Genomic DNA, 57,671 nt, shown 5'->3' with positions numbered 1-57,671 from the left:
CTTTGCTTGTGTAGTAGTGTAGTAGCGACTTCTAGTCGCCCTTTTAAAACTAATTTTTCTCAACAATTCCACCATTATCGATCGCACTATAAGTATCATTATTAACTAATCCTAACCAAGGATCAGAACTAGGAGTTAAAAACAATTCAGCATAAACTTTTTCATTCAGTTGATTAACATCTGATGTTGGCTTTTCGTCTATAAACCATTGATGAATTTGTCTATGTAACATATATTCATTTCTAACGGTATCTAAAGCCATGACAGTTTCAAAATTACGAATTACTTGAGATAAATCATTTTTATCTGTTGTATTTGGTAGCTTTTTATCTGCAATTAAAGCAATGCTATTTCTATCGAGTTTAGCATCATTTTGATATAGTCTCGCTAATCTATTCCAAGTTGCTTGATCAAGAATTTCTGAAGAAGTGTTTGATATTTCTGGTTGAATAGAATTAAGAATTGGTCTTTCGACAACAGACTTAGAAACTGCTAAAGAACCTGCTATTGCTGCACTAGGAAATGAACTAGAATTATTTGTGGGTTCTATTAAACGAGGTGGAGATTGAATCCCCAACTTTGATAAATCTGTTCTCCATTGATTTTGAATATGATCAAGACGGCGTTGATGATATTGCTGTAATAAATTGGTGTATTTTTCACCATTTTGTTTACCCAAATCTTTAGCTATTATTTGCGCTTGTTGGAGTTGTTTGAGAAAGGCTTTTGGTCCATAAAGTCCAGGAATAGCATCAATAGGACGACCAGAACTATCTAAAATATAATGAATACTATTACCTGTAATTGTCCTTTCTAATTTGCGTCCGTCACCAAAATCAATTGTTACTTTAGGAACAGGACGAACTGTTTGCCAATGTAAGATAAAATTTTCTCTTAATTGTTGAGAAATTTCCTGATTTGGATATAATGCTACTCTAAAAAATCGGCTATTAGCACAACTGAGGTCTGTATCTAATCTCCCTAATAATCGCAATGAAAGAATTGGTTTACCACTAATTTTAGCAGCGGTTTTAGCTTGTTCTAAATCTGTGTACCAATATAATTTGGAAGCATAACAATCTCGCTGTTGACACAATTGGTCTAAGGCTGTTTTAATTTGTGGTGAAGGTGGGGATGTTAAGTTATTAAGATAGGATTTGAGAAATGTTTGTAATCCTGTTTGTCCTTGCGTTCTTAATTTTGTAACTTCTTCATTTAAAACGGGATTTTGGCTATAACCTGGTTGTGAGAAAACAAAACTAGCCAGAATTAAAAAAAAGGGAATTTGTAAATTAGTAATTTTCATGGTTTTTACTTGATTTTTTATAGTTGTGAAAAAAGATTTTGCCAATTAATTGTAGTCTGTCTATCACCTTGATTCACTATTTCAAAAACTTTATTAACACAACTTTCATAAAATAAACTTTCTACACAACTTGCTGCAACATCAATGCGGCTAGTATCACCTGAAAGTGTGTCCCCTGTAACTAAGACGACGTTTAATTTACCTTGAGTTGTGGCTTGGAGAAGGGTATTGAGATCATAGGATGTATAAGGACCATCAGTTAAACGTCCTGGACGAATGATAGTATAAGGTAGTCCAGAATTGATAATAGCTTGTTCTCCTTTTTCTTTAGCATCAAGCACACCGAAAAGGTTGAGAATTGTAAAAGGAAATTGCTGTTTGCGAAGAATACCACAGGAAGAAACAAGCACGAAACGGGTTAAGTTTTGTGGTGCTACTGTGATGAGATTAATTACACCTTGAGTATCAACTTTAGTAGGGGTATTTTTGGCTTTATCTTCTAGGAATTGGGGATTAAATAAAGCCATTCCTAATTCGATGATGTTAGGGGTTTGATAAAATTCCCATCTATCGGAAGGAAAAGCACTAGTTCCTGTACAACAAATAATAGCGGTAATATTTGCCATTGCGGCTGTGAGAGTGCTGGGTTCGCAGATATTACCAATCGCAATTTCTACTTTGTCATTAAACATTTTTGTAGCTTTTTCTGCATCTCGTGTGAGAATGCGAACTGGTAAGCCTTTTTCTAATAGTTTAGCAACTACAAGCTGTCCGACTCCACCAGTAGAACCGATAACTAAGATGACATTTTCGGGAGAATTTTCAATGGTATTCATAATTTCAAATATTCTTTAATGATTCTTTAATTAAATAGGGACTAATTCTGTTAATTTTAAATCAAATCCATCACAATGTGAGTCTTACCTTTATGTCCATGAATTAGTTCAATTTGTTCCCATCCTCCTGTATACCAAGCTGTTGAAGCTGGTTGAGTTAGCCATTGCATGACAGCGATATCACCAAAACCTTGAAAGTGACATCCTACAGCAACTATACCAATTCCGCTGATGCCTGTCATATCTTTTTTCCTCACCAGTTTAAAACTTTGCAGATGATAATCATCGAGTGAGTTTTCACCAAAGATGATGTTTCTACCTCTTTTCTGTTGAAGTTCTTGAAAAGATTGGATACAAGGGAAAGTAGCATGACTAGAATAGGGTGAACTTCGAGCGATCGCTACCTGTCCATCTGGTAAGATAAAACCACCAGCTATAATATGTTGTGATGGTTTACGTTGAGGTTCAATTAACCAAAATATTTGCTGGTTTGGTTGCATAAGTATATATTTTTTGGGACAAAAATAGTATGTTTCTGAGAAAGGAAATATTTAGGAGCAAAATCATCAAAATTTAGTCAAATATTATACGGAAGTAGCAGTTAAATCAGTGAAAGAGTTACTAAAGGACAATGAATTTATAGTCAAGATTACTAAGATAGGTTTTGTTAATCTGAGACTATAAGTTTAAAATCGCAAACCCTAATTAACAAGGAATCTACACCATGACTCGCAAAACCTCTAAAATTATGCAACAATCGGGAGTTATTCCCTACCGAATACAAGATGGGAAAATTGAAGTTTTATTGATCACTACTCGTAGTCGTCAAGGTTGGGTGATTCCTAAAGGGGGACTTTGTAAAGGAATGAGTCCCCATGATTCAGCAGCAAAGGAAGCATGGGAAGAAGCAGGAGTTTTAGGTAGAGTTACAACCGAAAAACTGGGTAATTATAAGTATCGGAAACGGGGTAATACTTATGAAGTTAATTTGTTTTTATTACCTGTAGAAAAAGTCTTAGAAGATTGGCCAGAAGCGACTCAAAGAGAAAGACAATGGTTAGAAGTTAACCAAGCAGCTAAATTGGTAAAAGAAACTTCACTAAAAAAAATCATTCAAACTTCATGGGTAATGAGTAATTAGTTAAAAGTGAATGAGACTTTTAAATCATCTCAAAAGACAAATTATGACTTTTGAGAAAATCATGAGTGAAATGATCTTCTACATTTGTATCACTCAGTTCTAAATTGTAGAAATCTATAAACTCATCAGACTCATGATCAAAATATGGTCCTGCGTGCCAAGTTCCCGTTTCTAATTTAATAAAACAATTTCCCGGAATCCGAAAAGCAGCAATTTTTGATAATACAGGTTCATCAATTTCATTCTCAGGTGGACAAACTGCCATGAACCACTCTTTACCATCCAAAGAACCTAAACATTGAGTACATTTGATATGACGGGTAATGCTGTGAAATTGCCGTCCTTTTTCATGCAGCCGCATAATATAAAAACGGGGAATACCATTTTGTAAATTTAACTGTGCATCTTCTTGATCAAAATTCTTACCATCTACACTCGCATATATTACCTGTCCATAAGGCTGAAAATTTTCTGGTGTGATTAATTGAGACTGTAATTGTTGGATTGTTGGTAGTGCGTTCATAACTTCGTGACTAGATATTCTGAGAACTTGATTATATACACTTTAACAAAGCTTCTTTAAACTCTGCTGCTGTTTGAAAATAAATTTGCGGTTTTTCCTTTAAAGCTAAATCTATCACTTGTGCTAACTTTTTGGGAATATTATGATCACGCTGACTGATAGGTATTGGATTATTTTGTAAAACTGATAACCAAGGATCACCTGTAAAATTTCGGGGGAAATATCCTGTTAACATATTATATAAACAAGCTGCTGTTGCCCATATATCAACTTCTGGTAATGCGTTTTGAAAATTTAGTACCTGTTGACGAGGCATAAATGCAGGTGTTCCCATCTTTGTTTCTGTTAAAGTTTGTCCACTTAATCCAGCTAAATCAAAAGCTTTAGATAAAGCATAATCTCCAACTTTCACTACTATTTTATCATCATCTTCTGTGATAAAAATATTATTTGGTTTTATATCTTGGTGAATTAAACCTTTACCTTTCAGGAGACTACCATCAGATAATTTCATGTAGGGAAGATCCACTTCATGGGCATAGATCAAACCATCAAGAATTTGCAAAGTTATATCTACAGCAATATCAACAGATAAACGCCATCCTGATCTTTGCATTAAATCCCAAACATTCCCATCTTCACAATATTCCATAATAAAAAAGAAGACATTTTCTGCAAAGCCATAATCTAATAATTGGATGATATGAGGATGATTTAGAGTTTTTGTATTTTCTGTTTCTTTTAGAAACATTTTTACAGCCTGTTCTTGACTGACAACCGCAGGTAACATGATCTTCAGTGCGAAAAATCTATTGCTTTGAATATGCTGGACTAAAAAGACCGCACCAAACCCACCTTTACCTAATGATTTAATTAGACGGTATCCAGACAGAGATTGCAGTTCAGGATTACCATTTTTAGCTAAATCTAGCAGATTTTTGACAATCTTCAAAAAGTTGGGTTTTGTATTTTTTTCCTCAATAGATACATCTGGAGTTTTGTCTAATTGTGGTTCTGCTTCTACACCAATTTTAAACAGAATATCGCCTAACTTAATTTGATCACCGTCTTGTAAATTATATTCAGGAAAGTTTAATTTTACAGCTTCTTTTGCTGGTTGTTCTCGTTGTCTTTGTCCAATTTTTTTACCGTTGACAAAAGTACCGTTTAAACTTCCTAAATCTCGCACCCGAATATCTGGAGGGTTAATATCAAGTAAGCAGTGATAGCGGGAAATAGTCATATCAACTTTATCCGCTATTTGCAAGTTGCAATCATCGTTTCTGCCAATGATACAGGTACTGCGAGATGCAAAAATATATTGTTTTCCAGACAGTTTACCCTGTGTGATGGTGAGTATAATTTTAGATGACATTTTTAATAGTTAAGAATTCAACTTTGAACTAATGCTTATGCAAAGTCAATTTCTGTAGCATAGCAGATTCTTGGTAGCTTAGAGAAGTCGGAAACACAGCAGAATCCAGAATTGTAGAGACGTTTCCCTGTAACGTCTCTACCTGCATAGATAACAATATCTAATGGGACTTACACCATTTCTTTTTGAGGGTGTGCCAAATAAATTTTGTAGAGCCGAGAATCCTCACCTATGGAATGTCTCTACAGCAACTAAGTACGCTGAAGTAACAGTTTGTATTGCAACTGTAAAGTTTTTATAGGAAATTTTAAAAAAGATGAATTTAAAATATTTAACTCACATTAATATTCACATCAGGAAAAGCCAAAATGGATAAATCTTAATTTTTCACTAATGTCTGTAAATCTTGATAAATTCCCTAAATAGTATTTCTATATGCTTCTATAATTCCCTTTAATTAAATGTACTTCACTACATAGCTATTATTACGATTATTTTTGACAATAAACTAAATCATTAAATTGAAAAGATGAGCCTTTTTTCGTTAGTATTTTTAATTCTGAAACCAAGTTTTGATTAGGGTCAAAACGTGTCTTTGTTTTTTGCGTAATATTTTTGGTACTTATAAATCGCCACTCGTAATCTTTGAGAAAATTTTGATGATTCCAAAATGACTGACCAATTTGCCGACAATAGGCGACAAAACACTCTGCTCCTTTAAGTTGTGCAATAATATCTCTCATTGATCCTCCTTTACTCGCCTTCATTTCAATACAGAGAATTACCTTTTTCTTAACAGTATTAGCAATGATAATAAAGTCGGCACGTTTGCATTCACCACTATTTCCTTTAAAAATCGTATCAGGTGACTTAAATTCATCTGCATTGATAATTATGACATCATCATCATTAGGCATCCCATAAATAGTTACATAGTAATTGGGAGGTTTAGGCTCTTTGAGGATGACTTTATTGCGTCCGTAGAGATCATTTTCTAATGATACTGTAGCGGTTTCTTTTATCATTTCTTTCAAGATAGCAATATCAGACATTACTCCTCACCCCAAACAATTGCTTCCTGAATCCGGTTCATCGTTTCGATAGTTGTATCAAAACTCCGAGCTTCAATACCCAATTCTGGGTTTATATCGGCGGGTGTAAGAGTTTGACATTTAGTTTTTCTTGTGTTTCCCTCTAGTTTTATATCTGCTTCTTCCGCAATATAAACTTTGATTTTTTCAGCAGCAATCAGTTCTTCTGTCCGATAACCTTCTTGTTCAGCAATTCGCTTGAGATGAAGTTTATCATGATTAAGCATGATCAGGATATTCAGTTCTTTAATAATGTAATCACTGTGGGTAGTGATAAAAACTTTAATACCAAGGTTTACCAATCGAGCAAAAAGCCGTGCAACTCGGCGTTGATTTTCAGGGTGTAGATTTAATTCAGGTTCATCTACCATCAATAAATCACCATGTTGAGCTTCATGTCTTAGATAAAAGCCGATATCTAATAAAGAACGCACGGCACTAGAACTTTCATCCATAGAAAGTTTAACCCGTTTACCCTTCGGCACATAATAAAGCTCATCGTTGCGGGTGACGGTATATTCACCACCAATAATATCAGTAAAATCAGCCAGTACATCAGGATATTTATCAGTAATGAAACTATTTTTTTTAATAATGGTTTCAAGTTTACGAGTAAAATCTACATTCGTTTTTATCGGTAGAGCATAATCATCATACTCTTTAAGTAGAAGTTCCATTGTATCAAGATTTTTGTCAGCTTGACCCATTTCTTCTAGTAAACGATTTTTTGCAAAATTCAATTCTTTGCGAAAAATAGCCGCACCAGTTCGTTCGGCACTAGCAATAAAAGGACGAGGAAAAAATTGATCAAAAATAATGTCTTTTATGGCATCAGAAATTATACGCTCAATGATTTCAGCAGGGATTTTTACCTTGTCTTTTTCCACAAGGAGAGTAACAACTAATTCTGTATTTTCTTCACTTTTGGTAATTGAAAAAAGTTCTGCATTAGCTGCTCTCATTGTCAGATCAAATTTGCTTGCTAAATTAATATTCTCATTTTTTATTTCTAGGCTGATATTAAACTCAGTTTGTTTAAATTTGTCAGTTGGTGCTGCAAAAATTTTCGGTAATTCCTGAGTATAACTGTGACAGGCTTTAGTTATAATTTGCTCAGTTTTTTTGACATATTCTTGTATATCAAGATGAATTACTCCGTCAGCGAGAAGTTTCTCGATTTTATCATTGTTGATTTGAATCGAAAGCATTCGTCGCCAAGTATATAAAAAGCCAAATAAGGCATAAGTTGCGTAAGTTTTTCCGGTATTGTTGCCACCACAAATGATCGTCAAGTCACCAAGAGTAAATTCGGCTTCTCGTAAAGCACCAAGATTTTTGACTTTAATTTTCATGTCTGTATTCCTTTAATTATCAGCCATTGACTCATGCTATTACTCTCCAATTATATTCTCCCAGATGTAGGTTGAGTTTCCTTCCGTCAACCCAACATGATTAATATTGTTGTTGGGTTGCGCTGTCGCTACGAAATTAAACTCCAGTAGTTTCTGAAATTGCCCCTTGCATTTTGATGAAAGTTTCGATTAAAGTCTGCAATTGTTGATCTGCTTTGAATACTCCTAAACCTCTTGCTGTCACTTTTCCAGGAGAATAAACAAATCTTGTTTTCATGTTGGAAGTTAGTTTTTCTGCTAATAAATTCCAAGCTGGTTCTTCCATTGGTGTTTCTAAAACAATGTGTTGTTTATTCTCTGGTTTAATACGGCTAAATCCGAGATTTTTGGCTAATTGTTTTAATTCCATCACTCGCAATAATTGATTTGCGGGAACTGGGATAGCACCATATCTATCAGTCCATTCAGCAGCAATTTGTTTTAATTCATATTTTGATTTTGCAGTGGCAACAGCGCGATATGCACTCATTTTTTGATCAAGATCAGTAATGTAAGTAGAAGGAATAAATGCGGTGAGATTAAGGTCAACTTGAGTATCTTCAACTTTGGGTATTTCTTGACCTCTAATTTCTCGAATTGCTTCTTCTAACATTTCCATATACAAATCAAATCCGATTGCATCCATTTGACCAGATTGTTCTGCACCTAGCAAGTTTCCTACACCGCGAATTTCCATATCTCGCATTGCTAATTGATATCCAGAACCGAGTTGAGTAAATTCTTGAATTGCTCTTAATCTTTGTCTAGCTGCATCAGATAATTCTCGTTGTTTGGGGTAAAATAACCATGCGTGAGCTTGAATACCGGCACGTCCTACACGACCCCGTAATTGATATAATTGAGATAAACCAAAACGATGAGCATCTTCAATTAAAATTGTATTAACTCTGGGAATATCTAAACCAGATTCAATAATTGTTGTACAAACAAGAATGTCAGCGTCATTATTTCCGAAAGTGAGCATGGTTGATTCTAACTCGCTTTCGTCCATTTGACCATGGGCGATCGCAAATCTTCCTCCTGGTACCATTTCCCGCAAATTTGCAGTGGTTTCTTCAATTCCATCTACTCGCGGTACTACATAAAAAACTTGTCCACCCCGATCTAATTCTTGACGAATTGCACTTCTGACAATGTCGGGGTTTAAAGGTGCGAGATGGGTTTGGATTGGTCTTCTAGTGGGAGGTGGAGTGGTAATTAAACTCATTTCCCGAATTCCAGATAAAGACATATATAAGGTTCTGGGAATAGGAGTTGCAGAAAGAGTTAAAACATCAACTTGCGTTTTTAGACTTTTGATTTTTTCCTTTTGATTAACTCCAAATCTTTGTTCTTCATCAATTACTAAAAGTCCTAAATCTTTAAATTGGACACTTTTGCCTAATAATTGATGTGTCCCCACAACTATATCTAATTCTCCAGTTGCAAGGCGTTTTTGAATATTGCGTTTTTCTTCAGCACTACGAAACCGATTGAGTAAACCGACATTCACAGGATAAGGGGCAAAACGTTCTTTAATTGTGTGATAATGTTGTTGAGTTAAAATCGTCGTTGGTGCTAAAAGTGCAACTTGCTTTCCTGCGGTGACAGCTTTAAAAATCGCCCTAATTGCTACTTCTGTTTTCCCAAAACCCACATCTCCACATACTAACCGATCCATCGGTCTTTCACTTTCCATATCCCGTTTCACATCTTGTACCGCTTTTAGCTGATCTGTGGTAGGTTGATAGGGGAAAGAATCTTCCATTTCTTGTTGCCAAGGCATATCTGTGGGATAAGAAAAACCTTCTTGTTGCGATCGCGCTGCATACAATTTTAACAAGTCTACGGCTAGTTTTTTAATCGCTTTTCGGACTTTATTCTTAGTATTATCCCAAGCTTTTCCGGTCATTTTATGCAGTTCTGGGGGTTTATCTACATTAGTCCTAAACCGGGATAAAGAACCAACTTGATCAGCAGCAACTCTTAATAAACCATCTGCATATTGTACAACTAAATAATCACGGGTTTCATCATTAATTGTTAAACTTTCTAACTTGACAAATTTACCAATACCATGACTACGATGAACAACATAATCTCCCTGACGTAATTTATTAGGATCTACTTGTTTAGATGTCGCTTGACGACGTTTACGGACATAGCCAAAATTAGCTAAAGAATGTTGTCCATAAAATTCTCTATCGGTGACAATAACCAAACGGTAAGAAGGTAAAATAAAACCTTCTAATTCTGCTAAACCGGAATATTTAAGAGCTATTGGGATATGATTAATTTGCAGTTTATCAATAGCTTGGAAATCGCGGGGATTGGGGATAAATTGAGCAGGACAATCATGTTCTTGGAGAAGAGAAACAGAACGGGAAGGTTGAGCAGAAATTATCCAAACTGCAAAATTGCGATCGCGTTCTTGTCTAATTGTCTCCGCTAATTTAGCAAATTGATGAGGTGTGACAGGTAAAGGTCTACTAGCTAAATTCAGTCCAGTATTTTCTTCCGACAATTCCGATAAATATAACTTTTTAAAATTCCCAATTTCCCCTATACACTCATCAAAAGACCGATGAATCTTAGTTAATGCAAATGACAAATGTACGGGCGAAGCATTTGGAGAACTATTTTTTACAACCACCGATAATTGATCTTCCCAATGCTTCGCCCCTACGGACCATTGACTTTCAGCATTTTCTACCCAGCGATCGCTATGAGCATAACATTGTTCTGGTTCATCAATAGCAACAAGAGTATTTTTTGGTAAATAGTCCAGCAATGAAGCAGGTTTTGCAAAAGCCAACCCCAAAAACCGCCGACTTCCTTCTTCTAGAGACGTTCCATTGAACTTTTCTACATTTTCTGTAAGTGCTGTGTTGATAATTGGTGAAAAACTGGTGGGGGTGAGGGTGATTTTTTCCACCTTATCCAGGGCAGAACGTTGCGTAGAGGGGTCAAATTCCCGAATTTGTTCAATTTCGTCTCCAAACCACTCTAAACGCACAGGCAACTCGGAAGATACCGGAAACACATCCACAATATCCCCCCGTCTACTCCATTGTCCTTCTGTTTCCACCAAAGGAACTCGTTCATAACCCAAAATCGTGATTTTTTCGCCAAACCCATCTAAATCAAATTCCATCCCCTTTTCCAAAGTCACACAAAATGATTTAAACGCCTCCGGTGGTGGTAAATGTGGCTGCAACGCCCCCACAGTCGCAATTATGGCAGTTTTTTGTTTTGACAACTGACCACTGACAACTGACGACTGACAACTGACCAAATCAGCCAAAACTTGCATTTGACCCCAACTGAGTTCATTTTCAGGGTCAAAAGGTTCATAAGGAGAAGCTTCAGAAGTGGGGTAAAAATGGACAGTTTTCCACCCCATTGCTTCCATTTGGGCGAAAACTCGGCCAGCTTCCTCCAGAGTGGCACAGATCACACATAAATTCTGATCTTCATAGTTTGCTAATGCTGAAGCGACCATTCCCTTGGGGAGACGAGAAATACCATTTAACCGCAATTCCTGTTGTTTGTTGAGTTTAGTAATAAGTTCTGCGGTGAGAGGCGATCGCGCCAAAGCACGCACAATGGAAGAAAAGGCCATAAGTTTTACGCTAAATTGGAAATCGTTGTAGATACAAAAATCTAGAAGCAGTTTATATCAACCATTTTAAAAGTTTTAACCCCACTCTTGACGATGAATGGGAAAGAATCAAGCTTAACTACTACTTTGTGTATATTCAAAGTATTTAGAGAATCACCTTAAATATTAGATACTAAGGAAATAATTAATATCGGCTGAATTTTCATCCCCAGATACATCTACTCTTTATAGCGACAATTTTAAAAATGTCTTCCATCAGTTTTGAAATTTTAACGATTTTGGTGCTAATTTTAGCGAATGGGATATTTTCCATGTCTGAAATGGCCGTAGTCTCAGCCCGGAAAGTCAGACTACAGCAGTTAGCCAATCAAGGAGATGTCAACGCCAATGCTGCATTGAGATTAGCAGAATCTCCCAACCATTTTTTGTCTATTGTTCAGGTGGGAATTACACTCATTAATATCCTCAATGGTGTCTTCGGCGGTGCTACCATTGCCAAAAGACTAGAAGAGTATATTAAGCCAATCCCCACTTTAGCCAATTATAGTCATGCGATCGCTGTAGGGATAGTGGTTTTAATTATTACCTATCTTTCCCTGATTGTCGGTGAACTTGTCCCCAAACGCCTCGCTTTAAACAACCCCGAAAGAGTAGCCGCTTTGGTAGCTATACCTATGAGTGCTTTAGCTAAACTAGCTTCTCCTATAGTTTATCTTTTAAGTGCATCTACAGACTTAGTATTACGGATTTTGGGAATTACACCTTCTACTGAACCCCAAGTCACAGAAGAAGAAATTAAAATTTTAATCGAACAAGGGACGGAAGCCGGAACATTTGAAGAAGCCGAACAGGACATGGTAGAAAGAGTTTTCCGGTTAGGCGATCGCCCTGTCACCTACTTAATGACACCCCGCCCTGATATAGTTTGGTTAGACTTAGACGACTCTTCCGAAGAAAACCGCTACAAAATGATGGAAAGCGCCTATTCTCGATATCCCGTTTGTCAAGAAGGATTGGATAATGTCCTTGGTATCATTCCTGTCACCGATTTATTAGCGAGAAGTTTACGCAACGAACCCTTAGACTTAACTCTTGGATTACGTCAACCCGTATTTGTCCCCGAAAGTACCCGCGGTTTAAAAGTCTTAGAATTATTTAAACAAACCGTTACTCACATGGCCTTAGTCGTAGATGAATACGGCGTAATTCAAGGATTAGTCACTCTTAATGATATTATGAGTGAAATCGTCGGTGATGTTCCCGCAGAACCAGGACAAGACGAACCCCACGCTGTACAAAGAGAAGATGGTTCTTGGTTAGTAGATGGAATGTTAGGAATAGAAGAGTTTTTAGAACTTTTTGGTATGGAAGAGTTAGAAACTCAGGAAAGAGGAAATTATCAAACATTAGGCGGTTTTGTCATCACCCATTTAGGGCGCATTCCCACAGCCGCAGATCATTTTGAATGGGATGGTATGCGTTTTGAAGTTATGGACATGGATGGAAACCGAGTTGATAAAGTGTTAGTTGCACCCAAGGTAAGTCATAATGAGTAAGGGAATAATCCCCTAATTTCCGAAAAGCAATCACAAAACATTGAAGATAACAGTTGGAAAAGAAAACTTTCCGGCAATGATCAATCTCTACTACACAAACAAAATCCACAAAAATGGACTTTTGAACCCACGAAGGCGGTCACTGAGCTTGTCGATAGCGTAGCGTGGCGTTAGCCATAGTGTGGGTTTTGTCTGTGTAGCCGCGACTTCTAGTCGCCCAGAGAAGCTTTTCCAACATCCTCTGAGAACATTTTTTTGTTACTATCACAAATGTCTTAACCAAGGTAGACGCTAATGAAATCTCCTCATGAACATAATCAAGACATTCAACGTCAGGTAGAAAAGCGACTGCAAGAAATGGATGATCAAATCCATGCTATTGATGCACCTTTTTATCAAACCCAGAAACATCAACCAGAACCATCTCAAAAACCTTGGCTGAAAAAATTAATTCTCGGTGGTAAGTTTTTTGGACTAGCTGTTGCAACTTTAGTTGCTGTCAGAGTAGCTTCAGCTTTAGCAGGAATTGTTATTTTTGGGGCTTTGGTTTTTCTAGTTTATAAACTCTTCCTAGAATCAAAATTCAAAAAACCTTAAATAACCCTTGTTAACCAAATCTAAAAACTTCATCAATTCACGTTTTTAATCTCTATTCAAGGTTGATAATTAATAATGGACAATGCTTAATAACCCAGATTCAAGAATATTCTGATCTTCTTCTAATCCTTCCTTCTTCCTTCTTCCTTCTTCCTTCTTACTTCTTCTCTGTCACCTGTTACCTGTCACCTGTCACCTGTCACCTGTCACCTGTCACCTGTCACCTGTCACCTGTCACCTGTCACCTTCTTCCCTGTCACCTTCTTAAAGAATTACCATGAATTATCAAGTTGGAACTGATAAATTTATCAATGATTTAGAACGGGTTTCTCAAGTTCGTTCAGAAATTTCTATTTGTTTAAGTAAAATCGCCGATACCATTAATCAAGCCGAATTAGCTGGAGATAACTCATCTGGTAAACTGAGTTTAACAAGAGATATTGAAGACATTACAGCCGCTAGTAAAAATCTCAAAAATGGTGTCTTCCGGCTTTTAGTTTTAGGCGACATGAAACGGGGGAAAAGTACATTTCTCAACGCTTTAATTGGTGAGAACTTATTACCCAGTGATGTAAATCCCTGTACAGCAGTATTAACAATCCTCCGCTATGGGGCAGAAAAAAAAGTTACTATTCACTTCAATGATGGCAAAAGTCCCCAACAGCTAGACTTTCAAAGCTTTAAATATAAATATACCATAGATCCAGCCGAAGCAAAAAAGTTAGAACAGGAACAAAAACAAGCATTTCCTGATGTTGATTATGCTGTAGTTGAGTATCCTTTAACTTTACTAGAAAAGGGCATTGAAATCGTTGATAGTCCAGGTTTGAATGATACAGAAGCCCGAAATGAATTATCTTTAGGATATGTGAATAACTGTCATGCAATTCTATTTGTGATGCGGGCTTCTCAACCTTGTACATTAGGTGAAAGACGTTATTTAGAGAATTATATCAAAGGACGGGGTTTATCAGTTTTCTTCTTAGTTAATGCTTGGGATCAGGTAAAAGAATCATTAATTGATCCTGATGATATCGAAGAATTAACATCAGCAGAAACGAGACTCCGACAAGTATTTAAAGCCAATTTAGCCGAGTATTGTTATGTAGATGGACAAGATATATATGATGAAAGAGTCTTTGAACTATCTTCAATTCAAGCACTAAGACGCAGATTAAAAAATCCCCAAGCTGACTTGAGTAAAACAGGTTTTCCAGAGTTTATGGGGGCATTAAATACCTTTCTGACGAGGGAAAGAGCGATCGCTGAATTGCGTCAAGTCAGAACCTTAGCTAGACAAGCTGTAAACCATACCTGTGAAGCCATTGACAGACGGATTCCCTTACTAGATCAAGATGTAGATGAATTAAAAAAACGTATTGATTCTGTTGAACCTGAATTTACTAAACTCAATCATATCCGTGATCAATTCCAAAAGGAAATCATCAACACGAGTGATTCTCAAGCACGAAGCATATCTGAATCTTTTCGTAGCTATGTTTTAAACTTAGGAAATACCTTTGAAAATGATTTCTTGCGCTATCAACCAGAATTAAATTTGTTCGATTTCTTAAGTAGTGGAAAACGAGACGCTTTTAACAACGCACTCCAAAAAGCCTTTGAACAATATATCACAGATAAATTTTCCGCATGGACTTTAACTGCTGAAAAAGACATGAATACAGCATTTAAAGAATTATCTAACTCTGCTGCACAATATGGTGCTTCTTACAATCAAGTAACTAACCAAATCACCGAAAAATTAACTGGACAAAAAGTGAATGTGAATACCCATTCTACCACAGAAGATGATAACTCTCCTGGTTGGGCAAAATGGGCAATGGGTTTATTATCTTTATCTAGAGGTAACTTAGCTGGTGTCGCTTTAGCTGGTGCAGGTTTTGATTGGAAAAACATTCTCTTAAACTACTTTACTGTTATTGGTGTTGGGGGAATAATTACCGCAGTTACAGGTATTTTTCTCGGTCCAATTGGTTTTGCTTTGTTAGGTTTGGGAGTAGGAATTCTCCAAGCAGATCAAGCTAGGAAAGAGTTAGTTAAAACTACAAAAAAAGAGTTAGTAAAATATCTTCCCCAAGTAGCAAACGAACAAGCACCCATTGTTTATGATGCGGTAAAAGAATGTTTTACTACTTATGAAAAAGAAGTAAGTCAGCGGATTAATGATGATATTGCTTCTCGAAAATCGGAATTAGATAATCTCCTCCAACAGAAAAAAACACGAGAAATTAATCGAGAAAGTGAATTTAAACGCTTTAAAAATTTACAAGAAAACATCATCGAACAATTGCAAAAAATCGAAACTGCTTACAGCAACTTATTAGCTTATTACAGCTAATTAAAAGTAGGTTGGGTTGACGCAAGGAAACCCAACACCAGATTTTTTTCTCACGCAGAGACGCAGAGGCGCAAAGTAAGAAGAAAATGGAGAAATAAGAGTATTACTAAAATGTAGTTGACAAATAAGATCATGCAACAAAAATATCAACGTTATCAGGAATTAACAGACACTTTAAAATCTACTTGTAGAATCTTGAATTTAGATCGGAATTCCCAACTACATCAAGATATCACTTCTATTTGTCATCATTTAGCTAATCCTAATTTTCAAATTGCAGTATTTGGACCTTTTAATCATGGTAAGTCAACTTTACTAAATGCAATCTTAGGAAATCGGACTTTACCCATTGATTTAATCCCCACAACAGGTGCAGCAATTACCGTTAAATATGGTACAACTGTCCGCACTCGGATTATGTTAATAGATGGTACAGAAATCTATCGCAGTGGTACAGAAGTTTTACAACAATTTGCCATTTTAGACGACAATAGACAGATGCGAAAAGATGTTGCGTCTGTCGAAGTTTTTTGTCCCCATCCTTTTTTAGAAACAGGAATAGAATTTGTTGATTTACCTGGAACTAATGATAGAGAAGCACAAGATAATTTAGTAAAAGATCGGTTATTAGGTACAGATTTAGTTATTCAATTATTAGATGCAAGGAAACTAATGACTTTAGGAGAAAGAGAAAATCTCCGCGATTGGTTATTAGATAGGAATATTAAAACTGTTATTTTTGTAGCAAATTTTCTCAATTTACTCGAACCAGAAGAACAGAAACAAGTCCAAAATCGCTTACTATTTGTAGCTGAAAGTTTTCGCGCTGATTTACCTCCAGGTTTTAGTAATTTATATCGAGTTGATGCTTTACCTGCTTTACGCGCTAGATTAAAAGGTGATGTTGCACTTGCAAATAGTAGTGGTTTAGCAGCTTTTGAAACTGCTTTGCAAAATCTAGTTGGAATTTTACAGCAAAATTCTAGTAATGTGCGTTTACCAAGGGTACAAACTGTATCTTCTCAATTGCAAGCTTTATTTTTTGATAAAATTTCTAATTCTTCTCAAACAATTAAAACTTTTGATGATAAAGAAAATGCTAAAATAGAAATTAATAAAAAAGCTCAAAATCTAATTTACCAAGGTTTTAAAACCAGTATTTATGAATTAGAAACTTGGTTATCTTTACCTAATTTACTCAAGAAATACCAAGCTGATGTTGCAGTTGCACTTGCTGAAAATAATTTGCACTCTTGGCAAACAGGCACTTTTAAAAAAGACTTGACAGAATTACAAAACTCTGTAATGAAATGGCTATATCAAGCTTATAATTTTTTTAAATCAGAACGTCCAGAAGATTTAAAAATTCCTTTTCCTCATCCACCTCAATTAACTTTACCTGAAAAACAAAATAATTCAAATGATTTAACTGAACCAGGTTCTCTAGCTGTTGGTGGTGGTATTGGTTGGTTATTGGGTGGTCCAGTCGGCGCTGCTGTGGTGGGAAGTATTTCTTATATTTTAAATAAAAACTTACAAAAACAGGATGAACAATCAGCTAAAGATTCTTATAATCAACAAGTTGCCAAAATTTGTATAGCTGCGGCTGAAAAATATTTATCTAGTTTTAGTAGTCAAGGTTTATCTATTTTAGCTGAATATGAAAAGAAATCAGGAAAAGTAATTTACTTTGAAGTTAGTCAAGAACCAGTGGAAATTACTCAACAAAGGGAAAATTTACAAAAATTGCAAAATCAATTTAATCAGTTATTAGGAGAGTTACAAAAAGCGAATATCACCAGTAAATATCCACCTTATCAAAATCAACCTAAATCTACAAATTCTCAAATCCCCAAACAACAATTTTATCCACCTCCAAAAGAAAATACTCATCGAAATCCAGACAGAAAGGTAGAATCACCACGTCAGGGAAATACTCCTCCCAAAGTAGAACCACTGCGTCAGCAAGTTTATACCCCACCACCAAACCCTGCTGAGGTAGAAGCAAAATTTCGGGCTTGGGAAATTGAACAAGAAATAGCGCAAATAAAAGCTAATATGAAATCACCTGGTGCAAATCAAAAGTCACAAAATCAGCCCAAAACACCAGCACAAAAAGATAAAATTACTTACGCTTATAGAGTTTTAGGGTTACAACCTAGTGCTTCTTTTCTGGAAGTGAAACAAGCTTATAAAACATTAGTAAAAAAATGGCATCCTGATTTATTTGTTAATCAACCACAAATGCAAAAACAAGTTCAAGAAAAGATGAGGTTAGTAAATGAAGCTTACAGTATTTTAGAGAAAAATAATGATTAATTGCAGGTAAATAAACTATATTTTTTGATCATATTTCCATAAACTATCAACAGTCACAAAATTATACCCTTGTTTTAATAATTGGGGAATTAAAATATTAATAGTTTCTGCCACATCTTTCCCCCCAAAATAACCATCATGTAACACAATTAACGAACCGTTTTTAACTTGCTTCATCACTCGTTCTACGACAACATTTACACCAGGAAGAACCCAATCTTCAGGAACTACACTCCACATAACTGGACGATAATTCCACCTTTGAAATAACTTTAATGTTCCCGGTGTGAAAAACCCATTAGGAGGACGCACATCTCGCACTAATTCAGGTGGTAAATTACAAGCATTGTAAATAGCAACTTGAGTTTTTTCTAAACTTTGTTGTAGTTGCGTTGGGGAAAGCAGAGGAAAAGAATCATGTTCATAACCATGTAACCCAATCCAATGTCCTTCTTCGCTGACTGTTTTCGCAATTTCTGGAAACCGATTTACACAATTTCCTAACCAGAAAAAACTAGCGGTAATATTGTAACGTTTTAAAACCGCTAATACTTGGGGTGTGTATTGGGGATGAGGTCCATCATCAAAAGTCAAGGAGATACTCTTGCTGCTTGAGTTTCCACCCCATAGACAATGGGGAAAAGTGGGTTGGAGAAGCCGATAAACAAAGGGAAATAGGGGAGCAAATTCCATTATTAAAAATAAATTTGTAACAAAAACTGTAACAACAACCTAATTTATGATCACACTGGTTTAAATTGGGAAAAAATCTGCGGGTAATCCCTGGACTCAAGATGATGTTGTTCAAAGATATTCGAGATTATCAAATTCTGTTTCTGAGTTTATTTCTGATTTTGGGAATTGGAACACGAGACTGGACACTACACCCAGAACTGATTGGTGTGGCGATCGCCTCCTGCATCATAACTCAAATCATCTTCTCATTGCTCACCAAATCCCCAGAAGTAATTAATCTCCGTAGTCCTTTAATTACCTCTCTGGGACTGAGTTTACTATTACGCGCAGATCATTGGACAACAATGGCCTTAGCTGGATTTGCAGCCATAGCGAGTAAATTTATTTTCCAATCTGGGGAAAAGCATTTCTTCAACCCTGCCAATTTTGGCATTATTGCTGTTCTTACCCTTACTAATGATGCTTGGGTTACACCAGGACAATGGGGGGAAGAATGGTGGTATGCGTTGTTATTTGCAGGGACTGGAGGCATGATTTTACAGCGTGTTGGTCGTTGGGATACTACTGCCGCTTTTTTAGGTGCTTATTCCCTCTTAGCAGCCATCAGAAATATGTGGTTAGGTTGGACTTGGGATGTTTATTTCCATCATTTAATGAGTGGATCTTTCCTGTTATTTGCTCTCTTTATGGTGACAGATCCCCGGTCAATTCCTAACGCCCCGATGAGTCGAATTATTTGGGCAATATCTATTGCTTTCTTAACGTTTATTTTGCGGAATTATTTCTTTATACCCACTGCTGTATTTTGGGCTTTATTTGCCCTTGCCCCATTGACTATTTTCTTAGATAAATTCTGGGTTAAACCTAGATTTTACTGGAATAATCAAGCAGAAACTCACCAATTAACTATCATCAATTAAGGAATTAAAATGCAACTATTTCGCCTATTCATGCCCTTAATATCTGCACTTTTGGCGGTGCTGTGTTTTGCACCTACAGCTTGGGCTTTTTGTGGTTTTTATGTAGCTAAAGCTGATGCAAAACTATATAACCAAGCTTCACAAGTCGTAATTGCCAGAGATGGAAATCGCACCGTTTTAACAATGGCTAATGATTTTCAAGGTGAAGTTAAAGATTTTGCAGTTGTGATTCCTGTTCCTAGCGTATTGAAAAAAGAACAAGTTCATGTTGCTGAACCAAAAATTATTGAGAAACTAGATGCTTTTAGCGCCCCCAGATTAGTTGAATATTTCGATTCTGACCCCTGCGCCCCAGAACAAATGATGTCACGTATGCCAGTACCATCAGCAGCAGTAAGAATGAGAGGTGTAGCTAATGAAATGGAGAAAGATAGCAGTTTAGGAGTGACTGTTGAAGCCAAATTTAATGTTGGTGAATATGATATTGTCATCCTCAGTGCGAAGGAATCTGGTGGACTAGAAATTTGGCTAAATCGCAATGGTTATAAAATTCCTAAAGGGGCAAAAGAATTACTTAAACCCTATATTCGTTCTTCCATGAAATTCTTTGTTGCTAAAGTCAACTTAGATAAATTTGCCGAATCAGGTTATCAATTACTGCGTCCTTTACAAATTTCCTACGAATCACCTAAGTTTATGTTACCGATTCGTTTAGGAATGATTAATGCTACTAAGGAACAGGATTTAATTGTTTATATTCTCTCACCCCAAGGACAGGCAGAAATTACTAATTATCGCACTGTTAAAGTTCCTTCAAATATGAACATTCCTGTTTTTGTGAAGAATGAATTTGGTGATTTTTATAAATCTTTATTCCAAACTTCCTACACCAAAGAAGATAAAAAAGTTGGATTTTTAGAATATGCTTGGGATATGAGTAGTTGTGATCCTTGTTCTACTGAACCATTAAATAATGAAGAATTAAAACAAGCGGGTGTTTTTTGGTTGGATAATAATAGTGATAGACCAATATCTCCCGGTTTTCGTTCTCGTTTCCCTAGTAGTGGTGTTTTTATTACTCGGTTACACGTCCGCTATAGCAGAAATAAGTTTCCCGAAGATTTGATGTTTCAAGCAACTTCCCAGAGGGAATCTTTTCAAGGACGTTATGTTTTACAACACCCATTTACAGGAAATCTTCAATGTAGTGCGGGGAAAAAATACAAAAGTTCTTTAAACCAGCGATTTGAAAAAGAAGCCCAAACTCTAGCTAGACTCACTAACTGGAATATTCAAAATATTCGCCAAAAAATGCAATTTTCTGGAGAAAATCTTTCTACTTCTTGGTGGGATAATTTCTTAGCTTGGTTGGGTATGTAGCAATACTGCAAAGTTGGGTTTTCTTAACCCAACCTTATATCTTGGAGATATTTTGAAGGTGAATATAGCAGTCCTATTGGAATTATGAACGGATTTTTTTTAACGATAGCGAAGCGTGGCGTTAGCCATACCGCTCCAGACGCAGAGTTCGCAGAGGAAGAGAAGGAATAGATGTGATACCTACGGTACGCTTTGCGAACACATCTCATTTAGGATTGCTATAGCGCATCAAAATCGAAGAAACAATGGTCAATTATTTGAATCATCTAGCGGGGCTTTTCAACGGCTTGGCAACACTCACAAGGCTGATGAATGCCTATTTTTAGCCCGTCAAAACAAGCAACTGATTAGAAGTTTAGGAGAATAAAATGAAAGAGTATATTATCAGAGATTTGGTTAATTTTCCTCTAGAGGTTGGTAACTTTGATAAATATTTCTATGAAGCTAAAAAGCAATTAATAGAATATCTAGAAAGCAGTAAAAAAGAGTACAAAAAACGGAAACTGCAAGAAATAGAATGTATTGAGCCGTTAGAATCAGCTAATAATTTCATTCATTATAATTTCATTTTTGATGCTGAAGATTATTGTGTACAGCTTTTCAAAACCAATAGGAAAGATATAGCCAAAGGTAATATTTTTGAGTATTCTTATAAGCATTCCAATAATGAATTTAATAGAGTTAAAATAGGATGTTGGAACGTAGGTTTAACAAGGATGTTCTGGTTGAACGTTGAGAAAGCAAAGGAATATTTAATTTCTGAGAGCAAAGATTTAATTAATCAGCATCCCAAAAGCATAATCATGTTTGAAGCCGAGAAGGATATGTTTAAAAAAGATGTGATTTTAGGCTTTAGATTTAATGAGAATATTGCTTATTCTGTATTCTGCAAGCAGACTAAAGGCTATGCAGAGCCTTATAAGATACTGGATAGGTATTTTAATACTAGGGAAGTTAGGACGCTATTTAAAGAGGAATTAGGGGCAGATAGTTAATTAAAAATGTGATTAGTCCTTTGAAGCTGGTTAGAGAAGGCACTGCGAAAAAGAGAGAACAATTAATCTATAGAACCCATTTGACAAAAAATTTCCCATTCTGCATCAGTCAGGTTGCTGGAATACGCCATTAGCATTGAATTGTAGATGCTCAGGAGTACCTTAATTCAGAACCTTATAAGATGTCAAATGGGTTCTATAGCAATCCTAAATCTCTTAACCTTCTTTAATGATTTGTTTAATGGGAATTTCTATCCAGAATTCTGTACCTATTCCTGGTTGTGAATTACATTTCAAAATACCAGAGTGTTTTTCTACGACAATTTGGTAACTAATTGATAGCCCTAAACCAGTACCTTTGCCCACTGGTTTGGTAGTAAAAAATGGGTCAAATACTCTAGATGCTAAACCTCCAACCATTCCTGGTCCATTATCAGCAATAGTAATAATGGCAGTTTTGATATTGTTGACTTCTCCTACCCTAGTTTTGATAGTAATTTGACAATGATGAGGCGTTTCTGATTCTGGGACTCGATAATTTTCTAACGCATCAATTGCATTACTCAGAACATTCATAAATACTTGATTTAGCTGTCCAGCATAACAATCAACTAGTGGTAAATTGCCATATTCTTTAATTACTTCAATGCCTTTATTTTCTGGTCTGGCTTTGAGACGATGTTGTAAAATTAATAAGGTGCTATCTATACCTTCATGGATATTGACATCTTTCATTTCTGCTTCATCAAGACGGGAGAAACTCCGTAAAGATAGAACAATTTGCCGAATTCTATCAACTCCAACTTTCATGGAAGACAATGTTTTTGGAAAGTCTTCCATGAGAAATTCTAAATCTATTTCTTCTGATGCTTCCAAAATCTCATCACTAGGTTCAGATAATTCTTGTTGGTAAAGATTGAGAATCTTCATCAAATCCTCTGAGTATTCATTAATATGAACGAGGTTGCCACAAATAAAGTTAACTGGATTATTGATTTCATGGGCAACCCCAGCTACTAATTGACCCAAAGAAGACATTTTTTCAGTTTGAATTAGTTGGGCTTGGGTAGCTTGTAAATTATGCAGGGCATGGGTTATTTCTTCAGCTTGTTGTTGAGTTTTTATTAAGAGGTTAGCTTGTTGAATTGCTACCCCAAGTTGTCCAGCAATTTGACTAATAAAGTTAATTTCTGTCTCTTTCCATTGCCGGGGTCCAGAATGTTGATAGCTACAAAGTAAACCCCAAAGTTTTTTACCGACAAAAATAGGAGCTAATACAAAAGCATGAATTTGAAACTGTTCTAAATTATCAACATGACAGGGTGCAAATCCCATTTTGTAGATGTCATCTACAGCAAATGTTTCGTTATAACGATAACGTCCACCTTCTGTATCTTGTAAATAGGTGTCATTCCAAATGGTATTAATACCAAGTTTAGATTCATTAAACCAATTAGGACTAGCGGCTTCAAAATCCCCAACAAATTCTCCACCCCAATCAGCACTAAAACGATAAACAGAAACCCGATCTGCTTTAATTAATTGACAAACTTCTTTTGTCGTCGTTTGAAAAATAGTATTTGTATCCAGAGATTCTCTAATTTTGTTGATAACTCCAAATACAGCTTGTTGTTGTTCTCCAGTTCTTCGCATTTCTAAGGTGCGTTTTTGAACTTGTTTTTCTAAACTATCATTAAATCCCTGTACCTGTTGATAAAGTTCATATTGTTGAATAGCGGAAGCAAAATGTTTACTAATATCTGTGGCTAATTCTATTTCTTCATGAGTCCAATTTTGAGGTTGTCCATGTTTAGATTCCCGCCAAATTTCAAAAGATAATCGAGGATAAAGTTGTCTATTATCAGGATCAAATTGACCAGCCCAAAGGGTTTCTGTATCTATTTCATTACGAAAAATACTTAAATATCCGACTAATTGCTGGCGATAATGGAGGGGAATCATTAAAATGCTGCGAATTTTTGTCGGTTTAAAAGCTAGTTGAACAATGCGTAAATTGGGGTTTTGATAAATATCATCAATTGCCCAAACATCATATTTACCTGTTTTATAATGTTCCTGCCAAACACTATACTGCTCTAATAATGGATAGATATTAGATTCAGGAATTACTGGCTGTTGTCCATAAGTATAAACACGGATGCGATCGCTGCCAGGGATTAAACATTCTGGTAAACTTTTAAAGGTGCTGTGAATGAGATCGAAGGCATTATCTCTCAGACACAATCTCCCTCCTACGCCATGAAAGGCAGTTACCGCTGCTTCTAAAGCCGGTTCTAAGACTATGGTAGGGAGGGAATGGAGGAGGGTGGCAATGCGGTTAACAATGGCTTCTCGTTCGGCTCTGGCGCGGGTTTGGGCGAGGAGATTACTGTGAGCGATCGCTACAGATAACTGTTCAACTACCATCTGCATTGCGTCTAGTTCATACTCGACAACTTCACGGGCTTGGGAATGATGAGATACCAACAAACCCCACAGTTGATCTTCATGAATAATCGGCGCAACTACAGAAGATTTTACCCCCATTGCTGTTAAATATTCTACGTGGCATGGATCTACAGGACGGTAATAAATATCTTCATATCTATTATCTTCTCTTGCTAAATTTGATACAGAACTCTGACCAATTTGCTGAGAATCCACATTGACGACAGAACGCACCCGTGATTGAATGAACATTTCCCTCGCATGGAGGGGAATATCATCAGCGGGAAAATTTAACCCCAGTAAAGATGGTAAACGATTTTCATAAATTGACTCAGCAATTACCTGTCCACTTTGATCTCCATTAAACCTATAAATCATCACTCGGTCAGTTCCCAACAAGGAACGTACTTCAGCGGTAGTTGCTGTAATAATATCTTCTAATTCTAATGACTGACGGATACTATGTGTAATCCGACGGAGTAAAGTTTCTTGAGCCATACCAGTTCCTAAATTTAGTGTGGGTATGTCAGTGATATTTTTCATAATATAAAAATAATAGATTTCTGCTTAATATTATACAATCTGAATAAAGATATTTTCAGACTTTCCTCTCCGGCTTGTCTTCAGTAGAAATACTGTTATACAGTTTATCAACATCACAAGATAACAAGATCCCCGACTGATTAAATAAGTCGGGGATCTCAAAGTTTAGATAGATTTCACCTTTTCTAAGAATTAAACTCCCGTACTTTCAGCAAAGCGAATTTTCAGATAATCATCTTCCATTTTTGCTCCTGCTGGTTGCAATGCTGCTAAAGCTTGAGGTAATACCAAATTACGGCGATGATTACCAATAGTAATATTTAATTCATCTCCAGTTTTACTCAGTTGAACTTGACTTTTGGGAATATTGGGTAAATACAATTCCAAACAGTATTGGTTGTTATCTTGAACAATCCTAATTGTGGTTTCTTTATAATAAATCTGAGTTGGATCTTCGTCTTTGTACAGGGTTTCTTTCAACCTTTCTAAAGCTGCTAAACCACACAATTCTTCAGAATACAAGGGTACTTCCTTGACTGGCAGAGGCAAGAAATTAGCATGAATTTCTTGACGGTATTGTTCTTGATTTTCCTTCCAGCGTTGGAAAAATGGATCTGTTACTTCTTGGGGAATAATTCTGTTAGCAATAATTAAATCTGTGGCTACATTATACAAACTGAGATAAGCATGAGCGCGGAGAGATTCTTTAATTACCATTTTTTCGGGGTTGGTAACTAGACGCACTGAGGTTTGAGTATTATCAGTTAAAACTTTTTCCAAAGCTTCAATTTGCTCATAAAATTCATAAGGTGCGTCCATTACTTCTTTATCTGGTAAAGAAAACCCAGCAATGGGTTTGAAAAAAGGTTCTACCAGTGGTCTCAAAGCAACGGAAATATTTTGGAAAGGTTTGTAAAAACGGCGCATATACCAGCCGCCAACTTCAGGCAAACTTAACAGTCGTAATGCTGTTCCCGTGGGGGCTGAATCAATAATTAAAACATCATATTCCCCTTCATCATAATGACGTTTCATTCTCACCAAGCCGAAAATTTCATCCATACCTGGTAAAATTGCTAGTTCTTCCGCTTGTATGCCATCTAAACCTCTAGCTTGGAGAACTTGGGTAATGTAGCGTTTCACAGCCCCCCAATTACCTTCTAATTCTTGGAGAGCGTCTAATTCTGCACCCCACAAATTAGGACGAACTAGGCGAGAGTCATGTCCTAACTCGATATCAAAGCTATCTGCAAGGGAGTGGGCGGGGTCTGTACTTAAAACTAATGTCCGATAGCCAAGTTCTGCACAACGAAGTCCAGTGGCTGCGGCAACGGAGGTTTTACCCACACCACCTTTCCCTGTCATTAAAATTACTCGCATGGATGATTCCTTCTTGCCTGAAGTTTGTTTACATTTATTTACATTATGATTGGTTTTTCGAGGAAATGAAATGCTGCTTCATTACGTCTAAGGATGAACAGTGCCAATAATCAATATGAGAAATAATTAAATTATCAACATTCAGACGTAATTCACTCCAACCAGAAATAGAAATTCGCGGTTTCCAAGGAAGTGGCGAATTCCAACTCAGAGTCCATTCAGTTTTAATGATTTCTTCCTGACGTTGGATGTTATGCAAATCCATTTGTAGATTCAAAAAAAAGGTCTGGATAAATTTAATCATCCATTTATAAAGCTCAATTCCCCGAAACTTGAAAACAGCATCTTGAAAATAAACATCTTTTGCATAAATGCTGTAAGTTTGATTAGCAGGAAATTTAGCATAATCAGCTTTGAGAGTTTCAATAATATCCATAAATTCACAGAAGTAGTAGGAGATAAAAATAGTCTCAAATCTAGGTTATTAAGCGTTGTCAATTATCAATTATCTAACCAATCCCTACTTATTGACAAAATTACCTATGATAGATTGAAGCTTTACTCTGGCATAATCTCTTTCTTCTAGAGGTAAACGGGATAAAGCAAATTCAAAATCATCGAGTTTTTCAGTTAGGGCATTGACCAATTCTTCTTGACCTTCTGTGATACTAAATTCAGATTTTTCTAGCTCAACTTCTAGAGAACCTAAAATTAAACCCTTTTGATTATATTGTGCTAATAAATCAAACTCATCTTCTACTTCTGGTTCTATTTCAGGACTAATCATTTCTGATTTAGTAATATCTAGAATCTCCTCGGTTGTACAGTCTAAATTAGCTTGTGCTGCTCTTAATAGCTGTGCTGCTTCTTTGATTTTTTCATGTGCTACTTGTTGCATGATTTTTTCCTTCTCTAAAAGCAAAGATAATTCTTCTTGAGAATCTAATAATGCTTGTTGCTGCTCTTCTATTTTGGCTAATTTTTCTTTGATTTGAGTTTGGAGTTGTGCGAGTGTCATGCTCTGGATTCCTTGGAGGATGTTTGAAAAGGAAAGTTTTGAGGAGTCAAATTATATGCGAATCCCCTCACTATAATACGGATCATAGTCAGCTATATCAAGCTCTCAGATGTTTCAGTCTATAACTCATCATCTCTGACAAATTGCCGACACCGCACGCCCAAAGGTTCGTTCCACCACCTATTACCTATCACCTATCACCTATCACCTATTACCTGTCACCTGTCACCTGTCACCTGTCACCTAATTACTACAGTTCACCCCAAAGACTTTCTAATCGTCGCCGCCAAGCTGCTAAAACTTGTTCTCTACCCTGGGGATTTTGGTCAATATCTCCTAATAATCCTTCTGCATAAAAACGATCTAGATTCTGCATAGTTGCTTCTAGAGATTGTCCCTGTTGTTTTGCAGCTTGAATAATTTCGCGGATACGGGTTTCTACTAGATTATTGAAAACATCATTGACACCTGCTTGATACAATGAAATTAGACGAGCGATCGCATTTGCAAAATCCGCATTCACCAAAGTGCCGCTATTATGCTGAAATACTCCCCAGACTACCCCATCATATAAAGCATAGCGAGTTTCTTGGGTGTCATCAAAGTTAGCCTCTAGAACCTGTTTTAAAAATGGTTCAGCTTCTTGCAAAGGCATAATTGGCAGTAAGATCCGTAACCATGTATTATCTTCTGAAAGCAGTACCAACAAGCGAAAATCAGCAGTTTCGATTTGCCAAGATCCAGGGGCAATAGATTTTACAACTTCAGCACTAAATAACTCTGCTAACGTCCCTGCTATTTCTTCCAGTGTCATAATTATCCCTGAACTTTACGATCTAGGGTAACGCTTTCTGGATGATTAAATCTCTCAAAAATCAATTTAACGGCTGATATATGTCATTAGAGGCAGGATTAAGATAAGGATGCTGCACGTCAATCAGGTGTTGGGCAAAGTGTTGATTGATCATGTCTATCCGTTCTTCAAGGGCATTTTTACCTTTATCCCACGCTTCCAATAAGGCATTGGCCACGATTTGACAACGGTTCATGCCAAAGCTTTCTTGAGGGGCAAATTTTTGATTTGGTTCTTCTGCTAAACCTAAACCCGGTGCTAAAAATTTTGTAAATAAGGGTATTTCTGATTGAAAATGGGCTTGATGTTGTTGATAAATCTCTCGCAGAATAGTCCGAATTGTGGGATAGTCTAGGCGTTCAAAGTGCAGTACACCGGCATCATAACGCCCATAGGCAGCGGGATTATAAAGAACCTGAAAACTAAAAGGAATTTTGGCGTTATTTAATGCTTCTGTTAAGCTATCCATGAGAGCGATCGCTCCCGTTGATGTCACATTAAAATAAATCCGTCCCACTGTCAAATCAGTATGTTCTGGGGGATTTTGGCTTTCTACACCCATATTACTTACTGCCACATAACAGCCATTTTGGAGGCGATTTTTAGGCATCCATATTGCTATTAATTCCCCAACTTTAGGAGACTTTTTCCGGGATTTAAGATGACATTCTGGCTCAATATATAATGTTAAACCATTTTTAATAACTGCCATACTCCCATCAGGTTCAATTCTCAAAACCTGCCAATTGGGTTCATAATTGCCTGTACCATGATTATGATGATGCAGTTGTTCATAAAAATCTCCATCTACACCCAAGCTATTATTTTCAATTGAATTTAGCTGTGGTTGATAATTATGACTATTTGCTGCTAAAACTGTTTGCAGTGAGCCATTATAATAAATACCATAAAGGAAATTCCGCAGAAGTATGTTCAAATACTTCTGTTGTAGAGAGGGTGAATTTTGTTGAAACCTATTTGCCACAGTAGCGGGTAAAGCAAAAGGTTGATAATGAGGATGGTAAATACAAAAATTAGGTTCAATCTGGATATTACTGGCAATATCGAACAATGAATTTACGATTTGGCTGGTAGAGTCTTCAAGCATCAAAACATTCACACCTCAAACTTCAGAAAAATATATATGTAAACATTAGGACTTACGCAAAATATCTCTGAAACTCTCTTTTCTTCGTGTTCTTCGTTCCTTCGTGGTTCGTTCTTTCGTGACTTGTGCGTAAGTCCTGAACATAAAGAACCATATTAGTTAACAACCCCGCAGACGAGTTTTTTCGTAATAAAGGCGGACTAATTGTTGTTCCTTGTCTGGCTGGGGAAGTTTTTGAAGTCTGGCGACAGATTGGAAAATTTCTAATTCAGATATGCCAAAAATAGTTAATACAGATTGCTCTGGCATTATCAATAAATTTTTAGCAATTTGGAACATACACACATGACTATGATCAAAATATTTTTGGCATTCCATTCTGTTTTGAATCTGTTGAATTAATGCCAAACCCGTAAACTTAATTACCCGCATAATGAAGTCCCGATGATATTCTAAAATCATGGGAAAAGCATCAAGATAAGCCCGAATTAAAGCCAGGATTGAAGGTTGTAAGATTTCTAGAGGAATCATGGCTGAATTCAAAGATTCTTCTAACTCTAATGTTGGATCAACGATCAGACTAGAAAGCCAAATTCTTAAATAACTTGCTAACAGAGTTCCTAAATCAAAAGCCGGATCTCCCCACGCGCAAGCTTCCCAGTCAATCAGCCGTACTAAGCAGTTATCTAGCTGTTCCCATCGAGAATGAACCAAAATATTGCTTAACTGTAAATCGTTATGAGTTAAACAACAAGGTTTCCATTCGTAAGCTAAATCAGCAATTGCCGATTCTAAACTTTCGTATTGTTGATAAAGACGATAAAATTGTAGCGCCTCAGTAGGAATTGTTCCAAATGTTTCTGGAGTTATTGATGGTATACCTTGGGCAGGATTGTAAAAATTATAGCGAAACTCTCCTGCGGGAGCAGTAGCCATAAAATCACGATACTCACGTTTATTAAACGTAGCTCGATGTAATCCTGCTAACGTAGTACCAATAGCGATCGCTATTTCTGGAGGAAAAATACTGCTGTGATCATAAAACTTTCCTAGTTCCAGATATTCGCTTAAGTAGCTCCGTACAAGGATAGAATTCTTCTCATCAAAGTGCAGCAATGATGAAGCGATCGCGCCAATATTCCCAATTACGGGAAATTTCTGTAATAACTGATGAAATAGCCACTCATTAAAAAATTCGTGGGAATTGTGATCACTATTAATTTTACGTTCTTGTTTAATGAGCAGTTGGCGATTATCTGCCAGCATTACCAGTAAATTCCAATTCTTATTGCTATTTTCTGGCAATACAGATTTATATGCAGCGCCATCTTCTGAGCTACACAGCCCTGCCTGTTGCAGATACTGGATAACATTTTGAGAAGATAGTGATGATAACATGAATTATTTCCTAGTTATTTAAATGGCTAAAGAATGACCACAGTCAAGATTGAGATGGCTGTAGCAGTTCTTAGTTAATGGTAAAAAATTTACGAACTTTTGCTACTATCTACTAATATCCCATTTGTGTCGGAAAGACCTGCCAAAATGGCAATATTAGCTATTTTTTTACTTTCTAGTCTACGGAAGAAACTATAAAATCTTTACAATATCTGTAGTAGAGCTTTGCACCTTGAATAACAACATTACTGTTCCAGAAATGATTGGTAGTAGATATCAACCGGAAACAATGGTTACTTATGGTAGTCAGTGATCCATGTTTCCCCTGGGTATGTTAGTAATTTAGCCTGAATGTTATCAGTATTATTTTACTACTATCCCCAATCCTCTCTACTTTAATATATAAATCGCTACACTTGTATTCCTGTAGGTATAAGTTTTAAATTACTGCTCACGGGTGTTCTAACTCACTATTATCTGAAAATAACCATTCTATATTAATATTAATGTACTAACGAAACTTGACTAAAATCCTGCCAACCAAGATAAAAATGCCATAGTCAAAAGTCACCATTATACTTAAATTCATGGTGAGAGATAATTTACCCAGTTGATTGATGGATCATCTAGCAATGCCTACGGCAAATTCTACATCTTATACAACAGTTCAATTTCTGCAACGCCAAGCTGCCTCCCTTTTACTGTACCAATCTATCTTGGCAAGTGAAGTGGGTAGCACCTTTCTCAACCTATTACAAACCATCCGTTATGCTGATGTAGATGGGCGGGATTGCCTCCAAGCTTATGGTAGTTATTTTCAAGCTTTAGCCAGTAGTCATCAAACCTGGGAAGAATACCTAATTAAACAAATCCTGATTGCAGATAATCCGTTTACCAAATTGGCGCAACAGCAGGAATTTAGTCAATTACCCCCAGCTTTAGTAGCTGCTGTCAAACATGACTTACAAATATTACAAACTTTGTATGAATGTAATAGTGCAGTTCTGAGCGAATGGGTACAAATGGCTACTCATTTACCTATTTCTCCCGTCGTTTGGTATCGAGAACCAGAAGCAGTAGGGATAGAGACAGGTTTAATGGTATCTATTCCCCAGTTAGATAATTGGGGTGATGCTGTAGAAGATTTAGCCATTTATTATCAACTACATGGAACTGGTTTATTTGCCCAATATCCGGCTTTTCGTTGGCAAAGTGGGCAATTAGTGGGTATTGCCTATCCTGATTCCGTGAAACTGTCTACACTAGTAGGTTACGAGTGGCAAAAAGATGCTTTAGTAAAAAATACAGAGTTTTTATTGTCAGGAGAAACAGCACTGCACGTATTACTTTATGGTAGCCGTGGTTCAGGCAAGTCTTCTTTAGTTAAAGCCTTGTTAAATGAGTACAGTCATAGAAACTTGCGCCTAATAGAAGTGTCTAAATCAGAGTTGCCAGATTTACCCAAAATTGTCGAACAGTTGCGAGGAGTTCCCCAGAAATTTATTATCTTTGTAGATGATCTTTCCTTTGAAGAAGATGATGATACCTTTAAAGCAATGAAAGTAGTTTTAGAAGGAAATGTAACTGCCAGACCCGAAAATGTGGTTGTATATGCTACTTCTAACCGTCGCCACTTAATCCGGGAATATTTCACTGATAGACCAAATCCCAAGGATAATCAGGAAGTTCATGGGTGGGATACAATGCAAGAAAAATTATCTTTTAGCGATCGCTTTGGTTTAACATTAACCTTTGAAGCAGCAGATCAAAAAACCTATTTACAAATAGTCCAGCACCTAGCAGCAAATATCAATATTTCCCCCCAAGATTTAGAATTCAAAGCTTTACAATGGGCAACCCATCATAATGGACGTTCTGGCAGAACCGCCAGACAATTTGTAGACTTTTTAAAAGCAGATTTAGCCGTTTTTGGCGACAATAACAATATCATTTCTGAGTCATAATTACAATCATTTACCATGTAATGAAACCATAATTATCACTGTATACTTACGAAACAAAATGTGAGGAATAATGACTTTAATTACTAGTAATTCTAACAACTTAACTACACTAAAATCTAGCAAGGTGCAACCAACAATAGTTAGTTATCGAATCGTGCTAGGAATAGCTGCATTTAGTGTAAGTTTTGGTTTAAGTCTTGTCCCCAACTGGGATTTTCCTAAAGCCTTTTTAACCGGAATAATTACAGTTCTAGCCACATATTCAGCCGCATTTCTGGTCGAGAAACGTCGCCGAACTGATGAACTGAGAATGATTGGTTCTCTTCATAGACGTATCCGAGATATAGAAGGATTAAAATCCCGTCTTGTTAGGGAAATGCAGCAATTAGAAGAATATAGAAATTTATTGTATACAGAAACTCAACAGCTAGAAAATCAAATTGGTGATTGTCGTAGTCAAAGAGACAGTCTACATCGAGATATAGGTAATTTAGCTGCTCAAAAAAAGCAAATTGAAACTGAAATTTATAACCTCACCAATGAATTTACAAACCTAGAAAATAGTAATATAGAACTGAATAATAATTGTAATAATCTCATCTCCGAAAAACGGAAATTAGAATTGAGTTGCAATGTATCCCGCGCCGAACTTCACCAAATACAACCTCAAATTGATGTTCTTAAAAAAGAAAAACAAGAACTAGAAAACGATGTCATTCTTTTAGAAAGACTCAAACCTCAATTAGAAGAAAAACTCTATGAACTAAGAATAGAATCTCAAAATCAGGAACTGAAAATCTCTAAACAACATGAGTTAATAGCACAAACAACTACAACAAAAGAAAATTTAGAGAATACCCTTAATTCTTTACAAAATAAAACATTAGCCCAACAAACAGAAAGTCATCAACTACAAAACCAAATTTCCCTATTACAAGATGAAAGAGACTCGTTACAAAATCAAGTTTGGGAATTACTCCAACAAATAGAAACAGTTAATTCCGAAACATTATCCACAAGCAATGAAGAAGACAATGAAGATAATATTGATTTATTTCCCTTTGATGAATTACTACAACCATTAGATTTCGTTGATCATGAAAACCAACATCTAGACAATTTACCCACAGAGTGGCATAATTTCTTAGAAAATCTCCCAGCTTCGGAAATTCAAGTCTTACAAGCTATCTTGGAACAAGAGAATCCTAAAGCTACCATTAAACAAATTGCCGAAGCCAATATTACCATGCCCAACCTTTTAATTGATGCTATTAATGAAATTGCCAATAATACAATTGGTGAATTAATCATCGAAACCAACACCGAAATTCCCGAAATTGCTCAAGAACATTTATTAAATGTGAAAACCATCATCAGCAAATATTCAGAAATCAAAAATTAAAAATCTAAATACTTATGAAATAAACTATTGATTCTTCCTCCTTCCTCCTACTCCTGTAATGGCGAAGTATTCGGACGATAAATTATCGGTTTTTTTTCAAGTAGGGGCGAAGCATTCGGGTGATTAATTATCGGTTTTTTCCCAAGTTTATTTTCCGAATGCTTCGCCCTTACACTGAATGCTGATGCTTCCAGTCCCGTCAGGGATACGCCCCTACGACTCCTTAATTCCTTGATTCCTGAAACTACATGACAAAACTTAAACTTTCAAAAAAAATATCCACTGCTTTAATTAATTCTCTTAGTGCTGGAGTAGTCCCTAGAATAGGAATTGAACATATAGCAGTAGGTAGAGAACAAGAACTTAATAGCCTTTTACAAAATCTCAATGATATAGCAGAAGGTGTCACTGCATTTCGCTTTATAATTGGCAACTATGGCTCAGGAAAAAGCTTCATGTTGCAAATGATTCGTAACCGCGCCATGGAGCAAGGATTTGTCGTTGCTGACGCTGATTTATCCTCTCAACACCGACTAGCAGGAAGTCATAACGAAGGTTTAGCAACCTATCGAGAATTAATGAGTCATCTCGCTACAAAAACTCGTCCTGACGGTGGAGCATTAATTTCTATTTTGGAAGGTTGGATTAATAAAATTCAGCAAGAAGTAGCTCAAGAAACAGGAATGCGTCCCAATGATGACGGTTTTGATGACAAAGTAGAAACCAAAATTAGAGAAGTCATTCAATATATTGAAGACTTAGTTCATGGCTTTGATTTTGGTAGTGTAATAATTGCATATTGGCGCGGTTATCGCCTAGATGATGATGATTTGAAAAATGCGTCTTTGCGCTGGTTAAGAGGTGAATTTAATACTAAAACAGAAGCTAAAGCTGCATTAGGAGTGCGTGTTATTATTGACGATGATAGTTGGTATGATTACATCAAATTATTAGCTAAATTTGTGGCTGAAATTGGCTATAAAGGTATATTAATTTTCTTAGATGAAGCTGTAAATTTGTACCAAATATCTCCAACAGTTACCCGTGAAAAAAACTATAATCGGCTTTTGGCAATGTTTAACGACACTATGCAATGTAAAGCCGAAAATTTAGGTATTTTCATTGGGGGAACAACAAAGTTTTTAGAAGATCCAAATCGAGGGCTTTTTGCTGACCAAGCTTGGCGCAGACGCACAAAAGAAAGCCGTTTTTCTACCCAAGCTGGTGTTCAGGAATATATGGGGCCAGTTATTCGCCTTAACCCCCTCACAGCAACAGAAATTCTCACACTTCTACAACGATTGACAGAAATTCATGCTCTTAATCTTGGTTATGACAAAACTTTAAATAATTCCCAACTAGAGGAATTTATTCAAGAAATTATCACTCGCTTGGGTGCTGAAGCTTTACTCACACCAGGGGAAATTATCCGAGATTTTATTAGTGTTTTGAATGTGATCTATCAAAATCCGAAAATTAAATTTTCCGAATTAATTCATGGTTCTAAATTCCAACCCACTGCTACGGGAAAAGATAGTAGTTTAGATGATAATGATGCCGCAGAATTTACTCTCTAATAACTGGTAAATCTAGCCAATTACTAAGTTCTTCAGCTAACCAATCTAACTCGATGGTAGTAACAGCAAAAGCCTTATCTCTACCCGTGAAAATTTCATATTTTAGCATTCCTGCCCAGATAATTAAACATGGACGAGGCTCATTATTATGGTAAATATTAGTTCTTTCTAAGCGAATAATATTTTTTCTGAGACTAGGACGAATTTGATGACGATTAATAGAAAATAATTCATGACTCAAAGAGATTTGTCTCTTATTGATATAAATTCTTTTCCTCCCAAATAAACAAATAGATATTATTAATAATAATATCAGGAAATTAAGTGGAGCTATAATAGGTGCAAACATCATATGCAAAAGAGGTACAATTGCTATAGTAAAAGAAAGTGATATACTGGCGAGAAAATACCACTTCAACATTACTAATACTATAGGAAATCCCCTAGCTGGTGGAATAATAATTTCTATAAAATCATCATCCTTATTTAAAATTACTTTGCTACCAACAGGCTTTCCTAAATATAAATTAGCTGATTTTACGGAAATGGGAATTTGCTTTTTGGAAAAAATTAAACTTTTTAAAGCCTTTTCCGCAGAACCCAATCTTCTACTTAACATAGGTTCTGTCATTTTCCTTAACCAATTACTAAAACCAGGACTAACATTAGCCGCTTGTTCAAATTTAATGATTAAGTCTTCTTGTGGTAAATCGGCTGGGTGTTGACCTGTGATTAAATAAATTAAAGTTGCACCCAAACCATAAAGATCAGAAGCAGGAGTAGCTTTACCACTAAATTGTTCTGGTGGCATATATCCATAACTACCAACAACAGTCATGGTACTATTGCTTCTGACAATAGTTTGCACCGAACCAAAATCTACTAAATAAACATCACCAACACTATTACCAGAACGATTCGTTAATAGGATGTTACTGGGTTTGATATCACGATGAATTACAGGAGGTTGACGATTATGTAAATAGGTGAGAATATTTAAAATTGCTTTTGCTAATTCTCTCACCTCAGATTCGCTAAAACTCCGTCCTGCTTTTATTTGTGTTTCTAAAGATTCAGCCGGAATATAACTTTGTATTAGTGCAAATCCTTTATATTCAGGTGTATCTAACTCAAAATAATCTAAATAGTGGGGAATTGCTGGATGAGAAATTGCTTTGAGGGTTTCTGCTTCCCGTTCAAACAGTTTCAAGTCATCCCATTGAAAGTCATCATCAAATGATAGCAGTTTAATTACCACCAGTTCTTGCGTTTGTAAATCACGGGTTAGTAAAGTTCGTCTTCCTGCTTTTTTACCGAGTTGCTGCTGCACCTCGTAGCGTTCCAATAATATTTCCTTTGCAGAGTTCCCAGGATTTTGACTTGTCATATCGCTGACTGTATAGCTTTGGTACTTTTATAATTTTACTACTTCTGCCTATGCCACAGTAATATTACGCAAGCAAATAATCAAATTTAAATTTCAGCCTGTTTCCAATAGCTATGAACAACAACACATTTTCTCAACTTGCACCCTTTATTCAAGAATATATTTATCTTCACAATTGGACAGAATTAAGACCTGTACAAATTGCCGCTTGTGAAGTTATATTTAATACGGATGCTCATTTACTAATTGCGGCTGCTACGGCTGCGGGAAAAACGGAAGCAGCATTTTTACCAATATTAACCTTATTATATCAAAAGCCAACAAGGACGATAAATGTATTGTATATTAGTCCTATTAAAGCTTTAATTAATGATCAATTTACTCGCCTCAACGATTTGCTAAAGACCGCAGATATATCTGTATGTTCTTGGCACGGTGATATTAATCAAAGTCGTAAACACAAACTTTTAAAAAATCCCCAAGGTATTCTCCAAATTACTCCAGAATCTCTAGAAAGTTTATTAATTAATAAACACCAGGAACTTATTCGGTTATTTGGTAATTTGCAGTTTGTGATTATTGATGAAATTCATGCTTTCATGGGTTCAGAACGGGGTTGTCAAATTATTTGTCAATTACAGCGGTTAGAAAAATTAACTCAAACTCAACCTCGACGTATTGGTTTATCCGCAACTCTTGGTGATTACTCAATGGCGGAATCTTGGTTAAGTTCAGGAACAAATAAATCTGTAATTACGCCAAAGCTAGAAGCCGGAAACCGCCAAGTGAAATTAGCTGTAGAACATTTTTATATTGATCAGGAAATTGAAGAATCAGACTATGATAATTATATTTTTAATTTAAGTAAATCTCGTAAATGTCTGATATTTGCTAACAATCGCACTCAAACAGAATCTATTATTTCTTCATTGCGTCAAATAGCCAAAACAGAAGGATTTCCAGATATATATCATGTTCATCATGGTAGTATATCTGCTAGTTTACGACAATCTGCGGAAAATGCTATGCGTGAACCTCATACTCCGGCTGTGACTGCGGCAACTTTAACTCTGGAATTAGGCATAGATATTGGTGAGTTAGAAAGAGTTATTCAATTAGAATCACCTTTATCTGTTGCTAGTTTTTTACAAAGATTAGGACGGAGTGGGAGAAGAGGTGAATCTGCTGATATGCGGTTTATTTGTGGAGAAGAAAAACCATTATCAGAGGCTTCTTTACCGGAACAAATTCCTTGGCAACTTTTACAATCTATTGCAATTATTCAGCTTTATTTAGAAGAACGTTGGATTGAACCAATAAAACCGATTAAATATCCTTTAAGTTTATTATATCATCAAACTATGAGTATTTTAGCGGCTAAAGGAGAAATTTCTCCGGCTGCACTTGCTAAGGAAATTTTCCAACTTTCACCATTTGCTAATTTTGCTAAGGATGATTATTTATTATTATTACGTTATTTAATTGATATTAATCATCTTCAAAAAACTGAACAAGGTAAATTAATGATTGGTTTAGCTGGTGAAAAGATAGTCAATAGATTTCAATTTTATGCAGTTTTCGCTGAGAGTCAAGAATATAAAGTTAAACATGGAGGAACAGAAATTGGGAGTATTGTGATCCTTCCTGCGGTGGGTAGTCAATTTTCTTTAGCCGGTAAAAGTTGGGAAGTATTAGAAGTTGATTTTAAAAAAAGAACTATTCTTGTTAAGCAATTTGAGGGTAAAGCTACTATTTATTGGCGTGGTGGTGGTGGTATTATTCATAGTAAAATTTTACAAAGAATGCGGCAGGTTTTATTAGAGGATAAGAACTATGCTTATTTACAAAAAAATGCTCAACAAAGGTTAAATGCAGTTTGTGAATTAGCAAGAAAATATGAATTAGATAAAAACAATATTTTGTTATTAGAAAATGGTAAATGCTGTATTTTTCCTTGGTTGGGTACAGTAGCTTATCGGACTTTGGAAAGATTGTTAAATTCCTTTTGTCGAGAATCTTTAGAAATTAGGAATATTGGTGGTGTAAATCCCTATTATTTAATTTTAAAATTAGGAAAAGATAAATTTAAATCTGTTTATCCAGAAATTTTGTCTTTATGTGAACAAAGAATTTCTCCAGAACATTTAGTTAGTGAAGCAGAAGCACCGGAAATTAATAAGTATGATCAGTTTATTCCTTATCCACTTTTAAGAAAAGCGTTTGTTTATGATTATTTAGATATGGAAGAACTGAGACAAATAGTTAAGTTTTGGAATAATTAATGTAAGTTGCTAGTTAGGGAAATTGTCTAAATTAGGATTTAAGGATTTACAGAATTAAGGGTGAGATTTTATCAAGGGAAATTGTCTGAATCAGGATTTACAGGATTAAGAATGAGATTTTATTACCAATTACCAATTACCAATTACCAATTACCAATTACCTAACAACTTGAGTTATTACTGTTGGAATACAACTAATATGAGAATTTTCTGTTAAGGTATAAATAAATACGGTTCAGTTAAGCGACAGCGCAACCAAACAAAATCTATAAAATGTTGGGTTTACTTGTGTCAATTCCACCTACAGAATTAAGGTTCTAGAATTAAGTGAACTGTAATAAACCAATTATATTCATAATATTATGCACAGGTTATTATCTGGGGCTTTGAGTACGGAAAAAGTGATAGTGAAAATTGCCAATTTACCTCCATCTTTAGATGGTATTAAGCTGGTACAGATGTCAGATTTTCACTATGATAATGGGAGGTTATCAGAAAAGATGTTAACAGAAGCGATCGCCGTTAGCAATGCAGCTAGTCCAGATTTAGTGATTTTAACTGGTGACTATGTTAACACAGTAGCAAAACCAATTCATCAATTAGCATTAAAACTGAAAAATCTCCAAAGTCGTTACGGTGTCTATGCTGTATTGGGAAATCATGATATTTATTATCCTAGTTCTAGATTAGAAATTACAAATGCTTTAAAAAATACGGGTATAAATGTACTTTGGAATCAAATTGCTTACCCGTTGGGAGAAAAATTACCGCTAGTGGGATTAGCCGATTTTTATTCACGGGAATTTAATCCAGAATTAATAATGAATCAACTTGATTCAACTACACCCCGGCTTTTGTTATCCCATAATCCAGATACAGCAGAAATTTTAAAAAACTGGCGTGTAGATTTACAATTATCTGGTCATACTCATGGGGGACAAATTGTAATTCCTGGTCTGGGTCCGGCAATACTTTATTATATCAAAATCCTGGAAAAAATACCGAAGAAAATTCGGCGGAAGTTGCCATTTTTACGGCAAACTCATGCTATATTACGTCATTGGCAATGGTCAGAGGGTTTACATCAGGTGGGAAATAATCAATTATATGTAAATCGTGGTTTGGGAACTTATTTACCAGGACGCTTATTTTGTCCACCAGAAGTTACTATCATTACGTTAGCAGGAAGATGAAATTATAACTTTTCTAAAGACTTTCCATGGAAAATCTCTACATCTTGGTTTCAGTAACTCCCCCAATTGAGTATTAAAAATAGTAAGATAGAAATTCAGAATTAATTTGTGATTTCTTATGTCTGCTACGCCGTTTGTATCTCAAGTAGATTTACTCGACTCCGAAAAATCTCAACTTCTTCCCCCCCTGCTTGGTGCTTCGGTAACGGAGTTAACTGCTTGGGTACAGCAGCAGGGACAACCTAGTTATCGGGGTAAGCAATTGCATGATTGGATTTATAATAAGGGTGTGCGATCGCTCGCTGATATTTCTGCATTCCCGAAAAATTGGCGTTTAGAACTTGCAGATGTTCCCATTGGCCGCTCATCTCTACATTATCGCTCTGTTGCCCCTGATGATACAGTTAAATATCTTTTAAAATTGACGGATGGGGAAATTGTCGAAACGGTGGGTATTCCCAGTGATAAACGCTTAACTGTCTGTGTTTCTACACAAGTTGGTTGTCCCATGGCTTGTGATTTCTGCGCTACTGGTAAAGGTGGTTATAAGCGTAATCTTACCCGTGCGGAAATTGTTGATCAAGTTCTCACTGTCCAAGAGGATTTTAAACAACGAGTTAGTAACGTAGTATTCATGGGAATGGGTGAACCATTGTTGAATACAGAAAATGTGATTTTGGCGCTGAAATCTATTAATCAAGATATGGGCATAGGTGCGCGATCGCTGACATTATCTACTGTAGGTATCCGCGATCGCATTCGTCAACTAGCTGAACACCAATTACAAATTACCCTCGCTGTCAGTCTCCACGCACCAAACCAAGCACTACGAGAACAACTCATTCCCAGTGCTAAACCCTACCCCATTGAAGACTTATTAGACGAATGTCGAGAATATGTAGAAATAACAGGACGCAGAGTTAGTTTTGAATACATTCTTCTCGCTGGGGTAAATGATCTCCCAGAACACGCTTTAGAACTATCAAAACGGCTGCGGGGATTTCAAAGTCATGTTAATTTGATTCCCTACAATCCCATTGAAGAAGTAGATTATAAAAGACCAAACCGCGACAGAATCGAAACTTTTGTCAACGTTCTCCAACAACAAAATACTGCTGTTAGTGTTCGTTATTCTCGCGGTTTAGAAGCTGACGCTGCTTGTGGACAATTAAGAACTACTAAAAGGTAATAGGTAATAGGTGACAGGTGACAGGTGACAGGTGACAGGTGACAGGTGACAGGTGACAGGTGACAGGTAATAGGAGTAAGAAGCAAGAAGGGTAATATGTTAATTCTTCTCAGTCCCCTATTTCCTATCTTTTAGCGTAAATACCTGGTGCATAAGCCTCAATAACTTTACCAGTACGAGTGCAAGTTATCATCAGGTAATCACAGCTAGGGCATTGTGTTCTTGTAATTTGACTATCCGTAATGTAGTGACGTTCAGCCGCGCTACCGCAATTTGGGCAGTGAATTTTTTGTGATACTTGCATTTTAAAACCCCTGGATTAATAATTTTTGAAAAAAAGTGAAAAAAAATGGTTAATTATTGTGAACAAGCTTTATACAAAGAAAGTTCCTATTTTCTCTTATGATCCTAAATTTGATAATTTTGTCATCATGCTTTAGATATATAAATTTACTTTGGCTGTGACTTCTTTTTTGTTTTTTTGTGATCCCTATCACTTTATCCTTGAGATAGGCTTGTTTTTCCTCGTTTAAAAAATAGGTCGTTTTTGTATTCAACCGTTACCATCAGAGAAAAACTGTAATCAAAGTCACAAAATTTGTAGTTTTATATTTAATTAAGATTTAGACCATCAAAAATATCCAAATTATTAAAAATAGAGCATATTTTATACCGGATGAAAATAATCATAAATATCTTGCGCTAACCGTGAACCAATTCCGGGAACTTGAGTTAATTGTGTAGGTGTAGCTTCACGGATATAATCAATAGAACGAAAATGTGCTAATAGCAACTTTTGCCGATTATTTCCTAAACCGGGAATTTCATCTAAACGCGATCGCTTTAATTTATCACTTCTTTGCTGACGATGAAAACTCACAGCAAATCTATGTGCTTCATCTCGTAACCGTCGCAACAACTGTACTCCCGGTTGTTCTGCATCTGTTTTTAAAGGTTGAGAAGAATCTGGTAAAAAGATTTCTTCGCGCTTTTTTGCTAAACTCACAACTCGCAAATCTGCTAATAAATTCATTTCTTGCAAAATACCCACAACCGCAGATAATTGACCTTTACCACCATCAATCATAATTAAGTCAGGCCAATCAGAATTACCCACTCGTAATAATTGGGGATTTTCAATATATTTACGAAAACGTCTATTAATAACTTCCGCTAAACTGGCAAAATCATCTGAATGTCCGATAGTAATATCAGGATTTTTAATTTTATAATGACGGTAATGTTGTTTTGCTGGTAAACCATCAATAAATACAACTTGAGAACCTACCGCATTAGTACCTTGAATATGAGAAATATCATAACCTTCAATACGGTGAGGTAAATCTGGTAAATCAAGAATAGCAGCTAAATCTTCCAGAGATTGTAGATTAACTGCACCCAATTTTTGGTTTCTTTGCAATTCATATTGAGCATTTCGTTCTACCATTTCAATTAATTCTGCCTTAGTTTGTCGCAAAGGAGCTAAAATTGTCACTTTTCTGCCTTTGCGTTCAGTCAAAACATCCGCCAAAATTTCACTATCTGGTAAATCATGTTGTACCAAAATCTCAGCCGGAATTTCTACACTTTCTGCACTTTGGTAATGTTCTTCTAAAACTCGTTGTAAAATAGCGCCAGGTTCAGCGTGAGAGTCAGCCATAAAAGCTAATCTTCCTACTAACTGACCTGCACGAATTTGGAATAATTGAATATGGGCGTGTTGATTATCTGTAGCTAAAGCGATCGCATCTCGTGATACAGTATCATCAGGTAAAGATACCTTTTGCTGTGCATTCAGAGATTTTAAACCAGTAATTTGATCACGAATTTTGGCTGCATTTTCAAAGTTCAACTCTTCTGCCGCCGCTGCCATTTGTGCTGTTAAAATATCAATTAGTTCTTGAGTTCTACCTTGAAAAACCATCGCCACTTTTTGGACAATTTTCCTATATTCTTCAGCCGAAACTAATTTTTGACAAACACCAGGACAGCGACCAATATCATAATTTAAACATGGACGGTCTTTAAATAGGGGTTGAGGTCTTTGTCGCTGGGGAAAAATGCGTTTACATATATGGACAATTTCTCGTAATAAGCCAGCATCTGTATAGGGACCGTAATATTTATCCTTTGCTTTCCCTAATTGACGTTTGCGGGTAATAAAAATACGCGGATATTCTTCCGACCAAGTAATGCAGAGATAGGGATATTTTTTATCATCCTTAAGTAGGACATTAAAATATGGCTGGTGCTGTTTAATTAAATTGGCTTCCAGTGCTAAAGCTTCAGCTTCTGTATCAGTGACAATGAATTCAATCTCTGTCACCAATTTAACCATCGTATTGATGCGTTCCGTTTTATTAGTAGATTCACGGAAATAGGAACGGACACGCGATCGCAATTTACGAGATTTACCTATATATATTAGGCGATCGCTCCCATCCCGCATCAAATAAACCCCCGGTTCTGCGGGAATTTCCCCAAGACGGTTTTCTAGTCTTTCAGGATTTTTAACTAATGGTAGAGTTTGAGTAGATAGAGTCACGGCTAAAGTTAGGTAATCCTACAAATATGCCCCAACTCTATTTTAAGAAATATTTCTCAGAAATGAGTAATCTCCTACTTTTAATGATCAATCCCGTAGGGGCGCAGGGTCTGCGCCCTCTTTGCTTTCATCCCTCAATTTAGCTACTAAGTAGGTGGGCGTTAAAAATTGTCGTTGGGGCAAGGGAACAGGAAGAGAGTTTTGAGCGATTTTACTTTTCTTCACATACCTTTAATTTTTTCTGTTCACCTACTTAGTACACTGCGGCGTAAATCAACCAACCATTAAGAACTCTCAAGAAGCTTGTGTCATCTGCTTTTTTAATTTTTAATTATTAATTTTTAATTCCGCCCTATGGTACTAGTTGTAAATTTAACCAGCCGATTGTCCTGATGTAGTACATTTCCGGCTGAAATAGCAAATAACTATAGCATTTCTCTATTTAAAGCAGTCGGCTTTGACTTCCTTTTCACTGCTATAGCAATTATTAGGCTAGAAACTGATGAAAAAAGTTAATATTTACCGATTTTGTAATTATGCTTTGATAGCTTTAATCACCTGCACTCTAGCGTTAGGAAAAATTTCCCCTGCGGTGACTCAGACGGTTTCTCTGATTAACCCCACACCTGCACCTACTACTAACTTAATTTGGCCTACTCAAGGCATTCTTTCTCAAGGTTTCCGTAAATATCAACATGAGGGAATTGATATTGCTGGTGCAAAAGGTACTCCTATTTTAGCTGCTGCTGCGGGAACGGTGGTGAAAGCTGGTTGGGATGATTGGGGATTGGGTAATTTTATAGAAATTAAACATCCTCATCATAGTTTGACTGTTTATGGACACAATAGCCGTCTACTGGTCAGTAAAGGTCAATTAGTCAAACAAGGGCAAATTATCGCCGAAATGGGTTCAACAGGTAATAGCACTGCGCCTCATTTGCATTTTGAATTTTATGGAGATGGTCGTTTAGCTAGTAATCCTCTGAATTTATTACCGTCCTCAACCGTTGCAAAAAAACCAGTAAATCAACCAGTTAACCCCATTTCACAACCAGTTTTACCTATAAGTAAGAATACTGAATGTGATGGTACTACCATTATGACAGGGGAGACAGCAACAGCGAGTATCAAAGTTTGTGAGGAAAATGGTCAGTTATTTTATCTGGGGAAATTGAAACAAGAACCAAGTCAACTTTTAAAACTTCGCGCTTGGAAAGTTAACAAAAACAGATATAGGGCAGATAACGGCAGTTTTTCCTACTTAATTAGCACAGAAAAAATAGAAATTTGGCGTAATGGTAGTCCAATTCGTGCCGATAGTTTTCTCACTTCTTATGGTTTGGGAAACTAAAACTACTAACCACCATGAGTAATTGATGATTTCATTACAAATACCTGATGTGACAGTTCAAATGGCGGAATATAGCAGCTAACTAATCTTAGTGAAGAAGTATAAAATCAATAGAGATTAAATCCAGACGAAAGTATTGCAAAAGTTCACATAAAGGAGCGGGTGATTATGGAATATTTGGCTTATTCCTATATGTATATAGAAGATGAAGAAAAAAATGGAAATTTTGAGTTAGATATTCCTAAATTGCAATTTAATTGGCGGAAACTTTTTAAATCTTCTGCTTGGTTAACTTTAGCTGGGGTAACTATATTACTAGCTACAGTTGCTCAAATGCAGTTTGCTTCCGCTGAATATGCGAGAACTAATGGTAGTTGTCTTTATATTCGTAGAGGACCTAGCACTGCAAATTCATCTGTAGCTTGTGTACGTAATGGTTCATACATTGGTGAAACTGGCAGTGTTAGACATGGATTTGCCAGAATTTCTTCGGGACGTTATCGAGGCTACTATGTTGCGGAAAGATGGATTAGTAACTCTCCTGGCAGTTCTTACCGCAGACATCGTTCTGGATATGGTGTTGGTGGTAGAGTCACGGTAGGGTATGGCGCGAGAGGTGAACGAGTCAGACAAATCCAAAGGGCTTTAGGTATTAGAGTTGATGGCGTTTACGGCTCACGAACCATTAACGCAGTTCGTCATTTCCAAAGACGTAACGGCCTGCGTGTAGATGGTGCTGTAGGTCCTCAAACTCGGAGAGCTTTAGGTATTTAAGAGCGTAAATAATATAGAGACGTTCCATGGAACGTCTCTACAAGAATTCTCAAAGATGCCCATTTAAATAATTTTTAACAATTTGTAGGATGCGTTCTGCTGCATGGCCATCGCCAAAAGGATTAATGGCAGTGGCCATTTGAGTATAAGCGGCTGGGTTGCTGAGTAGTTCACTAGCGGCTGTGACAATATTTTCAGTTTGTGTTCCTACGAGTTTTGCTGTCCCTGCGGTGACTGCTTCTGGCCTTTCTGTTGTGTCTCTGAGAACTAAAACAGGTTTACCAAGACTGGGAGCTTCTTCTTGTAAGCCACCGGAATCAGTTAAGATTAGATGCGATCGCTCGATAGCCCCCACTAATTCAGCATAATCTAAGGGTTCTGTTAAAAAAATTCGGGGATGATTCCCTAATAACTGTTGTAATGGTTCTCTAACGGTGGGATTTCTATGTAATGGCAGTAATAGGGCTGTATCAGGAAATCTTTCTAAAATCTGCAAGAAACTTTGCGCGATATCTTGCAATGGTTCTCCCCAATTCTCCCGTCTATGCACTGTTGCCAATATTGTCCTATATTTACTCCAATCTAAACCCGGTATATCACAAGCTGGTTTAATTGCCGCTACATTTAATAAAGCATCAATTACTGTATTTCCTGTCAGGTGAATTTCTCCCAATACCCCAGAATGTTCTAGGTTTTCCACTGCTAAAGTAGTCGGAGCAAAATGCAATTGTGTCAGTTGGGAAATTAATCTTCTATTAGCTTCTTCTGGAAAAGGATTAAATAAATCATCGGTTCTTAAACCTGCTTCTACATGACCGACAGGAATTTTTTGATAAAAAGCTGCCAAAGTTGCCGCAAAAGCTGTTGTCGTATCTCCTTGAACAATCACAAAATCTAATGTTTGTTCGTGAAATAATGCTTCTAAACCCTGTAAACTCCGACAGGTAATGTCGTTGAGAGATTGTTGACGCTGCATAATCTCTAAATTCCAATCGGCTTTGAGTTTGAACAATTTCATTACTTGTTCAACCATTTCTCGATGTTGTCCCGTCAGAATTACCTGCAATTCAAAATCTGGAGAACGTTGAAACGCCTGAATCACTGGTGCTAGTTTAATCGCTTCTGGACGAGTACCTAAAATAATCCCAATTCGGTTGTGATTAGTCATTAGTCAAAAATTACAAGTTACTTTTAATTTTAAGTCTGAGTAGGGATGTATTGCAATACGCCCCTGTACAAATAACTACAATTGAATTAGATGTTTCATCTCTTCCAGAAGTTCGGGATATTTTTGATAAGTTGGAAATTGCGGTGATATTTTGGTGGGTACTGACAGATTAGACGATGAGCAAGTTTATAACCATTTTCGTGCCTGACATCGGTTTGAAAAGTTTTCTGCGGAGGATTTTCAGCGCACTGTGGAGATTTGGGAAAAACAAGTTTTAAAACTGCCTGCTGCTTCTAATCTTTCTATTTTTGAACGTAATAATTAATCTTTTAGCATTAAAAAAGTTAAGATTTTTCGTTACGAATTTTTTGATCCTGGTTGCTCAAATTCATCTGTAGGTTTAAGATAATAACTAGGATTACGAATTTCTAAACTATCAGAGAAAATTTGATCTCTAACCTCAACTTTTTTTAGCACAACATTAATTCATAATGGCAGAAATACATGATGGATAACAAACTGACGAGGTAGTATATGTGTAGTTTCTTTTATTTGAGGATGATTTGGTATGAGAGATGATTGACATAAACCAGTTGGTGGACTAATTCGCAGTTCTTTACACAAGTTCTTCACTTGGCTATCCACTGCTGTGATAGCCGTTTTTGAATCACTATTCATAATGTAACCAATCATCCCTCCACAGAGAAGCCCGGAAGCATATTGTGATGTGATGTATCTCATCATTCCATCTACCACATAATCTTTTGCTTTAGATTCGCGTTTTCCATCTTTGGAAATTACATTTAGTCGCTTACATTCAAAAGAAAAATATACATCTTCACGGCACCTTTCAACTGATGTAAAAAGCAGATCAATACGCCCCTTTTCGGTTCCAGATTCTAAGTCATCCTCTGGGATTTCGCGGTCAATCTTTACGGGTAATCTTCGCAAATCCTTTTGCTGTATCAAAGTAGCTCTAAAACGCTTAGTTATGGGTACTTCATGGTCATCAATTTTAGGTTTACTAAAAACTTGCCATGCAGATAATACCAAATCAAGAATATCTGGAATAAGATAATCAGGGAAAGTGTCTTGCCAAAGACTACTATTACCAATTATTGCCATCAGCTTTCCTTATAGTTGCTAGTGAGGATTGCTGCTGCTATTTCATCTGCATCATTTAAAGCAGAAGTCTTAGTCCAAAACCGACGAGCTAATGGTTTAAAAATATATAACTTATCTTGGTCGAAAACCTTGAGATTTCGCAATAAGCTGATACTCCCTTGCTGATTCGGTAAAAGACGAATAATCCGTTGGAGAACAGTATCTAATTCCTTTATTGATTTCTGCTCAATATTCGCCCAGCTTTGCTCTACATTAATTTTTCTGTCTAAAACGATAATTGCTGCACCCATACTTAAAGAGATTATGATATTGCCGATTATAGTATACTGGCTTTTACGCGCCCAATTATTAAGTACATTACATAAAAGTTTTAAATACTCCTTCCGTTCTTCTGATTCGCTCCTAACTAATGTAGGAATAGGCCAAGTTCCTCGATTTGGTTGGATGCTTGGTATGGAAATATTGATAGTATCGTCTATTAGTATTTGTTCATATACATCAATATCATAATACTCATAAATGTATCTGAGTAATTCATCTTTCTCATTTTGTATTGTCTGCTGACGATTTAACAAAAAGTTTTGATTAATCTGGGTTTTTAAATTTCTAATTTTCTCTGCAACTTGATGAATAATTTCTTTTGACCTAGAAGGATCTTGAGTCATTTCTGGCAATAAAAATGGAAATTTAAGTAGTTCTGCGACACGTATATCACCGCGCTCAATTCCCCAAGTAGATGCTGTATGAAATAAGAAATATTTTGCCAAAATAGAGTTGAGAGCAACAGCCAAGAACAGAAGAACTTCGGTATCTTCTGGTTTACCATGAATACCTCGAAGTGCATCTTGAAAAACAACATCAAAGTCAGCAAAAGCTACTTTCAGGCTTTTACTTACAATTACAAGTGGAGCCGTAAATATTTTTTGATCTGGCAGTCTACGAAGCCTTTTAAAGCGATTACCAAGAGAAGTACAATCAGATTCCAAGACAATCAAATCAATATTATTACTTCGTGCAGCTAAGAATAATGTTTTCCGAGACCAAGGTGATAATATAACATTATTAGGATTATCACTAGCCCCTTCTGGTTCAAAACCTCGACTCATCAACCACCGCTTTTCTCTCTTGCTCTCAGCTATTTTTAATGTATCTACTAAATCATCTAGTCGTGGTAGTGCAGATAATCTTTCCAGAAATTTTCTGTCTCTAGGGGTTCCCCAAAAGGATTGTTTCCAAACTAGCGCAGCTTCACCATTACTAAGGTCATATAGAACTTCTCGCAGTCTAACCTTAGTTTGGTCTTCTGGTGAAATAGCTAGAATTTCAGCCCGAATAGTTTCCAATTCAGTTTTAGGAGTTATATAGTCAATACTGCTAGTTTTTCTATCAGGTTTTTCTTTCCGATACCTAACAATAAGTGTAGGACGATCAGCACCATCAAACAGGTAAAACCTCATATCGGATAGATTAATTACCTGCTCAATCGTATATGTTGATAACCACTCTTTTTGAAAGTCTAGTGCTTTATCTTGGTGGTTAAATAAAACTCCTGCTGGAAGTAAAAAACAAATACGTCCATCATCCCGTAAGTGTTGCGGAGCTTTCCATACAAACCCACAAGCTAATTGTCTTTGGGCAATTGTATGATTTTCTTGTTCACACCAATGCTCCATAAGATTTTTTTGTTTTCCTGTTACTTTTGCCCAAGGTGGATTACCTACTATCAGGTCAAATTCATCCACAGGAATGGGTAAATCTTTTTCAAAAAAATCTTTGCAAAGAAGGTTATGACCTACTAATTTTGGAAGTGCATTCCCCTTTTTTTGAAGTTTCTGAATATCTCTAGGATCAAGTTGATCTAGAAAGGCAAGATATAAGCTAAATGCTGCAATACGACAAGCGGTTTCACTAGAATCTGCATCTATACCAAAAAGGTTCTGCTGAAGAATATTAATTAGGGCTGGTGCAAGTTCATCATTGTTATTCCTAACAGTTCTGTGCTTGATAAGCCATTCTTCAGCTAATCGGTTAAAAATCGCTACTAGAAATATACCTGAACCACAAGACGGGTCAAGAAAACGCTTTTCTAGTAAGGAAGTCCATCCATTTAGTGCTGTATCAAGAACTATCTCAGCTAAAAATCTTGGTGTGTAATATATGCCACTTTCCCGTTTTTCTTGTGTTTCAAGAAAGTTTTCATAAATACTACTTATTGTTTCAATAGGTATAACACTAAAATCATAAGCCCAAAACCCCAGCGAAAGTTGACCACTACTTAGATCATCACCACGAAGAAAACTTTTTAATATGTTAATATGTCTGTCTTGAATTAATTTACTTTCTGATTGAATATCCCCATCAAACAAGTCTCCATTAAAGTCACATTGAAGTTGTTCAAACAAAGCATATAAAAGTTGCTTTGATTGATGAGGTTCATTTTTTTCCAAAAGATCAATTAGTCTGTGACAATCTGTTGCACCTATTTTATGAAAATAAGAAAGATCAATAATTTCTCTATCAACGAGATAACAGGTAAATATTGTGCGCCATAGCAGAGCATTAACAATCCTGATATCTAGTGTATTATTAGTTTCTTCTTTCAATAAACTATTACGTGCAGCCGCTAAATTTTTGAGTAGATAGCGATCAACACGCAAATCTGGTTTAAAAGATTCCGGTTTTTTTCTAAACAATTCACCGAGTTCTATTGATCTGATAAATTGCTTAAGTTCAATTTCATCAGCTACCCGATCTAAAATTTCGACAAGACGATTTTGTTGGGAAACATCTTGATCATCTTTTGCGGGAAGCGCAAGACCAGAATAAACTTGAACTTTAGTTGGACTAATAACTACAAGTAAGGGAGCAATACCTTGATTCCATATCTGGCGATGCAATCTACGCATCTGCTCAAAATCTATACTAGGAACTTCTTTAAAATAAATATAGGGTGCGTTATTGACGCATAGAATACCATTGAGTTCTAAATCTTTCCATGCTCTACGCATTATATGAGCCTGTGGAAGAGAATGTTTACCTGTATTAATTTCTTCAAGGGTATGAAAAAACTCTGGTGAGCGTCTTCCACTCAGTCCAAGTTGTTCTCTCCAATCTAAGCTAGATGATGTAATCATAGTTCTATCCCTCCTAATACTAAGGGAAGCCTAATAGTTGTTGATCAAGTACCTCCATTAAATTAGGAGCGAGTCTATCATTCTATAATAGTAGTCTCTTTGTGCAAACTATATATTTTGTACTTTATTTAAGAAGTTAATTTTTCTTGTAACCCCTGATAAATAATATCTAACCACAGAGGAATCACAGCTTTATCTTCATCCAAAAAACAGCAACTGCGACATTAATTTGCGAACTGCGACATTTAGTTTGCGAATGTACAACAATCGGGATGACTGGATTCGAACCAGCGGCCCCTTCGTCCCGAACGAAGTGCGCTACCAAGCTGCGCCACATCCCGCCATAAAAATGGCAATATGAACCCATAGTATCACAATCAACATAAAATAACAAATTTTCTATCTTCCAGAGAGGTCTTTGCTTGCTAGGATTAGATTTGTATAACTAAAATGGTAAAAATAGACTGTGACTGTAAAACCAGACTGGTTGCGGGTAAAAGCACCTCAATGGGAGCGTGTTGGTAACGTTAAAGAAATTTTGCGGGATTTAGCCCTGAATACCGTTTGTGAAGAGGCTTCCTGTCCCAATATTGGCGAATGCTTTAATGCTGGTACTGCCACATTTTTAATTATGGGGCCAGCTTGCACTAGGGCTTGTCCTTACTGTGATATTGATTTTGAAAAGAAACCTCAAGCATTAGATCCCACCGAACCCACAAGACTAGCAGAAGCAGTGCGGCGAATGCAGCTTAATCACGTCGTGATTACTTCTGTTAATAGAGATGATTTACCAGATGGTGGAGCATCTCAGTTTGTTAAATGTATTACCGCTATTCACGATGTTTCGCCTCGAACGACGATAGAAGTATTAATTCCTGATTTATGCGGTAACTGGCAAGCTTTAGAGATAATTCTTCAAGCTAAACCAGAGGTACTAAACCACAATACAGAAACTATTGCGCGTTTATATCGCCGTGTGCGTCCCCAAGGAAATTACGATCGCACGCTGGAATTATTACAACGTTCTCGCCAAATTGCTCCTAGCACTTACACCAAATCTGGTATCATGGTTGGTTTGGGTGAAACAGATGCAGAAGTTCGCCAAGTCATGAAAGACCTACGCGCAGTAGATTGTGATATTTTAACAATTGGGCAATATCTCCAACCCAGTCAAAAACACTTACAGGTAGCTGACTTTATCACACCAGCCCAATTTGCAGCTTGGCAAGCTTTTGGAGAAGAACTAGGATTTTTACAAGTTGTTTCTTCTCCATTGACAAGAAGCTCATATCATGCTGAACAAGTAAGAGAATTAATGAAACGTTATCCAAGATAGTTCGTTGTCAGTTGTCCGTGGTTATTCTACCCAGTTACCAATCACCAATGACCAATCACCAATCACCAAATTCAAAATCTGTCGTTATTCTTGGTGCAGGTGCTTGGGGTACAGCCCTGGCAAAATTAGCAGCCATTAATGGCCATCAGGTGCATCTATGGTCACGTCAGGAATCGCTATCTCTAGAAACTGTATTAGAAAATGCCCAAATAGTCTTGTCGGCTATTTCCATGAAAGGTGTCAGAGATGTAGCTTCTATGGTAAAGTCTTTTCCTGTCTGCCCACAGACAATCTTTGTCTCTGCAACTAAGGGACTAGAACCACAGACTACATACACACCTTCGCAAATTTGGCAAGCAACTTTTCCTGATTCTCCAGTTGTTGTTTTATCTGGTCCGAATTTATCTCAAGAAATTGCCCAGGAGTTACCAGCAGCGACGGTAGTAGCTAGTAAAAATACGAATGCTGCTCAAACTGTGCAACTGGTATTTTCTTCGAGTCGCTTTCGTGTTTATACTAACCCTGATCCTGTGGGAGTAGAATTAGGAGGAACACTCAAGAATGTGATGGCGATCGCCGCTGGTGTATGTGATGGATTACACCTGGGAACAAATGCCAAAGCCGCTTTAGTCACTCGTGGATTAACGGAAATGGTGAGGATAGGTAATTGTTTAGGGGCGAAAACGGAAACATTTTACGGTTTATCGGGTCTAGGAGATTTATTAGCAACCTGCAACAGCCCCTTAAGTCGCAATTATCAAGTTGGCTATCAATTAGCCAATGGAAAAACACTGCAAGGGGTTCTGGCTAATCTTCCTGGTACAGCCGAAGGTGTAAACACTTGTCGGGTGTTGATGGAAATTGCCCAACAACAGAGTATTGCTATGCCTATTACTGAGCAAGTCTACCGACTACTTGAAGGAGAAGTTACACCTAAGCAAGCATTAGATCAACTGATGTTACGAGATATCAAACCCGAATTTGATAACTTTTCTACAGAACAAATGTGGTAACAAGGGGAGAAATGCTGATAGAGAAAGGTGTCCAATTCAAATTAGATCATCACCGCAAAATCTCTAGGAAAAATTTATCAAATCGTCAGGAAATCACCTTTTGAGTCGTGTAAATATAACTATGTAGTTTATAAACATCATCATAACCAGTACCGGAAGGTAGAATTAAAAATTAAAAAAGCAGATTACGTAAGCTTTGGATTATTTTTAATGCTTTATTGACTTATCCTTGTTCCGTACTAGTAGTATGTTTGTAAATTAGTTAAAAAAATAACCGTCGATATCCCTAAAATGGTAATGTTGACTCATAACTCCTTATGAAAAGTCGAGCTAGAGATTTGAATAGCTATTGGTTCAATCACAAAGCGACTAGAACTGATCAACTCGGTCAAAATGTACAAGAGCCGGAGGCTCTATTTTTAATTTTGAATTATTTTTTCCCTACTGTCTACTTACATTAGTACAAAGTTTTGCAAAGAATTGTACGCCGAACACCAAACCGTGTTATTTCATGACGAATTACGGGAACAATAGCAACAGTTAATTAGCTGACCGTAATTTTAGCTGACCCTAATCTATTGTTACCTGGAGCAATTTGAGACATTATGCCAGCCACATCCTTTTATAAAGATGCCACTTACGATGGTCAAAATCCAACCCCACCTTTGGATCTGGAAATCAGTGGTGATGAAAATGATTTATCTGTAGATGATTTACCGGATTTAGACCTGTCCGCAGTTGAAGCTGATTTAGGCGGTCAAAATAACCGACGCAGTACAGACTTAGTACGGTTATATCTTCAGGAAATCGGTCGAGTCCGTTTATTAGGACGAGATGAAGAAGTTTCCGAAGCTCAAAAGGTGCAACGCTATTTAAAGATGCGAATAGTGTTGAGTTTAGCTGCCAAAGAAGGAGATGAAGTAATTGTCCCTTATTTGCGGTTAATTGAGGTACAGGAGCGTTTAACATCGGAATTAGGACATCGCCCTTCTTTGGAACGGTGGGCGACTACTGCTGGTGTCAATCTTCCTGATCTTAAACCTACTTTAGCAAATGGTAAAAAACGCTGGGCAGAAATTGCTAATTTAACAGTAGAAGAACTAGAGCAAGTTCAAACTCAAGGACTACAAGCCAAATCGCACATGATTAAAGCGAATTTGCGGTTGGTGGTATCTGTCGCTAAGAAATATCAAAATCGTGGTTTGGAATTGCTAGATTTAGTCCAAGAAGGGACTTTAGGTTTAGAAAGAGCAGTAGAGAAATTTGATCCCACTAAGGGTTATCGTTTTAGTACCTATGCTTACTGGTGGATTCGTCAAGGCATTACGCGAGCGATCGCTACTTCTAGCCGCACCATTCGCCTTCCTGTCCATATTACCGAAAAACTCAACAAAATTAAAAAGGCGCAACGGAAAATTGCCCAAGAAAAAGGTCGCACACCGACTTTAGAAGACCTGGCTATTGAGTTAGATATGACACCTACCCAAGTCCGGGAAGTCTTATTGAGAGTTCCTCGTTCTGTTTCTTTGGAAACTAAAGTAGGCAAAGATAAAGATACTGAATTAGGCGAATTACTAGAAACTGATTGCATTACTCCCGAAGAAATGTTAATGCGGGAATCTTTACATAAAGATTTGCATAATCTTTTAGATGATTTAACCAGTCGGGAACGTGATGTTATTCTGATGCGCTTCGGCTTGTCCGATGGTCATGCTTACTCCTTAGCAGAAATTGGCCGCGCCCTGGACCTATCACGGGAAAGAGTCAGACAAATTGAATCAAAGGCTTTGCAAAAACTCCGCCAGCCAAAGCGCCGCAACCTGATCCGCGATTATCTAGAATCGTTGACTTAGAGACAATTAAAAATTGATAACTAACAAATATTGTCAAGAAGCAACGATTGTTGCAAATCAGGTCAAATATTTGTTATATTCTCAATTAATGGGCTTTGTTGAGAAAAATTAGTATGACTGTCTACACAACTGGTTCACTTAAAGCAGAACTGAACGACCGTGGTTGGCGTTTAACTCCCCAGCGCGAAACGATTCTACATATTTTTCAAGAACTTCCACAAGGTGAACATTTAAGTGCTGAGGATCTATATCATCGCTTAGAGACTGACGGTGAGGGGATTAGTTTATCTACTATCTATCGCACTTTAAAGTTAATGGCGAGGATGGGTATTCTACGGGAATTAGAGTTAGGTGAAGGGCATAAGCATTATGAAATTAATCAGCCTTATCCCCATCACCACCATCACCTAATTTGTGTGCGTTGTAACTCGACTATTGAGTTTAAAAACGACTCGATTTTAAAGATTGGGGCAAAAACAGCACAGAAAGAAGGATTCCATTTATTAGATTGTCAAATGACAATTCATGCTGTCTGTCCTCAGTGCCAAAGGGCGTTAATGCCTCTTTAGCAATGGACAATTGATAATTGACAATGGACAATTATCAATTATTTGGGAGGATGAATCAAGTCGTGCGAAAATCTAAGTGTATTGAGAAAGCGGGAGTTAAAAACTTCCGTTTTTAATATCTTGAAGACTGATACCGTAGAATTCCTGAGCGCGACTAATTGCTTTTTTGGTATCATTTGCCATCATGCCGTTGATTTGACCTTTATAGAAACCTTTTTCATGTAATCGTCTTTGGATTTCTAAAGTAGTAAAATCACTTTTGGCGGAATTTCTGACTAAATTATACAACTTAGAGCGGGTAGTTTGTCCAGCCATGCCATTGGCTTCTAGCTGCTGCTGTTTTTGAAAGCGAGTGACAGCATCAACTGTGTTAGAACCATAGTAACCATTGGACTGACTTTGTAGAAATCCAGCCTTAATTAATTGTTCTTGGAGAATTCTGACGGCTTCACCGCGATCGCCTAAACTGAGAGTATCTCGATTATCTAATCTTTGTGCAGCAGTTGTCCCATTCTCAGCATCAATCGCTGGTAATTTACCTAATGTTGACTTACCAGCAATACCATCAACTGTTAATTTATAAGCCCTTTGGAATCTTTTGACAGATTCTTCTGTAATTGGACCAAAAACCCCAGTCGGGTTGCCATGATAAAAACCAGCGATTCTTAAGCGTTGTTGTAAAATTCTCACCTCTGTACCTTCATCACCTTTGGTAAAGAAATTAGGGTTTTTACGCTTGTTGGTAATAGGGATAATGTAATTTGTGTTATTGCTGGTTGTAGGGGCTGTACTGATAACTGTGTTATTGGTAATTTCAATCTCAGATATGGAATTTTGGGGTTGAAGATTGTGAACAGCAGATTCTTGATTTCCTGCTTCCTTGATTGTAGGGGCTGTACTGATAACTTTGTGATTTGTAATTTCAATCTCAGATATGGAATTTTGGGGTGGGAA

Annotated in this window: 43 protein-coding genes and 1 tRNA gene; 20 read left to right on the top strand and 24 right to left on the bottom strand. The window is 36.6% G+C overall.

Annotated elements, in window-relative coordinates; translation table 11 throughout:
• Positions 1–49 precede the first annotated feature (49 nt).
• The 3 genes from FJR04_RS02930 to FJR04_RS02920 are packed head-to-tail and all read right to left on the bottom strand — an operon-like array spanning position 50 to position 2,642.
• A complete protein-coding gene (locus tag FJR04_RS02930; protein ID WP_168491641.1) occupies positions 50–1,306 on the bottom strand; it encodes a hypothetical protein in 1,257 nt (418 codons plus the stop codon).
• Between the two features lie 17 nt (positions 1,307–1,323).
• The gene (locus FJR04_RS02925; protein WP_168491639.1) at positions 1,324–2,142 is read right to left on the bottom strand and encodes an SDR family oxidoreductase; all 819 of its coding nucleotides are present in this window, start codon (positions 2,140–2,142) and stop codon (positions 1,324–1,326) included.
• Positions 2,143–2,198: 56 nt separating this feature from the next.
• Positions 2,199–2,642, bottom strand: a complete 444-nt coding sequence (locus tag FJR04_RS02920) for a hypothetical protein (protein WP_168491637.1) — start codon at positions 2,640–2,642, stop codon at positions 2,199–2,201.
• Positions 2,643–2,866: 224 nt separating this feature from the next.
• Between FJR04_RS02920 and FJR04_RS02915 the strand changes: the two genes are divergently transcribed.
• On the top strand, positions 2,867–3,283 hold the full coding sequence (locus FJR04_RS02915) for an NUDIX hydrolase (RefSeq protein ID WP_168491635.1): 417 nt from the start codon (positions 2,867–2,869) through the stop codon (positions 3,281–3,283).
• A gap of 19 nt (positions 3,284–3,302) precedes the next feature.
• Here FJR04_RS02915 and FJR04_RS02910 read toward each other — a convergent pair whose 3' ends face one another.
• The 5 genes from FJR04_RS02910 to mfd all read right to left on the bottom strand — a co-directional run bounded on the left by FJR04_RS02910 (position 3,303) and on the right by mfd (position 11,285).
• Positions 3,303–3,806, bottom strand: coding sequence for an ureidoglycolate lyase (locus tag FJR04_RS02910; protein ID WP_168491633.1), 504 nt, complete (start codon positions 3,804–3,806; stop codon positions 3,303–3,305).
• A gap of 31 nt (positions 3,807–3,837) precedes the next feature.
• Positions 3,838–5,181, bottom strand: coding sequence for a protein kinase (locus FJR04_RS02905; RefSeq protein ID WP_168491632.1), 1,344 nt, complete (start codon positions 5,179–5,181; stop codon positions 3,838–3,840).
• 491 nt (positions 5,182–5,672) lie between these two features.
• Positions 5,673–6,233, bottom strand: coding sequence for a hypothetical protein (locus FJR04_RS02900; protein ID WP_168491630.1), 561 nt, complete (start codon positions 6,231–6,233; stop codon positions 5,673–5,675).
• Positions 6,233–7,624 (bottom strand): AAA family ATPase, encoded by a 1,392-nt coding sequence (locus tag FJR04_RS02895; protein ID WP_168491628.1) that lies wholly within the window; start codon positions 7,622–7,624, stop codon positions 6,233–6,235. The genes FJR04_RS02900 and FJR04_RS02895 overlap by 1 nt, the downstream gene beginning before the upstream one ends.
• Before the next feature lie 136 nt (positions 7,625–7,760).
• Positions 7,761–11,285 (bottom strand): transcription-repair coupling factor, encoded by a 3,525-nt coding sequence (gene mfd / locus FJR04_RS02890; protein ID WP_168491627.1) that lies wholly within the window; start codon positions 11,283–11,285, stop codon positions 7,761–7,763.
• Positions 11,286–11,530: 245 nt separating this feature from the next.
• Between mfd and FJR04_RS02885 the strand changes: the two genes are divergently transcribed.
• From FJR04_RS02885 to FJR04_RS02870, 4 genes are all read left to right on the top strand, one after another.
• Entirely contained in the window at positions 11,531–12,841 is a 1,311-nt protein-coding gene (locus FJR04_RS02885; protein WP_168491625.1) for a hemolysin family protein, read from the top strand.
• 294 nt (positions 12,842–13,135) lie between these two features.
• Positions 13,136–13,438, top strand: coding sequence for a hypothetical protein (locus FJR04_RS02880; RefSeq protein WP_168491623.1), 303 nt, complete (start codon positions 13,136–13,138; stop codon positions 13,436–13,438).
• Between the two features lie 277 nt (positions 13,439–13,715).
• On the top strand, positions 13,716–15,797 hold the full coding sequence (locus FJR04_RS02875) for a dynamin family protein (protein ID WP_168491621.1): 2,082 nt from the start codon (positions 13,716–13,718) through the stop codon (positions 15,795–15,797).
• A 132-nt stretch (positions 15,798–15,929) separates the two neighbouring features.
• Complete coding sequence (locus FJR04_RS02870; protein WP_168491619.1) at positions 15,930–18,116, top strand: dynamin family protein; 2,187 nt, start codon at positions 15,930–15,932, stop codon at positions 18,114–18,116.
• 15 nt (positions 18,117–18,131) lie between these two features.
• Here the strand turns inward: FJR04_RS02870 and FJR04_RS02865 are convergent, their stop codons facing one another.
• Positions 18,132–18,809 (bottom strand): polysaccharide deacetylase family protein, encoded by a 678-nt coding sequence (locus FJR04_RS02865; RefSeq protein ID WP_168491615.1) that lies wholly within the window; start codon positions 18,807–18,809, stop codon positions 18,132–18,134.
• Between the two features lie 104 nt (positions 18,810–18,913).
• On the opposite strand from FJR04_RS02865, the gene FJR04_RS02860 reads away from it, so the two are divergent.
• The 3 genes from FJR04_RS02860 (at position 18,914) to FJR04_RS02850 (ending at position 22,107) form a co-directional block, all read left to right on the top strand.
• Positions 18,914–19,732, top strand: coding sequence for an RnfABCDGE type electron transport complex subunit D (locus FJR04_RS02860; RefSeq protein WP_168491673.1), 819 nt, complete (start codon positions 18,914–18,916; stop codon positions 19,730–19,732).
• Positions 19,733–19,741: 9 nt separating this feature from the next.
• Positions 19,742–21,112, top strand: coding sequence for a DUF2330 domain-containing protein (locus FJR04_RS02855; RefSeq protein ID WP_168491613.1), 1,371 nt, complete (start codon positions 19,742–19,744; stop codon positions 21,110–21,112).
• A gap of 368 nt (positions 21,113–21,480) precedes the next feature.
• Entirely contained in the window at positions 21,481–22,107 is a 627-nt protein-coding gene (locus FJR04_RS02850) for a hypothetical protein (RefSeq protein ID WP_168491611.1), read from the top strand.
• 216 nt (positions 22,108–22,323) lie between these two features.
• On the opposite strand, the gene FJR04_RS02845 is transcribed toward FJR04_RS02850, so the two are convergent.
• The 7 genes from FJR04_RS02845 to FJR04_RS02815 all read right to left on the bottom strand — a co-directional run bounded on the left by FJR04_RS02845 (position 22,324) and on the right by FJR04_RS02815 (position 30,855).
• The gene (locus tag FJR04_RS02845; protein ID WP_254445185.1) at positions 22,324–25,098 is read right to left on the bottom strand and encodes a GAF domain-containing protein; all 2,775 of its coding nucleotides are present in this window, start codon (positions 25,096–25,098) and stop codon (positions 22,324–22,326) included.
• Positions 25,099–25,290: 192 nt separating this feature from the next.
• On the bottom strand, positions 25,291–26,478 hold the full coding sequence (locus tag FJR04_RS02840; RefSeq protein ID WP_168491609.1) for a TRC40/GET3/ArsA family transport-energizing ATPase: 1,188 nt from the start codon (positions 26,476–26,478) through the stop codon (positions 25,291–25,293).
• A 43-nt stretch (positions 26,479–26,521) separates the two neighbouring features.
• The gene (locus FJR04_RS02835) at positions 26,522–26,914 is read right to left on the bottom strand and encodes a DUF2358 domain-containing protein (RefSeq protein WP_168491607.1); all 393 of its coding nucleotides are present in this window, start codon (positions 26,912–26,914) and stop codon (positions 26,522–26,524) included.
• Positions 26,915–26,998: 84 nt separating this feature from the next.
• Positions 26,999–27,496, bottom strand: coding sequence for a hypothetical protein (locus FJR04_RS02830; protein WP_168491605.1), 498 nt, complete (start codon positions 27,494–27,496; stop codon positions 26,999–27,001).
• Between the two features lie 250 nt (positions 27,497–27,746).
• Positions 27,747–28,310, bottom strand: a complete 564-nt coding sequence (locus FJR04_RS02825; protein ID WP_168491603.1) for a YbjN domain-containing protein — start codon at positions 28,308–28,310, stop codon at positions 27,747–27,749.
• Between the two features lie 61 nt (positions 28,311–28,371).
• Positions 28,372–29,457 carry a T3SS effector HopA1 family protein gene (locus tag FJR04_RS02820; RefSeq protein ID WP_168491601.1) on the bottom strand — a complete coding sequence of 362 codons (1,086 nt, stop codon included), beginning with the start codon at positions 29,455–29,457 and terminating at the stop codon, positions 28,372–28,374.
• A gap of 159 nt (positions 29,458–29,616) precedes the next feature.
• On the bottom strand, positions 29,617–30,855 hold the full coding sequence (locus FJR04_RS02815) for an aminoglycoside phosphotransferase family protein (protein ID WP_168491599.1): 1,239 nt from the start codon (positions 30,853–30,855) through the stop codon (positions 29,617–29,619).
• Positions 30,856–31,472: 617 nt separating this feature from the next.
• On the opposite strand from FJR04_RS02815, the gene FJR04_RS02810 reads away from it, so the two are divergent.
• The 3 genes from FJR04_RS02810 to FJR04_RS02800 all read left to right on the top strand — a co-directional run bounded on the left by FJR04_RS02810 (position 31,473) and on the right by FJR04_RS02800 (position 35,798).
• Positions 31,473–32,819 (top strand): ATP-binding protein, encoded by a 1,347-nt coding sequence (locus FJR04_RS02810; protein WP_168491598.1) that lies wholly within the window; start codon positions 31,473–31,475, stop codon positions 32,817–32,819.
• 70 nt (positions 32,820–32,889) lie between these two features.
• Positions 32,890–34,221: a tellurite resistance TerB C-terminal domain-containing protein gene (locus tag FJR04_RS02805; RefSeq protein WP_168491596.1), complete on the top strand. Its 1,332-nt coding sequence runs from the start codon at positions 32,890–32,892 to the stop codon at positions 34,219–34,221.
• Between the two features lie 248 nt (positions 34,222–34,469).
• Positions 34,470–35,798 (top strand): ATP-binding protein, encoded by a 1,329-nt coding sequence (locus FJR04_RS02800; protein ID WP_168491594.1) that lies wholly within the window; start codon positions 34,470–34,472, stop codon positions 35,796–35,798.
• Here the strand turns inward: FJR04_RS02800 and FJR04_RS02795 are convergent.
• Positions 35,788–37,185, bottom strand: a complete 1,398-nt coding sequence (locus tag FJR04_RS02795; protein ID WP_168491592.1) for a serine/threonine-protein kinase — start codon at positions 37,183–37,185, stop codon at positions 35,788–35,790. The genes FJR04_RS02800 and FJR04_RS02795 overlap by 11 nt on opposite strands.
• 113 nt (positions 37,186–37,298) lie before the next feature.
• Here FJR04_RS02795 and FJR04_RS02790 point away from each other — a divergent pair, with 113 nt between their 5' ends.
• The 3 genes from FJR04_RS02790 to rlmN all read left to right on the top strand — a co-directional run bounded on the left by FJR04_RS02790 (position 37,299) and on the right by rlmN (position 41,849).
• Positions 37,299–39,467 (top strand): DEAD/DEAH box helicase, encoded by a 2,169-nt coding sequence (locus FJR04_RS02790; protein ID WP_168491591.1) that lies wholly within the window; start codon positions 37,299–37,301, stop codon positions 39,465–39,467.
• A gap of 362 nt (positions 39,468–39,829) precedes the next feature.
• Entirely contained in the window at positions 39,830–40,660 is an 831-nt protein-coding gene (locus FJR04_RS02785) for a metallophosphoesterase (protein WP_168491589.1), read from the top strand.
• A 118-nt stretch (positions 40,661–40,778) separates the two neighbouring features.
• Complete coding sequence (gene rlmN / locus FJR04_RS02780; RefSeq protein ID WP_168491587.1) at positions 40,779–41,849, top strand: 23S rRNA (adenine(2503)-C(2))-methyltransferase RlmN; 1,071 nt, start codon at positions 40,779–40,781, stop codon at positions 41,847–41,849.
• Positions 41,850–41,973: 124 nt separating this feature from the next.
• Here the strand turns inward: rlmN and FJR04_RS02775 are convergent, their stop codons facing one another.
• Entirely contained in the window at positions 41,974–42,153 is a 180-nt protein-coding gene (locus FJR04_RS02775) for a replication restart DNA helicase PriA (protein ID WP_168491585.1), read from the bottom strand.
• Between the two features lie 363 nt (positions 42,154–42,516).
• On the bottom strand, positions 42,517–44,394 hold the full coding sequence (gene uvrC, locus FJR04_RS02770) for an excinuclease ABC subunit UvrC (RefSeq protein WP_168491583.1): 1,878 nt from the start codon (positions 44,392–44,394) through the stop codon (positions 42,517–42,519).
• Positions 44,395–44,896: 502 nt separating this feature from the next.
• On the opposite strand from uvrC, the gene FJR04_RS02765 reads away from it, so the two are divergent.
• Positions 44,897–45,745, top strand: a complete 849-nt coding sequence (locus FJR04_RS02765; protein WP_168491581.1) for a M23 family metallopeptidase — start codon at positions 44,897–44,899, stop codon at positions 45,743–45,745.
• A 168-nt stretch (positions 45,746–45,913) separates the two neighbouring features.
• Positions 45,914–46,519 carry a peptidoglycan-binding protein gene (locus FJR04_RS02760; protein WP_168491579.1) on the top strand — a complete coding sequence of 202 codons (606 nt, stop codon included), beginning with the start codon at positions 45,914–45,916 and terminating at the stop codon, positions 46,517–46,519.
• 49 nt (positions 46,520–46,568) lie between these two features.
• On the opposite strand, the gene wecB is transcribed toward FJR04_RS02760, so the two are convergent.
• The 4 genes from wecB to FJR04_RS02735 form a co-directional block, all read right to left on the bottom strand.
• Complete coding sequence (gene wecB / locus FJR04_RS02755) at positions 46,569–47,687, bottom strand: non-hydrolyzing UDP-N-acetylglucosamine 2-epimerase (RefSeq protein WP_168491577.1); 1,119 nt, start codon at positions 47,685–47,687, stop codon at positions 46,569–46,571.
• Positions 47,688–48,173: 486 nt separating this feature from the next.
• Positions 48,174–48,812, bottom strand: coding sequence for a hypothetical protein (locus FJR04_RS02745; RefSeq protein WP_168491575.1), 639 nt, complete (start codon positions 48,810–48,812; stop codon positions 48,174–48,176).
• Complete coding sequence (locus FJR04_RS02740) at positions 48,812–51,946, bottom strand: class I SAM-dependent DNA methyltransferase (protein ID WP_168491573.1); 3,135 nt, start codon at positions 51,944–51,946, stop codon at positions 48,812–48,814. Before FJR04_RS02740 ends, FJR04_RS02745 begins: the two co-directional genes overlap by 1 nt.
• Positions 51,947–52,213: 267 nt before the next feature.
• Positions 52,214–52,287, bottom strand: a tRNA-Pro gene (locus FJR04_RS02735).
• A 125-nt stretch (positions 52,288–52,412) separates the two neighbouring features.
• On the opposite strand from FJR04_RS02735, the gene lipA reads away from it, so the two are divergent.
• The 4 genes from lipA (at position 52,413) to FJR04_RS02715 (ending at position 56,717) form a co-directional block, all read left to right on the top strand.
• Positions 52,413–53,282: a lipoyl synthase gene (gene lipA / locus FJR04_RS02730; protein ID WP_168491571.1), complete on the top strand. Its 870-nt coding sequence runs from the start codon at positions 52,413–52,415 to the stop codon at positions 53,280–53,282.
• Between the two features lie 47 nt (positions 53,283–53,329).
• Complete coding sequence (locus FJR04_RS02725) at positions 53,330–54,295, top strand: NAD(P)H-dependent glycerol-3-phosphate dehydrogenase (RefSeq protein WP_168491569.1); 966 nt, start codon at positions 53,330–53,332, stop codon at positions 54,293–54,295.
• A 605-nt stretch (positions 54,296–54,900) separates the two neighbouring features.
• Entirely contained in the window at positions 54,901–56,148 is a 1,248-nt protein-coding gene (gene sigC / locus FJR04_RS02720) for an RNA polymerase sigma factor SigC (RefSeq protein WP_168491567.1), read from the top strand.
• A gap of 113 nt (positions 56,149–56,261) precedes the next feature.
• On the top strand, positions 56,262–56,717 hold the full coding sequence (locus FJR04_RS02715) for a transcriptional repressor (protein ID WP_168491565.1): 456 nt from the start codon (positions 56,262–56,264) through the stop codon (positions 56,715–56,717).
• Between the two features lie 96 nt (positions 56,718–56,813).
• Here the strand turns inward: FJR04_RS02715 and FJR04_RS02710 are convergent.
• On the bottom strand, positions 56,814–57,671 hold an 858-nt coding region (locus tag FJR04_RS02710), incomplete at its 5' end, for a peptidoglycan-binding protein (RefSeq protein WP_168491563.1).

The organism is Anabaena sp. UHCC 0204, from assembly GCF_009711975.1.
Lineage (GTDB): Bacteria > Cyanobacteriota > Cyanobacteriia > Cyanobacteriales > Nostocaceae > Dolichospermum.
Note: the sequence above shows the minus strand (reverse complement) of the source record. Positions and strands in the feature narration are given on the sequence as shown.

Bases quoted from the DNA above. Each gene is read 5' to 3' on its own strand.
- FJR04_RS02930 (WP_168491641.1), bottom strand. From the start codon at position 1,306: ATGAAAATTACTAATTTACAAATTCCCTTTTTTTTAATTCTGGCTAGT.
- FJR04_RS02925 (WP_168491639.1), bottom strand. From the start codon at position 2,142: ATGAATACCATTGAAAATTCTCCCGAAAATGTCATCTTAGTTATCGGT.
- FJR04_RS02920 (WP_168491637.1), bottom strand. From the start codon at position 2,642: ATGCAACCAAACCAGCAAATATTTTGGTTAATTGAACCTCAACGTAAA.
- FJR04_RS02915 (WP_168491635.1), top strand. From the start codon at position 2,867: ATGACTCGCAAAACCTCTAAAATTATGCAACAATCGGGAGTTATTCCC.
- FJR04_RS02910 (WP_168491633.1), bottom strand. From the start codon at position 3,806: ATGAACGCACTACCAACAATCCAACAATTACAGTCTCAATTAATCACA.
- FJR04_RS02905 (WP_168491632.1), bottom strand. From the start codon at position 5,181: ATGTCATCTAAAATTATACTCACCATCACACAGGGTAAACTGTCTGGA.
- FJR04_RS02900 (WP_168491630.1), bottom strand. From the start codon at position 6,233: ATGTCTGATATTGCTATCTTGAAAGAAATGATAAAAGAAACCGCTACA.
- FJR04_RS02895 (WP_168491628.1), bottom strand. From the start codon at position 7,624: ATGAAAATTAAAGTCAAAAATCTTGGTGCTTTACGAGAAGCCGAATTT.
- mfd (WP_168491627.1), bottom strand. From the start codon at position 11,285: ATGGCCTTTTCTTCCATTGTGCGTGCTTTGGCGCGATCGCCTCTCACC.
- FJR04_RS02885 (WP_168491625.1), top strand. From the start codon at position 11,531: ATGTCTTCCATCAGTTTTGAAATTTTAACGATTTTGGTGCTAATTTTA.
- FJR04_RS02880 (WP_168491623.1), top strand. From the start codon at position 13,136: ATGAAATCTCCTCATGAACATAATCAAGACATTCAACGTCAGGTAGAA.
- FJR04_RS02875 (WP_168491621.1), top strand. From the start codon at position 13,716: ATGAATTATCAAGTTGGAACTGATAAATTTATCAATGATTTAGAACGG.
- FJR04_RS02870 (WP_168491619.1), top strand. From the start codon at position 15,930: ATGCAACAAAAATATCAACGTTATCAGGAATTAACAGACACTTTAAAA.
- FJR04_RS02865 (WP_168491615.1), bottom strand. From the start codon at position 18,809: ATGGAATTTGCTCCCCTATTTCCCTTTGTTTATCGGCTTCTCCAACCC.
- FJR04_RS02860 (WP_168491673.1), top strand. From the start codon at position 18,914: ATGTTGTTCAAAGATATTCGAGATTATCAAATTCTGTTTCTGAGTTTA.
- FJR04_RS02855 (WP_168491613.1), top strand. From the start codon at position 19,742: ATGCAACTATTTCGCCTATTCATGCCCTTAATATCTGCACTTTTGGCG.
- FJR04_RS02850 (WP_168491611.1), top strand. From the start codon at position 21,481: ATGAAAGAGTATATTATCAGAGATTTGGTTAATTTTCCTCTAGAGGTT.
- FJR04_RS02845 (WP_254445185.1), bottom strand. From the start codon at position 25,098: ATGAAAAATATCACTGACATACCCACACTAAATTTAGGAACTGGTATG.
- FJR04_RS02840 (WP_168491609.1), bottom strand. From the start codon at position 26,478: ATGCGAGTAATTTTAATGACAGGGAAAGGTGGTGTGGGTAAAACCTCC.
- FJR04_RS02835 (WP_168491607.1), bottom strand. From the start codon at position 26,914: ATGGATATTATTGAAACTCTCAAAGCTGATTATGCTAAATTTCCTGCT.
- FJR04_RS02830 (WP_168491605.1), bottom strand. From the start codon at position 27,496: ATGACACTCGCACAACTCCAAACTCAAATCAAAGAAAAATTAGCCAAA.
- FJR04_RS02825 (WP_168491603.1), bottom strand. From the start codon at position 28,310: ATGACACTGGAAGAAATAGCAGGGACGTTAGCAGAGTTATTTAGTGCT.
- FJR04_RS02820 (WP_168491601.1), bottom strand. From the start codon at position 29,457: ATGCTTGAAGACTCTACCAGCCAAATCGTAAATTCATTGTTCGATATT.
- FJR04_RS02815 (WP_168491599.1), bottom strand. From the start codon at position 30,855: ATGTTATCATCACTATCTTCTCAAAATGTTATCCAGTATCTGCAACAG.
- FJR04_RS02810 (WP_168491598.1), top strand. From the start codon at position 31,473: ATGGATCATCTAGCAATGCCTACGGCAAATTCTACATCTTATACAACA.
- FJR04_RS02805 (WP_168491596.1), top strand. From the start codon at position 32,890: ATGACTTTAATTACTAGTAATTCTAACAACTTAACTACACTAAAATCT.
- FJR04_RS02800 (WP_168491594.1), top strand. From the start codon at position 34,470: ATGACAAAACTTAAACTTTCAAAAAAAATATCCACTGCTTTAATTAAT.
- FJR04_RS02795 (WP_168491592.1), bottom strand. From the start codon at position 37,185: ATGACAAGTCAAAATCCTGGGAACTCTGCAAAGGAAATATTATTGGAA.
- FJR04_RS02790 (WP_168491591.1), top strand. From the start codon at position 37,299: ATGAACAACAACACATTTTCTCAACTTGCACCCTTTATTCAAGAATAT.
- FJR04_RS02785 (WP_168491589.1), top strand. From the start codon at position 39,830: ATGCACAGGTTATTATCTGGGGCTTTGAGTACGGAAAAAGTGATAGTG.
- rlmN (WP_168491587.1), top strand. From the start codon at position 40,779: ATGTCTGCTACGCCGTTTGTATCTCAAGTAGATTTACTCGACTCCGAA.
- FJR04_RS02775 (WP_168491585.1), bottom strand. From the start codon at position 42,153: ATGCAAGTATCACAAAAAATTCACTGCCCAAATTGCGGTAGCGCGGCT.
- FJR04_RS02765 (WP_168491581.1), top strand. From the start codon at position 44,897: ATGAAAAAAGTTAATATTTACCGATTTTGTAATTATGCTTTGATAGCT.
- FJR04_RS02760 (WP_168491579.1), top strand. From the start codon at position 45,914: ATGGAATATTTGGCTTATTCCTATATGTATATAGAAGATGAAGAAAAA.
- wecB (WP_168491577.1), bottom strand. From the start codon at position 47,687: ATGACTAATCACAACCGAATTGGGATTATTTTAGGTACTCGTCCAGAA.
- FJR04_RS02745 (WP_168491575.1), bottom strand. From the start codon at position 48,812: ATGGCAATAATTGGTAATAGTAGTCTTTGGCAAGACACTTTCCCTGAT.
- FJR04_RS02740 (WP_168491573.1), bottom strand. From the start codon at position 51,946: ATGATTACATCATCTAGCTTAGATTGGAGAGAACAACTTGGACTGAGT.
- FJR04_RS02725 (WP_168491569.1), top strand. From the start codon at position 53,330: ATGACCAATCACCAATCACCAAATTCAAAATCTGTCGTTATTCTTGGT.
- sigC (WP_168491567.1), top strand. From the start codon at position 54,901: ATGCCAGCCACATCCTTTTATAAAGATGCCACTTACGATGGTCAAAAT.
- FJR04_RS02715 (WP_168491565.1), top strand. From the start codon at position 56,262: ATGACTGTCTACACAACTGGTTCACTTAAAGCAGAACTGAACGACCGT.